55 protein-coding genes are annotated in these 53,104 nt (G+C 55.1%); 13 read left to right on the plus strand and 42 right to left on the minus strand.

What is annotated here, in order from left to right; all coding sequences use genetic code 11:
* The 3 genes from QZ197_RS00960 to QZ197_RS00970 form a co-directional block, all read right to left on the minus strand.
* On the minus strand, positions 1-1,996 hold a 1,996-nt coding region (locus tag QZ197_RS00960; RefSeq protein ID WP_296429334.1), incomplete at its 3' end, for a 2Fe-2S iron-sulfur cluster-binding protein.
* Entirely contained in the window at positions 1,993-2,322 is a 330-nt protein-coding gene (locus QZ197_RS00965) for a sarcosine oxidase subunit delta (protein WP_296429335.1), read from the minus strand. The genes QZ197_RS00960 and QZ197_RS00965, both read right to left, overlap by 4 nt.
* 40 nt (positions 2,323-2,362) lie before the next feature.
* On the minus strand, positions 2,363-3,607 hold the full coding sequence (locus QZ197_RS00970) for a sarcosine oxidase subunit beta family protein (RefSeq protein ID WP_296429336.1): 1,245 nt from the start codon (positions 3,605-3,607) through the stop codon (positions 2,363-2,365).
* Between the two features lie 204 nt (positions 3,608-3,811).
* On the opposite strand from QZ197_RS00970, the gene ccmI reads away from it, so the two are divergent.
* From ccmI to QZ197_RS00985, 3 genes are read left to right on the plus strand one after another with little or no spacing between them, the layout of a single operon-like run.
* Entirely contained in the window at positions 3,812-5,011 is a 1,200-nt protein-coding gene (ccmI, locus tag QZ197_RS00975; RefSeq protein ID WP_296429337.1) for a c-type cytochrome biogenesis protein CcmI, read from the plus strand.
* Positions 5,008-5,484, plus strand: coding sequence for a Holliday junction resolvase RuvX (gene ruvX, locus QZ197_RS00980; RefSeq protein ID WP_296429338.1), 477 nt, complete (start codon positions 5,008-5,010; stop codon positions 5,482-5,484). Before ccmI ends, ruvX begins: the two co-directional genes overlap by 4 nt.
* Positions 5,481-5,723 (plus strand): DUF1289 domain-containing protein, encoded by a 243-nt coding sequence (locus QZ197_RS00985; RefSeq protein ID WP_296429339.1) that lies wholly within the window; start codon positions 5,481-5,483, stop codon positions 5,721-5,723. Before ruvX ends, QZ197_RS00985 begins: the two co-directional genes overlap by 4 nt.
* Positions 5,724-5,867: 144 nt before the next feature.
* Here QZ197_RS00985 and QZ197_RS00990 read toward each other — a convergent pair whose 3' ends face one another.
* Entirely contained in the window at positions 5,868-6,938 is a 1,071-nt protein-coding gene (locus QZ197_RS00990; protein ID WP_296429340.1) for an ABC transporter ATP-binding protein, read from the minus strand.
* A 130-nt stretch (positions 6,939-7,068) separates the two neighbouring features.
* Entirely contained in the window at positions 7,069-7,848 is a 780-nt protein-coding gene (locus QZ197_RS00995) for an SDR family oxidoreductase (protein WP_296429341.1), read from the minus strand.
* 123 nt (positions 7,849-7,971) lie between these two features.
* Here QZ197_RS00995 and QZ197_RS01000 point away from each other — a divergent pair, with 123 nt between their 5' ends.
* The gene (locus tag QZ197_RS01000; protein ID WP_296429342.1) at positions 7,972-8,934 is read left to right on the plus strand and encodes a Hint domain-containing protein; all 963 of its coding nucleotides are present in this window, start codon (positions 7,972-7,974) and stop codon (positions 8,932-8,934) included.
* Here the strand turns inward: QZ197_RS01000 and QZ197_RS01005 are convergent.
* A complete protein-coding gene (locus QZ197_RS01005) occupies positions 8,931-9,548 on the minus strand; it encodes a hypothetical protein (protein WP_296429343.1) in 618 nt (205 codons plus the stop codon). The genes QZ197_RS01000 and QZ197_RS01005 overlap by 4 nt on opposite strands.
* A 133-nt stretch (positions 9,549-9,681) precedes the next feature.
* Between QZ197_RS01005 and QZ197_RS01010 the strand changes: the two genes are divergently transcribed.
* The 5 genes from QZ197_RS01010 to QZ197_RS01030 all read left to right on the plus strand — a co-directional run bounded on the left by QZ197_RS01010 (position 9,682) and on the right by QZ197_RS01030 (position 14,196).
* Complete coding sequence (locus tag QZ197_RS01010) at positions 9,682-11,277, plus strand: peptide chain release factor 3 (protein ID WP_296429344.1); 1,596 nt, start codon at positions 9,682-9,684, stop codon at positions 11,275-11,277.
* A 34-nt stretch (positions 11,278-11,311) separates the two neighbouring features.
* Positions 11,312-11,563 carry a hypothetical protein gene (locus QZ197_RS01015; protein WP_296429345.1) on the plus strand — a complete coding sequence of 84 codons (252 nt, stop codon included), beginning with the start codon at positions 11,312-11,314 and terminating at the stop codon, positions 11,561-11,563.
* 42 nt (positions 11,564-11,605) lie between these two features.
* A complete protein-coding gene (locus QZ197_RS01020) occupies positions 11,606-11,800 on the plus strand; it encodes a hypothetical protein (protein ID WP_296429346.1) in 195 nt (64 codons plus the stop codon).
* 41 nt (positions 11,801-11,841) lie between these two features.
* Complete coding sequence (locus QZ197_RS01025) at positions 11,842-12,576, plus strand: hypothetical protein (RefSeq protein ID WP_296429347.1); 735 nt, start codon at positions 11,842-11,844, stop codon at positions 12,574-12,576.
* 144 nt (positions 12,577-12,720) lie between these two features.
* Positions 12,721-14,196, plus strand: a complete 1,476-nt coding sequence (locus QZ197_RS01030; RefSeq protein WP_296429348.1) for a DEAD/DEAH box helicase — start codon at positions 12,721-12,723, stop codon at positions 14,194-14,196.
* 71 nt (positions 14,197-14,267) lie between these two features.
* Here QZ197_RS01030 and QZ197_RS01035 read toward each other — a convergent pair whose 3' ends face one another.
* The 35 genes from QZ197_RS01035 to QZ197_RS01205 form a co-directional block, all read right to left on the minus strand.
* Positions 14,268-15,935: a ribonuclease J gene (locus QZ197_RS01035; RefSeq protein ID WP_296429349.1), complete on the minus strand. Its 1,668-nt coding sequence runs from the start codon at positions 15,933-15,935 to the stop codon at positions 14,268-14,270.
* Between the two features lie 505 nt (positions 15,936-16,440).
* Positions 16,441-17,223, minus strand: a complete 783-nt coding sequence (locus QZ197_RS01040) for a type III pantothenate kinase (RefSeq protein ID WP_296429350.1) — start codon at positions 17,221-17,223, stop codon at positions 16,441-16,443.
* Between the two features lie 15 nt (positions 17,224-17,238).
* Positions 17,239-18,000 (minus strand): biotin--[acetyl-CoA-carboxylase] ligase, encoded by a 762-nt coding sequence (locus QZ197_RS01045; RefSeq protein ID WP_296429351.1) that lies wholly within the window; start codon positions 17,998-18,000, stop codon positions 17,239-17,241.
* Positions 17,990-19,426, minus strand: coding sequence for an NADH-quinone oxidoreductase subunit NuoN (gene nuoN / locus QZ197_RS01050; protein ID WP_296429352.1), 1,437 nt, complete (start codon positions 19,424-19,426; stop codon positions 17,990-17,992). Before nuoN ends, QZ197_RS01045 begins: the two co-directional genes overlap by 11 nt.
* Before the next feature lie 12 nt (positions 19,427-19,438).
* Entirely contained in the window at positions 19,439-20,980 is a 1,542-nt protein-coding gene (locus QZ197_RS01055; RefSeq protein ID WP_296429353.1) for an NADH-quinone oxidoreductase subunit M, read from the minus strand.
* Entirely contained in the window at positions 20,980-23,124 is a 2,145-nt protein-coding gene (gene nuoL, locus QZ197_RS01060) for an NADH-quinone oxidoreductase subunit L (RefSeq protein ID WP_296429354.1), read from the minus strand. The genes QZ197_RS01055 and nuoL overlap by 1 nt, the downstream gene beginning before the upstream one ends.
* Before the next feature lie 4 nt (positions 23,125-23,128).
* Positions 23,129-23,434: an NADH-quinone oxidoreductase subunit NuoK gene (nuoK, locus tag QZ197_RS01065; protein ID WP_100367093.1), complete on the minus strand. Its 306-nt coding sequence runs from the start codon at positions 23,432-23,434 to the stop codon at positions 23,129-23,131.
* A 40-nt stretch (positions 23,435-23,474) separates the two neighbouring features.
* The gene (locus QZ197_RS01070) at positions 23,475-23,945 is read right to left on the minus strand and encodes a hypothetical protein (protein ID WP_296429356.1); all 471 of its coding nucleotides are present in this window, start codon (positions 23,943-23,945) and stop codon (positions 23,475-23,477) included.
* Positions 23,946-23,952: 7 nt separating this feature from the next.
* On the minus strand, positions 23,953-24,558 hold the full coding sequence (locus QZ197_RS01075) for an NADH-quinone oxidoreductase subunit J (protein WP_272146575.1): 606 nt from the start codon (positions 24,556-24,558) through the stop codon (positions 23,953-23,955).
* Complete coding sequence (locus QZ197_RS01080) at positions 24,555-24,953, minus strand: carboxymuconolactone decarboxylase family protein (protein WP_296429358.1); 399 nt, start codon at positions 24,951-24,953, stop codon at positions 24,555-24,557. Before QZ197_RS01080 ends, QZ197_RS01075 begins: the two co-directional genes overlap by 4 nt.
* Positions 24,950-25,444 carry an NADH-quinone oxidoreductase subunit NuoI gene (gene nuoI, locus QZ197_RS01085; RefSeq protein WP_272146573.1) on the minus strand — a complete coding sequence of 165 codons (495 nt, stop codon included), beginning with the start codon at positions 25,442-25,444 and terminating at the stop codon, positions 24,950-24,952. Before nuoI ends, QZ197_RS01080 begins: the two co-directional genes overlap by 4 nt.
* Before the next feature lie 3 nt (positions 25,445-25,447).
* The gene (gene nuoH, locus QZ197_RS01090) at positions 25,448-26,488 is read right to left on the minus strand and encodes an NADH-quinone oxidoreductase subunit NuoH (protein WP_272146572.1); all 1,041 of its coding nucleotides are present in this window, start codon (positions 26,486-26,488) and stop codon (positions 25,448-25,450) included.
* Between the two features lie 11 nt (positions 26,489-26,499).
* Positions 26,500-28,518, minus strand: a complete 2,019-nt coding sequence (gene nuoG, locus QZ197_RS01095) for an NADH-quinone oxidoreductase subunit NuoG (protein WP_296429359.1) — start codon at positions 28,516-28,518, stop codon at positions 26,500-26,502.
* A gap of 137 nt (positions 28,519-28,655) precedes the next feature.
* On the minus strand, positions 28,656-29,060 hold the full coding sequence (locus QZ197_RS01100; protein ID WP_296429360.1) for a DUF5333 domain-containing protein: 405 nt from the start codon (positions 29,058-29,060) through the stop codon (positions 28,656-28,658).
* A gap of 443 nt (positions 29,061-29,503) precedes the next feature.
* Positions 29,504-29,908, minus strand: coding sequence for a hypothetical protein (locus tag QZ197_RS01105; protein ID WP_296429361.1), 405 nt, complete (start codon positions 29,906-29,908; stop codon positions 29,504-29,506).
* On the minus strand, positions 29,908-31,194 hold the full coding sequence (gene nuoF, locus QZ197_RS01110; RefSeq protein WP_296429362.1) for an NADH-quinone oxidoreductase subunit NuoF: 1,287 nt from the start codon (positions 31,192-31,194) through the stop codon (positions 29,908-29,910). Before nuoF ends, QZ197_RS01105 begins: the two co-directional genes overlap by 1 nt.
* Complete coding sequence (locus QZ197_RS01115) at positions 31,194-31,424, minus strand: DUF5337 domain-containing protein (protein ID WP_296429363.1); 231 nt, start codon at positions 31,422-31,424, stop codon at positions 31,194-31,196. The genes nuoF and QZ197_RS01115 overlap by 1 nt, the downstream gene beginning before the upstream one ends.
* A gap of 32 nt (positions 31,425-31,456) precedes the next feature.
* Positions 31,457-32,035, minus strand: coding sequence for an NADH:ubiquinone oxidoreductase (locus QZ197_RS01120; protein ID WP_296429364.1), 579 nt, complete (start codon positions 32,033-32,035; stop codon positions 31,457-31,459).
* A gap of 192 nt (positions 32,036-32,227) precedes the next feature.
* A complete protein-coding gene (locus QZ197_RS01125) occupies positions 32,228-33,340 on the minus strand; it encodes an NADH-quinone oxidoreductase subunit E (protein ID WP_296429365.1) in 1,113 nt (370 codons plus the stop codon).
* Between the two features lie 115 nt (positions 33,341-33,455).
* Positions 33,456-33,782 (minus strand): hypothetical protein, encoded by a 327-nt coding sequence (locus QZ197_RS01130; protein WP_296429366.1) that lies wholly within the window; start codon positions 33,780-33,782, stop codon positions 33,456-33,458.
* Between the two features lie 3 nt (positions 33,783-33,785).
* Positions 33,786-33,983 (minus strand): hypothetical protein, encoded by a 198-nt coding sequence (locus QZ197_RS01135; protein ID WP_296429367.1) that lies wholly within the window; start codon positions 33,981-33,983, stop codon positions 33,786-33,788.
* Positions 33,980-35,215, minus strand: coding sequence for an NADH-quinone oxidoreductase subunit D (locus QZ197_RS01140; RefSeq protein ID WP_296429394.1), 1,236 nt, complete (start codon positions 35,213-35,215; stop codon positions 33,980-33,982). The genes QZ197_RS01135 and QZ197_RS01140 overlap by 4 nt, the downstream gene beginning before the upstream one ends.
* 6 nt (positions 35,216-35,221) lie before the next feature.
* Positions 35,222-36,115, minus strand: coding sequence for a sulfotransferase (locus tag QZ197_RS01145; protein WP_296429368.1), 894 nt, complete (start codon positions 36,113-36,115; stop codon positions 35,222-35,224).
* Complete coding sequence (locus QZ197_RS01150; RefSeq protein WP_296429369.1) at positions 36,115-36,726, minus strand: NADH-quinone oxidoreductase subunit C; 612 nt, start codon at positions 36,724-36,726, stop codon at positions 36,115-36,117. Before QZ197_RS01150 ends, QZ197_RS01145 begins: the two co-directional genes overlap by 1 nt.
* Before the next feature lie 21 nt (positions 36,727-36,747).
* The gene (locus QZ197_RS01155) at positions 36,748-37,278 is read right to left on the minus strand and encodes an NADH-quinone oxidoreductase subunit B (RefSeq protein ID WP_296429371.1); all 531 of its coding nucleotides are present in this window, start codon (positions 37,276-37,278) and stop codon (positions 36,748-36,750) included.
* Positions 37,269-37,634 (minus strand): NADH-quinone oxidoreductase subunit A, encoded by a 366-nt coding sequence (locus QZ197_RS01160; RefSeq protein ID WP_296429373.1) that lies wholly within the window; start codon positions 37,632-37,634, stop codon positions 37,269-37,271. The genes QZ197_RS01155 and QZ197_RS01160 overlap by 10 nt, the downstream gene beginning before the upstream one ends.
* A gap of 122 nt (positions 37,635-37,756) precedes the next feature.
* Positions 37,757-38,698, minus strand: a complete 942-nt coding sequence (locus QZ197_RS01165) for a hypothetical protein (RefSeq protein ID WP_296429374.1) — start codon at positions 38,696-38,698, stop codon at positions 37,757-37,759.
* A 78-nt stretch (positions 38,699-38,776) separates the two neighbouring features.
* A complete protein-coding gene (locus tag QZ197_RS01170; protein WP_296429376.1) occupies positions 38,777-39,550 on the minus strand; it encodes a crotonase/enoyl-CoA hydratase family protein in 774 nt (257 codons plus the stop codon).
* On the minus strand, positions 39,547-40,407 hold the full coding sequence (locus tag QZ197_RS01175) for a hydroxymethylglutaryl-CoA lyase (protein WP_296429378.1): 861 nt from the start codon (positions 40,405-40,407) through the stop codon (positions 39,547-39,549). The genes QZ197_RS01170 and QZ197_RS01175 overlap by 4 nt, the downstream gene beginning before the upstream one ends.
* A gap of 115 nt (positions 40,408-40,522) precedes the next feature.
* A complete protein-coding gene (locus tag QZ197_RS01180; RefSeq protein WP_296429380.1) occupies positions 40,523-42,433 on the minus strand; it encodes an acetyl/propionyl/methylcrotonyl-CoA carboxylase subunit alpha in 1,911 nt (636 codons plus the stop codon).
* 5 nt (positions 42,434-42,438) lie between these two features.
* Positions 42,439-44,001 carry a carboxyl transferase domain-containing protein gene (locus QZ197_RS01185; protein ID WP_296429381.1) on the minus strand — a complete coding sequence of 521 codons (1,563 nt, stop codon included), beginning with the start codon at positions 43,999-44,001 and terminating at the stop codon, positions 42,439-42,441.
* Positions 43,998-44,291 carry a hypothetical protein gene (locus QZ197_RS01190; RefSeq protein ID WP_296429383.1) on the minus strand — a complete coding sequence of 98 codons (294 nt, stop codon included), beginning with the start codon at positions 44,289-44,291 and terminating at the stop codon, positions 43,998-44,000. Before QZ197_RS01190 ends, QZ197_RS01185 begins: the two co-directional genes overlap by 4 nt.
* Positions 44,288-45,451: an acyl-CoA dehydrogenase family protein gene (locus tag QZ197_RS01195; RefSeq protein ID WP_296429395.1), complete on the minus strand. Its 1,164-nt coding sequence runs from the start codon at positions 45,449-45,451 to the stop codon at positions 44,288-44,290. The genes QZ197_RS01190 and QZ197_RS01195 overlap by 4 nt, the downstream gene beginning before the upstream one ends.
* A gap of 94 nt (positions 45,452-45,545) precedes the next feature.
* Positions 45,546-46,751 (minus strand): DegT/DnrJ/EryC1/StrS family aminotransferase, encoded by a 1,206-nt coding sequence (locus tag QZ197_RS01200; RefSeq protein WP_296429385.1) that lies wholly within the window; start codon positions 46,749-46,751, stop codon positions 45,546-45,548.
* A gap of 67 nt (positions 46,752-46,818) precedes the next feature.
* Complete coding sequence (locus QZ197_RS01205; RefSeq protein ID WP_296429387.1) at positions 46,819-47,487, minus strand: HAD-IA family hydrolase; 669 nt, start codon at positions 47,485-47,487, stop codon at positions 46,819-46,821.
* A 120-nt stretch (positions 47,488-47,607) separates the two neighbouring features.
* On the opposite strand from QZ197_RS01205, the gene glmU reads away from it, so the two are divergent.
* From glmU to QZ197_RS01220, 3 genes are read left to right on the plus strand one after another with little or no spacing between them, the layout of a single operon-like run.
* Positions 47,608-48,951, plus strand: coding sequence for a bifunctional UDP-N-acetylglucosamine diphosphorylase/glucosamine-1-phosphate N-acetyltransferase GlmU (gene glmU / locus QZ197_RS01210; RefSeq protein WP_296429388.1), 1,344 nt, complete (start codon positions 47,608-47,610; stop codon positions 48,949-48,951).
* Between the two features lie 3 nt (positions 48,952-48,954).
* Entirely contained in the window at positions 48,955-50,778 is a 1,824-nt protein-coding gene (gene glmS / locus QZ197_RS01215; RefSeq protein WP_296429390.1) for a glutamine--fructose-6-phosphate transaminase (isomerizing), read from the plus strand.
* The gene (locus QZ197_RS01220; protein WP_296429391.1) at positions 50,775-51,461 is read left to right on the plus strand and encodes a DNA alkylation repair protein; all 687 of its coding nucleotides are present in this window, start codon (positions 50,775-50,777) and stop codon (positions 51,459-51,461) included. The genes glmS and QZ197_RS01220 overlap by 4 nt, the downstream gene beginning before the upstream one ends.
* On the opposite strand, the gene QZ197_RS01225 is transcribed toward QZ197_RS01220, so the two are convergent.
* Positions 51,458-51,925 (minus strand): D-galactarate dehydratase, encoded by a 468-nt coding sequence (locus tag QZ197_RS01225; protein ID WP_296429392.1) that lies wholly within the window; start codon positions 51,923-51,925, stop codon positions 51,458-51,460. The genes QZ197_RS01220 and QZ197_RS01225 overlap by 4 nt on opposite strands.
* Positions 51,926-52,010: 85 nt before the next feature.
* Here QZ197_RS01225 and moaA point away from each other — a divergent pair, with 85 nt between their 5' ends.
* Complete coding sequence (gene moaA / locus QZ197_RS01230; protein ID WP_296429393.1) at positions 52,011-53,015, plus strand: GTP 3',8-cyclase MoaA; 1,005 nt, start codon at positions 52,011-52,013, stop codon at positions 53,013-53,015.
* Positions 53,016-53,104 lie beyond the last annotated feature (89 nt).

The raw sequence follows: 53,104 nt of genomic DNA on the forward strand, positions 1-53,104 counted from the left end.
AACCAAGGTTCTCACGGGTATTCCTGACCTCGCGGTTGACTGCATCGTGGACGCTCTCGCCGCTGCGCACATAGGCGAACGGACGGCGCCATTGGCCAACAGGTTCATTGTCTGCCCCGTTTTCATTGGACCATTCCGAAATCGGCGTCATGCGCAGCGGTTGGAACAATTCATCCCTTGCCACACCCGCAATCGAAGCCATTGAGATCGGCGTATAAGGAGGGCGGAACGTCGTTGTGCCCACATTCGGAATATCGGCATTCAATGATTTAGAAAGGATCGCCAAACCATTAATGTTGCTTAACTTTCCCTGATCTGTCGCCATGCCAAGCGTGGTGTAACGTTTGGTATGCTCGACACTTTCAAAGCCTTCTTGGGCGGCTAATTCCACGTCCGAAACCTTGACGTCGTTTTGGAAATCCAACCATGCCTTTGACCGCAGCGCATGGCTTGCACCTTGCGGCATTAACCACACGGGTGAAATCGGTCCTTCGGCAGCGTCTTCGCCCATAGGCGATTGTGGGCCGCGCTTTGAATGCCCTGCAGCTTTGGCCGCCGCTCGTCCAGCAGCCCAGCCATCGCTGACAGCCTCTGCGGTAAACAGATGCCCATTAGCGATGCCTGCAGTGATTACAAAGGGCGGCCCGTCGTGACCTGTTGGCGCACGTTCTGGATCGGGGCGGAACATCACTTGGTCAGCGTCCCAGTTCAGCTTGCCACCACAATGGGACCACAAGTGCACCACAGGGGACCACCCGCCAGACATCGCCACGCAGTCGCAGGCGATCTCTTCCAGAACTGCACCTTCGCCCGCTTGTGCACAAAGGGCCACGCCAGTGACACGCTTGCCACCTTTGGCTTTCGCAATGCCTTTGCCCAGTTCAACGCGGATGCCCAGAACGCGGGCCTCGTCGATCAAGTCGCCCTCTACATCTGTGCGGGCATCGATGATAGCAGGCACATCAAGGCCCGCTTTTTTCAAGATGATCGCAGTGCGGTAGGCATCATCATTATTCGTCACGACAACCGTACGATCCCCCAGAGATACGCCAAAGTTCACCACATAGTCGCGTACAGCCGACGCAAGAAGAACGCCGGGTAAATCATTGGCAGCAAATGACAAAGGGCGTTCAATTGCACCTGTGGCTGTCACAATCTGCTTGGCTCGTACACGCCACAACCGTTGGCGTGGGCCATCCGTGTCAGGGGCGTGATCCGTCAGCCTTTCATAGGCCAATGCATAGCCGTGGTCGTAAACGCCTGCACCCATACAACGTATGCGCAGATCAACATTTGGCATATCTTTCAGGGCAGCAACTGTCGCGTCAATCCAGTCTTGCGCAGGCATACCGTCAATCGTCGGCGTGTCGACGACAGCGCGGCCACCCCAATCGGCGGTCTGCTCAACCAACAAAACCCGCGCACCGCGCGCACCAGCGGCGTGTGCAGCAGCAAGACCCGCGATACCGCCGCCAACAACCATAACATCGACGGTCGCATGAAAATGCTCGTACGTGTCTTGGTCGCGGTCTTTGGGCGCTTTGCCCAAACCTGCGGATTTGCGAATGATCGGCTCGTACACATGTTTCCAGAATGACCGCGGATACATGAACATTTTATAATAAAAGCCAGCAGGCAAGAACCGAGAAAGATGCGTGTTGATCGCACCCACATCAAATTCAAGGCTGGGCCAGTGGTTCTGCGACGTAGCCGTTAGGCCGTCAAACAATTCGGTCGTGGTCACCCGTGCGTTGGGTTCAAAAGACGCACCCTTGCCCAAATTTACCAACCCGTTGGGTTCTTCTGCGCCAGAGGCCACAACCCCGCGTGGGCGGTGGTATTTGAACGAACGCCCCATCAACATCTGATCATTGGCCAGCAATGCAGAGGCCAGCGTGTCGCCCTCGAACCCGCGCAGGTGCTTGCCATTAAAGGTAAAGGACACGGCCTTGTTTTTGTTGATCAATCGACCGTGGTTTGCCAAACGGGTGCTCATTGGAAATTCCCCCAAGACCAACCGGGGCGCTTGGCCGTAATCTTGTCTTTGATGTCTTGTGGTGGTTCCAGCGTTTGGGCTGGATAGGTGCCAAACACTTCTAGGGTGTTGGTGCAACGGGCGGCCAGAAACCACTTGCCGCAGCCATATCCATGACGCCAACGTTCAAAATGCACGCCTTTGGGGTTCTCGCGCATAAACAGGTAATCCTCGAAATCCTCGTCCGAAGATGCAGGGCCTTCGCGCTTGAGATGCGCCTCGCCACCTGCGTGAAGATCAGTTTCATCGGCATCAACGCCGCAGTATGGGCAATGCAGGATCAGCATGTTTGAGCCTTTGAAGTATGGTTTTGAATTGAGAAAAGCATCAGTGTGCCACCCCAGCCGCGACGCTTTCGTCAATAAATTTGCCTTCACGGAAGCGGAACATGCTGAATTCATCGGTCAGCGGGGATTGCCCCTTGGCGATCAACTCGGCCATGGCCCAACCGGACCCGGGGATTGCCTTGAACCCGCCAGTGCCCCAACCGCAGTTTACAAAGATACCGTCGACAGGTGTTTTGGACAGGATGGGCGAACGGTCGCCGGTGACGTCCACGATCCCACCCCATTGACGCAGCATTTTCAGGCGTGCCAACATCGGGAAGGTTTCGACCAAGGCGCGCACGGTTTCCTCGATATGGTGGAATGATCCGCGCTGCGTGTAGTTATTATAGGCGTCAGTGCCGCCACCGATGACCATTTCGCCTTTGTCAGATTGCGACAGATAGCCGTGCACTGTGTTGGCCATCACGACGATATCCATCGCCGGTTTGATTGGCTCTGACACCAGCGCCTGAAGTGCTACGCTTTCAATCGGCAAACGAAAGCCTGCCATTTGCGCCATGACACCAGAGTGCCCAGCAACAACCAAACCAAGCTTATCGCAATCAATTGAACCTTTGGTAGTATCAACGCCGACGACTTTACCGTTCTCTTGGCGGACACCTTTGACTTCGCATTGCTGAATGACATCCATACCCATGTCCGAACACGCACGGGCATAGCCCCATGCGACCGCGTCATGGCGTGCTGTGCCGCCGCGCGCTTGCCACAGACCACCCAAAACAGGGTAGCGCGGGCCGTCGATATTCATGATCGGGCACAGTTCCTTGACGCGTGCGGGATCAATCCATTCGGTTGTGACACCTTGCAGGGCATTGGCATGCGCTGTGCGCTTATAGCCGCGTACTTCGTGCTGGGTTTGGGCCAGCATAATCACGCCACGCGGGCTGAACATCACGTTGTAATTCAGGTCTTGGGACATTGTCTCGTAAAGCGATCGGGATTTCTCGTAGATCGCCGCAGATGGGTCTTGCAAATAATTCGAGCGGATAATCGTCGTGTTCCGTCCCGTGTTACCGCCGCCCAGCCAGCCCTTTTCCAAGATCGCCACATTGGTGATCCCGAAATTCTTGCCCAAGTAGTATGCCGTCGCCAAGCCATGCCCGCCTGCGCCCACAATGATCACATCGTACTTCTTTTTAGGCTCACGTTTTGCCCATGCGCGGTCCCAACCGGTGTGGTTGCGCATGGCTTCGCGGGCGATAGCAAAGGCGGAGTATCGTTTCATCGGGGGTCCAGAATCCTTAGGCGCGGCGGTGCACTCGCCTGCATCATATCTGGACTGGACGCCGCTCCAAGTGGATACTGACAGCGGCGTATATCTGGCATTTTACGACATGGAACCGGCTACATCATTTCCGATCAGGCCACTGCCCCTTTTCACCAAGGCGACGGGTGGTTATGTGAACATGACAAAAGGATGTGAGGACCGATGATTTTCTGGCTTGTTTGTGCGATTATGACGCTTGTTGTCTTGGTGTTAATTGTAACACCGCTGTTGCGGCCCAAAGCGGTTGGCGATGACAATCCCGATATTGCAATCTACCGCGCACAGCTCTCCGAAATTGACCGCGACCTTGAACGTGATTTGCTTGCCGCGGACGAGGCAGAACGCGCGCGCGCAGAGATTGCCCGTCGCCTGCTGGCCGCCAACAAAGAAGCGCGACCCCAAGCAGGCGCTGCAGCCCCCGCGCGCCTGACGCCACTGATTATCGTCAGCATTGCCGCAGTCCTTAGCTTTGGCCTTTACTATAGCCTTGGCGCACCCGGTTACGGCGATATGCCCCTGAACGCCCGCCTTGCAGCCAGCGAAGAAATGCGCGCAAATCGCCCCGATCAGGCGGAACTCGAGGCCGCAGCACCCGCCCCGCCCCCTGTCGATCTGCCCGAAAACTATGTCGCCGCGATCGATCAATTGCGTATTATCGCACCCACACGCCCTGATGACCTAGAGGCTTGGGAAAGACTGTCCTTTCACGAGGTCGAATTACGGAACTACGCAGGCGCCGCAAATGCCCAAGAGCAAGCCATCGCGATCAAAGGGAACGCCGCGCTAGTCTCTGACTATGAACGCTTACTTGACCTCAAAGTGGTTGCTGCGGGTGGCCTGGTTTCGCCACAAGCAGAGCAATTGATCCGCAATATCCTGAACCGTGACAACGGCAACATTGCTGCGCGTTACTATTTGGGTGCACTTTATAATCAAACCGACCGGCCTGATCTGGCCTTGCGGTTCTGGCGCGACATCATCGAAACCGGTGACCCGAACAATTTCCACATCGCAAGCGCGCGCGCCCAAGTCAGCGGCGCCGCTTTTCGCGCTGGTGTCGAATACGCCGTGCCAGAGGCGCGCGGGCCTTCGTTTGAACAGATGGATGCCGCGTCAGAAATGTCCGCCGAAGACCGGAACGCCATGATCGGAGGCATGGTTTCAGGACTTGCCGAACGCTTGGCCAGCGACGGTGGCCCTGCCGAAGACTGGGCGCGTTTGATCCGGGCTTACGGCGTGTTGGGTGAACTTGACGCGGCACGTGCCGTCTGGACCGAAGCACAGCAGGTCTTTGTCAGCAGCATGCGCGGCATGGAAATCTTGACAAATGCGGCACGCGATGCCGGCGTACTCGACGAATGATATGCGAAACCCCCGAAAGCTTTGTGGCTGAAATCCCGCAAATGGGGGCGTTGGCCGGACTTGATCTGGGAACCGTCACGATCGGGGTCGCGATCTCGGATGTGCTGCGCGGTGTGGCAACCCCCACCGAGACGATCAAACGCAAGAAATTCGGGGTTGATGCAGTCAAATTGCTTGATCTCACGGCGCGCCGCTTGGTCACTGGTATCGTGCTAGGCCTGCCCCGCAATATGGACGGATCAGAGGGCCCGCGCGCGCAAGCGACCCGCGCGTTCGCGCGCAATCTGGAACGTCTCACCCCCCTGCCGATCACCTATTGGGACGAGCGCCTGTCGACCGTCGCAGCCGAACGCGCATTAATTGAGGCGGATACGTCGCGAAAACGTCGCGCGGAGGTTATTGATCACGTTGCCGCGGGCTATATCTTGCAAGGGATGTTAGACCGCATGGCACATATGAGGGCGAATTCGTGAAGAGCACCGAGAACACAGATCACATCTGGACACGCCAAGAAATCGAAAGCCCATGCATCAAAATCTGCGTGATCCACGCGGAAAGCCGCCTTTGTACTGGCTGCTTGCGATCGATTGATGAAATTGGCGCCTGGTCGCTGATGTCCCCCGAGGCACGCCAATTTGTTATGGCAGAACTACCGTCGCGCGCAGGTCAAGTCACCAAGCGGCGCGGCGGACGTGCGGCACGGCTAAAGTAAGGTTATTGCCCTGCAACCTGACGCGCATAGTCGTCAGGGTCACGGCTTTTGGATCAAGCATCGCAATATCCTTTGTGTGTCAATGCGGACAGCGTGGCGCACAAATAAAGGATCGCGCAATTGTTTCGATTTACCTATGTGCCGCTATTTTGCGGGAAACACAAAACAGCGATCCCTACGGATCATAATCCAAAGCGGCATACCGAGCTTGGGCAAGAACACTGACGGGATAATAGCCTTGAGGATCGAGCCATCGAAATCCATACGAAATTCAACCAGACTGGACGCTCCCATGAAGCGTGCACGCTCAACCACACCGCGCGCGGCGGTACCATCTGCCGGCGTCGGGTTGGGGCCGCGTCCGCCGCGATCAAAGTCGATTTTCAAGTGCTGCGGACGAATGACAATATTGACGTCAGTCCCGTCCGGCACGCCAGGCGCAAGAAACTGACCAAAGGGCGTATCCGTCAAAGCGCCCTGAACTTTACCCTTGATGACATTGATATCGCTAAAGAAAGCCGATGCTTCTATATCGACGGGCGCGTTGTAGATGTTGTAGGGTGCGCCACGCTGAACGATCTTGCCGTTCCGCATGAGCGCAATTTCATCAGCCATGCGCATCGCCTCACCGGGTTCATGCGTGACCAGCAAAACGGCGGTGCCTTCGCTTTTCAGAACTTCAAGCGTTTCATCGCGGATATCGTCGCGCAGGCGATCGTCAAGACCTGAAAAAGGTTCGTCCATCAACATGATACGCGGCCTGGGGGCCAGTGCCCGCGCCAAAGCCACGCGCTGTTGTTCACCACCCGAAAGCTGGTCTGGGTAATCATTGAAATGCGCAGTCATCCCCACCTTTTCAAGCAACAGATGCACACGGTCTGTGACCTTGCCGCCCTTTAGTCCAAAGGCCACGTTTTGCGCGACCGTCAGATGCGGAAACAGCGCAAAGTCCTGAAACATCAGACCAATATGCCGCGCCTCTGGTGGTAGTTGATTGTCACCGTCGCACACCAATGCGTCGTCCACATGGATGCTACCACTGTCAAGTTGCTCTACCCCGGCAATGATCCGCAGTGTCGTGGATTTTCCGCACCCCGAAGGTCCCAGCAAACAGGTCACCTGCCCAGGCATCACAGTTAAGCTTACATCGTCAACAACCCGGCGGCCGCCGAAGTCTTTGACGATATTTTTGATCTCAAGGCGGGGGGGAAGCATGGGTACAGCAATATCCCTGACGAAAACAATTGGGTATAGCGCACCTAACAACAGATGGGCGGCAGAGCAAGGTCAGCACAAGTCAAAAGCGGGCAGCGTTGCTGCCGCCCGCTTTCAACGTCAGCAGTCTTTAGATAGTCGCGTTGATCGCGCCGCCATCCAGAACAATGTTCTGACCAACGATAAAGCCAGCATGCTGCGAACATAGGAATGCACACATCGCGCCGAACTCTTCTTTCGTGCCATAGCGGCGTGCTGGAATTGTCGCTTGGCGCTGCGCGGTTGCTGCTGCCATGTCGATGCCTTGCGCCTTAGAAACGCCTGTATCAAGGCTGACCGCGCGGTCGGTTGCGTGGATGCCTGGCAGCATGTTGTTCACGTTCACGCCAAACTGCGCCACCTGACGGGCAGTCCCTGCGGCATATCCCGTGAGACCTGCGCGGGCTGCGTTCGACAGACCCAACTGCGGAATTGGCGCTTTGACGGAACCTGACGTGATGTTGACGACACGTCCCCAGCCTTTGTCGATCATGCCGGGCATCAGGGCCTTCATCAGCGCAATCGGGGCCAGCATGTTCGCATCAAGGGCAGCGATGAAATCATCGCGGTCCCAATCGGACCACAACCCAGGAGGCGGCCCGCCTGCGTTATTGACCAGAATATCCACGTCACCAGCTGCTGCGAGCAATGCCGCACGCCCTTCTTCGGTTGCGACATCGGCAGCAACGGCCACAACATCAACACCGTATTTGGTACGAATCTCTGCTGCGGTTGCCTCTAAAGCGTCTGCACCGCGCGCGTTCAGCACCAGGTTTACGCCCGCTTCGGCCAGGCTTTCCGCACATCCGCGCCCCAAACCCTTTGACGATGCGCAAACCAATGCGCGCTTTCCTTTGATACCAAGATCCATGGTGCTTTCCTTATGTTAAGACTTCGCCTTGCGATCTAGCACTGCAACACGCGTTGGGCAAACGACTGGGCGCCTTTTTCGTTCATACTTGGCGCGCGGCCAAAGGCAGTGTAACCCCAAGCTATGGAACAACGCCCCCTCACGATCGATGTTTTTGTCGCCAGCGATGTGATCGCCAGCGACGGCGTTATGAAAGGCGAGCAGATATCGTTCGCCGATGAATTAGTGATGGATGATGTATTTCAAGTCCAAGCATGCAGCCCATTGCACGCGCTTGAAGTGCTCTCTGGACCGGACGGGTTGCGCCGCTTGGATCAGTCCCAGAATGTCGTGCATCTGGACTGCTGCCTGACCCTGATGGCCCCTGATGGCGGCACCTATGAGGCCTTGATACTGGTCGAAATCCAAGACGACATGGTTGCCGAGGTTTATGTATTGCCACTAGGTGAAATGCTTTCGATGGTTGACTACAGGTTGGTCGGGATTGCCCGTCACACCGCCACCAAACGCTTTGCAGAGGCCGCAAGCGGATCATTTGCGCGCGGCACACGAATCACGATGGCCGATGGCGCTATGCGTGAAATCGAGACCTTGAAGGCCGGTGACATGGTCTTGACCCGCGACGCAGGCCGCCAGCCCGTGAAATGCATAGGCCAAGCAACTTTACGCGCCACCGGAAGCTTTGCACCTGTAGTGATCAAAAAAGGTGCGTTGCACAATGACAATGATCTGGTCGTGCGCGCCGACCACCGCCTGTTTATCTACCAACGCGACGACGCTTTGGGCGCTGGTCGCGCAGAAGTACTTATAAAGGCCCGCCATTTGGTGGATCATGCGACCGTGCTGCGCAAACGCGGCGGCTTTATTGATTACTTCCAACTGGTTTTTGAACAACATCACATCATCTACGCCGAAGGGATCGCCGCTGAGTCCCACCTTGTCGATCCACACACCCGTGGTGCTTTGCCCGACGGCATGGCAGCCCTTCATCATGGCCACCGCGCCCATCTTGATTACGAGGTCAAAGACAACCTGATCCCGCTTGCCAAGGCCGCAGCGCTATTGCGCAAAGCGTCATCGCGTTAGGGTGATACTTGCGGCGGGTCGGGCGGCGGTATGACGGCCCCCTCGCCAATCACAATTACGGTGGCACTTTGCCAGGTTCCGTTGTGATCAACAGCGGCCTCTAAGTCAGAGGCAGCAATCGCCGCGACCGAAGTGCCTAAAAACAAGGCATCCAGCGTTCCATCAAATCCCAGCACCTGACCTGACGTCTGCAAAGTTCCACTGTAATCAAGTGTCGTATTCTGCGCGATCCGGTCACCTGCCACAGTGATTTCGCCTTGATAATTTTCAACGCGACCTTGCGGCGCAGCCCCAAAGAAATTCACCAAAGACCCGTTCACTATTCCCGTGGCAAAATCCAGATCGAGTGCCGCATCGCCGTACAGCACCAAGGGCGCAGCCTGCAATTCAACACGGATCGTGGCCGCGCCTACGAAAGACACAGTGCCTTCAATCGGGATCGCGTCAACGGATGTCAGCGGCATGGCAGATACACCGGCACTGGGATCGCCAAGCACGCGCAGTATTTGCGCTTGATAGGTATCAAGTCGCGCAAGTCGTGGATCGGGTGCAGGGACGTTGCCACCGCCTGTGGCGCCGCTGCCGCCGCCACCGCCGCATGCGGCAAGCCACAAACCCAAACAAACAAATATGATGCAATTTAAAACACGCCCAATCATTGCTTAGTCCTAGCAAGACTTTCCAAAACTTTCGTTAAGCGCAGCACCGCGATTGCCCTTTTGCGCCCAAGCGCATAAAGCGTGATCCATGACAAATCGCCCGCCCCTTCCCCCCGAGATCGCCCGCCGCCGGACCTTTGCGATTATCTCGCATCCCGACGCTGGCAAGACGACGCTGACTGAAAAATTCCTGCTTTATGGTGGTGCTATTCAGATGGCGGGTCAGGTGCGCGCCAAGGGCGAAGCACGGCGCACGCGGTCAGACTTTATGCAGATGGAAAAGGATCGCGGTATTTCGGTTTCGGCCTCTGCGATGTCGTTTGATTTCGGCAAATACCGTTTCAATCTGGTGGACACGCCCGGTCACTCTGATTTTTCCGAGGATACGTACCGCACACTGACCGCAGTCGATGCCGCTGTGATGGTCATCGACGGTGCCAAAGGTGTGGAAAGCCAGACGCAAAAACTGTTCGAAGTTTGCCGTTTGCGCGACCTACCGATCCTGACATTTTGTAACAAGATGGACCGCGAGAGCCGCGATACATTTGAAATCATTGATGAAATACAAGAGAACCTTGCGATTGACGTGACACCCGCCTCTTGGCCAATTGGTGTCGGTCGCGAATTCATCGGCTGCTATGATATTCTGCGCGACAGACTGGAATTGATGGACCGTGCGGATCGCAACAAGATCGCCGAAAGCATCCAGATCAGCGGTCTTGATGATCCAAAACTCGCCGATCATGTGCCCGCTCATTTGCTTGAGAAGTTCCTCGAAGAAATCGAGATGGCGAAAGAATTGCTGCCCAAGCTTGATCATGAAGCACTGTTAAACGGATCAATGACGCCGATCTGGTTTGGCTCTGCAATGAACTCGTTCGGAGTCAAGGAACTGATGGACGGGATCGCGACCTATGGACCGGAACCGCAAATCCAGACAGCCACACCGCGCAACATCGCACCTGAAGAAAAGAACGTCACAGGATTCGTGTTCAAGGTTCAGGCGAACATGGACCCAAAGCACCGCGACCGCGTGGCGTTTTTGCGGCTGGCCTCGGGACATTTTGAACGTGGCATGAAGCTCACCCATGTGCGGTCAAAAAAGCAAATGTCGATCACAAACCCTGTTTTGTTCTTAGCAGCTGATCGCGAATTGGCCGAAGAAGCATGGGCTGGCGATATCATCGGCATCCCCAACCACGGCCAATTGCGTATCGGCGATACATTGACCGAGGGCGAAGCAATCCGCGTTTCAGGCATCCCGTCATTTGCGCCGGAATTGCTACAAACCTGCCGCGCAGGTGACCCACTGAAGGCCAAGCATCTTGAAAAAGCATTGATGCAATTTGCCGAAGAAGGGGCCGCCAAAATCTTTAAGCCTACATTTGGCTCTGGCTTTATCGTCGGCGTTGTTGGTCCGCTGCAATTCGAAGTCCTCGCCAGCCGGATCGAGATGGAATACGGCCTGCCCGTCCGGTTTGAACCGTCACAATTCACCTCTGCACGGTGGGTGGCAGGCGAACAGCTTGCTGTCGACAAGTTCGTCAATGCCAACAAGCAGCATATCGCGACTGACAATGACGGCGACACCGTTTATCTGACACGGCTGCAGTGGGACATTGACCGCGTTGGGCGCGACTATCCTGATGTGACCTTGACCGCAACAAAAGAGATGATGGTTTAAGCATTCGTTAACCATCATGCAGGCAAGGTACGTCATGTGGCGTTTCCTTTTCTTTATCATACTCGGATTGGGGGCCTGCGCGCCGCGCCAAGGCGTGATCGCAGGCACCGATAGCTGGACCGGGTTTGCCCAAATTGTCACCTCCGAACACGAGATTTTTCGCGACAACAAAGCAACCATGACCGTGCGACCAGTTTCTATCGCACGCGACGGCGAGCGCGCCTTTGGTGTGCTCACTAACATTCGGCGCCGCGTCCCCAATGGGCCAATCATCAACGCGATGTAATCCGGCGATGTCCGATTAGACTACAAAAGACACGACCGACTGATGACCCACTGCATCGACGGCTGCCAAAGAGCAGAAATTGGCGTCATCAACATGACCGAGGCAAGCTTTCGACACGCCGCCCGCACGGGTTTGCCACTGCGGGTTTTCGGGCGGCGCGGGCGATACGAAGGCACTGTCCCCGCGACGCTGTTTCAACAGGTACTGGACGCCATTTCCAAGACCCGTCATGAATAGTCATAGCGACACGTCACATTCAAATCACCAAGAGGCCATTCGTGCGCAAGCCACCCCAAACATTCCAAGACGGTATCGGATCACTTGTCCCGCAATACCAAAAACGGCGCGCATTGCTAACCGGACCTGATCTGCCACCACACGACGTGGATTTCGAATTGCTCAAAGATCAGCCGTTACCAGCCCAAACCTTGCCGCGTCCCGAAGGTCTCAGCCGCGTTGCCAAGAAACGGCATATGTTGCTGGGCGAACTGGCGGGCCATTGCGAATTGGCATTGCTACATGGGCTTTTGGTGTCGCACCTGCGCAAGCATACCTATCCTGACGCAGCACCTGCGTTGTTTATGCGTATGTGGGCCGAGCAAGAAGAATGGCTATTGAACAACCTGCCCACACGTTGGTTAATATCAGCGGTGATCACCTTTGCTGAACACGGCCAATCAGAAGCTGACCGAAACCTTGCCGCACGTTTGAACATTCTGTTTTCGCTCATGAAAATCTTCGAATCCGAACGGTGCTTTTCCGGCCGTCCCCCGCAAAAGCCTTTCCGCATCGAAGACCGCAACAAAGCGCCCCTTCCAATGGGAATGAAAGATTTCTCGGTCCTGAATGGCGATCTTGAGGCGCACTTGCTTGCCCCGATTTGGCGCGATGCGAATACGACACCAATGATCGGCCCTCTGGTGCGACATTTGCTGGAATTGTTGAACCAGGATGACGGCACTGTGTTCCGCCGCCTTGCATTGATGCGCGAAACAGCAACAAAGGCGCGGTGATCCACCGCTTGGCTAGGGGGACTTCTTGACGCAGTGCAGCAATTAAGTTAGCTGCAATCACAGCCAAAAATGGCTGTTGACGCAGGACGCGCTGAACAAGCGTCCTTTCACCTTTGCGGACCGATCCGCAGACATAGGACGTATATGACTAAGTTTACTGATTTGAACCTTGACGCCAAGGTTCTCAAGGCCGTTGCTGAAACAGGCTACGACACACCTACCCCCATTCAGGCCGGCGCGATTGCCCCCGCCCTTGAAGGCCGCGATGTTTTAGGTATCGCCCAGACAGGTACTGGCAAAACCGCTGCCTTCACACTGCCAATGATTACACTGCTGGGCCGCGGGCGGGCACGCGCACGCATGCCACGGTCATTGATCCTTGCACCAACACGCGAATTGGCTGCACAAGTTGCTGAAAACTTTGATGCTTATGCCAAATACACCAAACTGACGAAAGCCTTGTTGATTGGCGGCACCAGCTTCAAAGATCAGGACAAACTGATCGACAAGGGTGTGGACGTGCTGATCGCGACCCCTGGCCGTTTGTTGGACCACCTTGAGCGCGGCAAATTGATTCTAACCGATGTGAAAATCATGGTCGTCGACGAAGCCGACCGGATGCTCGATATGGGTTTCATCCCCGACATCGAAGAAATTTTCAAGCGCACGCCATTCACCCGCCAAACACTGTTCTTTAGTGCGACAATGGCCCCAGAGATCGAGCGGATCACAAACACATTTCTGTCGAATCCTGCAAAAATTGAAGTGGCCCGTGCGGCAACAACGAACGTGAACATCAAGCAAGGTGTTGTGATGTTCAAAGCCTCTGCCAAACCCAAAGAACCGACTGAAAAGCGCGAATTGCTACGGAAATTGATCGACGCCGAAGGCGACGCCTGCACAAACGCGATTATCTTTTGCAACCGCAAATCCGACGTTGATATTGTCTCTAAGTCATTGAATAAATGGGGCTATCAGGCCGCGCCAATCCATGGCGATCTGGACCAAAGCCACCGCACAAAGACGCTGGATAAATTCCGCGACAACGAATTGCGCATCCTTGTGGCCTCTGATGTCGCGGCGCGTGGTTTGGATATTCCGGCTGTGACACACGTCTTTAACTTCGATGTGCCCAGCCACGCCGAAGACTATGTGCACCGCATTGGCCGGACCGGTCGCGCTGGACGCTCTGGCACCGCGATCATGATCTGCACGCCGCGCGACGAGAAAAACCTCGAGGACGTGGAACGTTTGGTCAAGACGACGATTCCCCGCTTGGACAGCCCAATGGGCAAATCAGCGGCCCCTGCCCCTGCAACCCCGTCCGAAGCTGAAAAGACCGACGACAAGCCAAAGCGCACACGCAATCGCCGCAAGCCAGAGCCGAAGGTCGAAGATGTAAAGGTCGCAGAAGCCAAACCTGCTGCTGCACCCGAAGTCAAAGCAGAAGCGAAACCCCAACCTAAACCCGAGCACACACAAAAACCACGTGAAGAGCGTGCGCGCGGTGGCCGTGGACGTGGAAACGACCGCCGTGATAACGGACCAAAAGTTGTTGGTATGGGTGACGATACGCCAACGTTTATCGCATTAAGCTTTGCAGATCGGGCGAAAGACTAAAAAGTCGGGCTTAATCCTAGCTTATGCAAACTAGAATCAAAAAAGGTCGGGGTATTATCCCCGACCTTTTTTTATGCGCCTAACCGCGACACGATCACAGTCACTTCGGGCTTTTTACCAATCTCGCCCTGCGCAGAACGTCGAGCGATCGTCTTAAGCTCTTTTTCCAGCTTCACATCATCGCGCAACGTCTTGGCGTTGGCGCGGTTTATGAACTGGCTCAGGTCCTGTTCGACAACTTCAACCAAGGCGGCATTGTTGCGCCCTGTCTCGGCCAGACCAGAGGTTTCAACCCACGGATCACCCAGCGGTTCGTCATTTTCATCGATGATCAGCGTCACGATCATATGCCCGTTCAGCGCCATGCGGATACGGTCACGCACGATGCCATCCATAGCACCCACTTGCACAGAGCCATCAAGATAGGTCCGGCCGGTCTCGATATACTCGGCAACAGTCGCGCGGTTCCCCGACAGATCAATCATCATACCATTGACCGCGACAATGCCCGCAAGCCCGCTTTCGCCACCCAGTTTCACGTGCTCGCGCAAATGACGGTGCTCGCCGTGCATCGGGATCAGAATTTGTGGTTTCACAATCTGGTGCAGGCGCTGCAAGTCGGGACGGTTAGCATGGCCCGATACGTGGTACTTGCCGCCCGCGTCGTCGATCACGTCGACGCCCAGTTCAGACAACTGGTTCATGATACGGATCACGCCGCGTTCATTGCCGGGAATTGTCTTGGAAGAGAACAGAAACGTATCCCCATCTTTCAACTTCAGGCCCAAATAGGACCCTTGTGCTAATTGCGCAGACGCCGCACGGCGTTCGCCTTGGCTGCCGGTGACCAACAGCATCACGTTCTCGCGCGGCATGTTCAGCGCGTCTTCGGGGGACACAACAGGCGGAAATCCGGTCAAAATACCAACTTCAGTGGCGGCTTCGACCATCCGGCGCATTGCACGACCCAATAGCACGACGGAACGGTCGGCCTTTTGGGCGGCCATAGCCAATGTCTTTAAACGCGCGATGTTCGACGCAAACGTGGTCGCGACAACCATGCCGCCCGCTTGTTTCATCATATCAGCGATTGCATCACCAATTGATGCCTCTGACCTGCCAGCATCCCGTGAAAACACGTTAGTACTGTCACAAATCAGGGCTTTGACACCATCTTTGGAGACTTCTTCCCACAGAGCTTCGTTCCACGGATCACCAACAATCGGTGTTTCGTCGATCTTGAAGTCACCAGAATGTAGCACCCGGCCTTCTGGCGTATCGATCAAAAGGCCTGCACTTTCAGGGATCGAGTGGCTGATTGGCAGATATGACACCTTGAGCGGACCACAAGTAATCACTTCGGGATAAACGCCAACAACTTTAACCACACTTGCGGGATGGCCATGTTCGTCCAGCTTGCGCCGCGCAATATTGGCCGTGAAAGCCCGCGCATAAACAGGCGCGCCCAGACGTTCCCAATAGTGCCCAATTGCGCCCACATGGTCTTCGTGTGCGTGAGTAATAAAGATACCTTCGATCTGCGCTTTGCGCGCCTCGAGCCATGCAATATCCGGCAGGATCAGATCAACACCCGGTGTGCTGTCCATATCAGGGAACGTCACACCCAAATCGACCACAATCAGGCGTTCCTTGCCCGGTGCGCCATAGCCATAAACATAGGCGTTCATGCCAATTTCGCCGGCGCCCCCAAGAGGCAGATATATCAGGCGGTCGGTCATGCGTTTTCCTTGGTAAAGTGGTCAATATGAATACCACTATATGTGGCATATCAGGGTCTGGTACGTGATTTCGGCCTGATTGACAGGCTACAGGCTGTTTGTCGAGACTTGAGTACGCCTCAACTGCCTTACTCGTCACTATGAGGCTTCGCGCGCCATGCATTGATCCACTTGATAGGATCAGGTCGATGTACGCGGACCTTAAAGATGAAAGCCAAACCCAAGATGAAAAGTAACGCAGCACCAAGTCCCGTCCCATTCATGAAGAACAGTTGCAACTCAGCTTGCTCGATCAATTGTGCTAGATATTCCACGGAAGACTCCTCGCTTTAATGCGGGTCGTTGCCCTATGGTCCCATAAATTTAGCTGGTCCATGCGCACCGGGTCAATCAATTTATTGGACTGTTGACGACACTATACTTTCCGTCAATTAGAAGCGGAATGTGATCCCTACTCCAATGTTAGTTGCATCCGAGATGTGTGTCTTCAGTGCTGTAGACTGTGTCACGTGCGCACTGCTGCAACTTTGTTATACTTATGGATCACGGTCAGGCCGTGAATCGTCAAATCGTCATCATATGCGTCGAACAGCTTTTCGGACTGCTGGAACAACGGCGCCAAGCCACCGGTTGAAATCACCTGCATTGGCACGCCGCGTTCTGCCTTGATCCGCGCACATATCTCGCGGACCAACCCGATGTAACCCCAAAAGACGCCAGACTGCATACAGGCAACAGTATTGGTGCCAATTACCGCTTGCGGTTTGGATATATCAACGTGCGGCAAGGCAGCTGCAGCATTGTGCAACGCCTCTAGAGAGAGGTTGACCCCCGGGGCAATTACGCCGCCGACATAGGCCCCATCTGATGCAACAACATCAAAAGTCGTGGCCGTCCCGAAATCAACAACGATCAAATCGCCGCCAAAGCGGTCAAATGCGCCTGCGGTATTTACCAATCGGTCAGGCCCAACTTGCGTTCCCGCATCAACGCGTGGCTGCGCTGGCAGCAGGCAATCGGATTTGCCGACAACCAAAGGACGGCAGTTGTAATAGCGATCGGCAAAGACCCGCAGGTTGAACACCACGCGCGGCACTGTCGAGCTTACGATGACTTCATCGATCTCGACGTCTACTTTTTGAAACCGCATTAGCGTGGATAGCCAGACATAGTACTGATCTGCCGTGCGCTGCCATTCTGTGCTGGTGCGCCAAGTGGCGATGAATTCTGTGCCATCCCAAATCGAAAAAACCGTGTTGGTATTCCCGCAATCAATTGCCAAGAGCATCAGCTGCCCTCCCTTTTAGAAAAATATGTCCGCCGCTGAAATCGCGCGCGGTCCAGTGCCTGTGATCAGCACAAGGTTGCCGTCTTTGTCGATGCTGTCAAAGATGCCTGTTACATCCTCGCGGCCTGTGCGTGCGGTGATCACCTCGCCCAGACGGGCCGCTTGCGACAGCCAATCTTCGCGGATGCGTCCAAAACCCAAGCGCAGCAGCTTTGCTTCTTGCGTGGCATACGCATCGGCAAGCGTCGCAAGGAAATCTAGCGGTTCGACTTCCCACCCACCTGCGGCCATCAAGCTGGTGGGCGCGAAACTGGCGTCTGTCACACCTTCGGGAGTGTGCTTGAGGTTCACACCGACCCCAATGGACAACCAATCCACAAAAGGACCTTGCCCACTGCTTTCAAGCAAAATTCCTGCGACTTTGCCACCGGACAGCAAGACGTCATTAGGCCATTTCAGGCTAAGCTTTTCGGAAGGCACATAGATTGCCAGCGCCTGATATAACGCGTTAGCCGCCAGGAACGACCGCTTTGCAGCCTCGAGTGGCGTCGCCTCTGGGCGCATAATCAGTGTGGCGTTCAGATTGCCCTCGGGCACGACCCAAGGCCTGCCCCGCCGTCCGCGCGCGGATGTCTGGGTCTTTGCAATGATCCATGTTGGGCGGTCGATATTCGGCGCGCGGCGCGCTGCCTCTGACATAGTGCTGTCAACACTGTCCAGCACGACGCGGGCATAGCCTTCCGGCCAATGCCCGTGTCCGTTGTCTTTAGTTGACAAGCGTCGCCGCTGCGGCCGCAGCAATGGGTTCGATGCCGAACAGGTTCACGACACCAAACAACATCACCGCTGCCGAACCCATCAAGAGGGTCCACAAAACAGGGTTCATCTTGCTATCAAGCTGTTCACCTTCTTCACCGAAGTACATGAAGTAAACGATGCGGATATAATAAAATGCGCCAATCACTGATGCGATCACACCTGCCACAGCGAGCCATGCAAGACCACCATCGTAAGCGGCACGCATTACGTAGAACTTACCGAAGAAACCCACCATTGGCGGCACACCCGCAAGGCTGAACATCAACACAAGCATCGCCAATGCGCGCAACGGCTGACGTTTGGAATACATGCGCAGGCTTTGGATATCCGTGACAGGGCGGCCATCACGTTCCATCGACAGGATAAACGCGAATGTACCGATATTCATCGTCACATAGATCGCCATGTAGATCAGCATCGCCTGCACACCAAAGGCCGTGCCAGCCGCCAAACCCATCAAAGCAAAGCCCATGTGCGCGATTGATGAATAAGCCATCAGACGTTTGATGTTAGTCTGACCAATCGCCGCAATCGCACCAAGGAACATCGAAATAACGGACAAGAACGCAACGATCTGCTGCCAGTCACTGACGATATTGCCAAATGCGTCGTGAACAACACGAGCAAACAGCGCCATCGCCGCGACCTTCGGGGCCGTTGCAAAGAACGCGGTCACTGGCGTAGGCGAACCTTCGTAGACGTCCGGGGTCCACATGTGGAACGGGGCCGCAGACACCTTGAAGGCAAAACCCGCCAGCATGAACACCACGCCAAACAACATACCAAGTGAAGCGCCATCGGCTGTCGCCTCGATGATGCCGGAAAACAGTGTCGTACCTGCAAAGCCGTATGTCAGCGACGCGCCATATAGCAGCAAGCCGGACGACAATGCGCCAAGCACGAAATACTTCAGGCCCGCTTCTGTCGATTTCGCGCTATCGCGGCGCAAGGATGCAACCACGTAAAGGGCAAGCGACTGTAGCTCTAGGCCCATATAAAGCGCCATAAGGTCGCCTGCGGAAACCATGACCATCATACCGACAACCGCCAAAGCGACCAGAATAGGGTATTCGAATTTCAGCAACCCGCGCTGCTGCATATAGCTTTCGGACATCAGCAGCACGGCAGCCGCAGACATCAAAATGACGATCTTGGCAAAGCGCGCAAAGCCATCATCGATAAACATACCGCCAAAGGCCACGTTCGTGCCCTGCCCGTTCACACCGATCCAAATGGCCAACAATACAAACAGGCCAGATGTGGCCCACGTCAGCAGCGGCGCAAGCGCGTCTTTGGTAGTATAAACCGCGATCAGTAATGCGGCCATTGCAAAGACCGCCAGCACGATCTCGGGCATCAGGATTTGGATATCAGCGCCAATCATAATGGGCTTTCCTTAATTCGAAGCGAATTGGGCGGCGGCCTCAAAGGCAGCCACGGCAGTTTCGTAATTGACGACCAGCGCGGCAACGCTTGGGCCAGTGATGTCGAGGACAAGCGCAGGGTATACACCCAAAAGCAGTGTCATAAAGACCAGAGGTGCAAAGATGACCCGCTCGCGTGTGCCCATATCGGTAATTGTGCGCAGGCTTTCTTTGATCAGATCCCCCATAACGACGCGGCGGTACAGCCACAGCGCATAGGCAGCTGAAAAGATCACGCCAGATGTCGCAACTGCCGCGACCCAAGTGTTTACTTGGAAGATACCAACCAATGTCAGAAATTCTCCAACAAACCCGGATGTGCCCGGCAAGCCGACGTTGGCCATCGTGAAGAACATAAAGATCAGCGCATAAGCCGGCATCCGGTTTACCAGACCGCCATAGGCGTCGATTTCGCGGGTATGCATCCGGTCATAAATGACGCCGACACATAGGAACAATGCGCCAGAGATAAAGCCGTGGCTGATCATCTGGAAAATCGCGCCATCAAGACCTTGCTGGTTCACTGCAAAGATACCCATCGTCACGAAACCCATGTGCGCTACGGACGAATACGCAATCAGCTTTTTCATGTCTTCCTGAACCAGTGCGACCAGCGATGTGTAGACGATCGCAATGGCCGACAGCCATAGAACCATCGGTCCCATCACTTCGGATCCCACTGGGAACATCGGCAGGCTGAAACGTAGGAAGCCATAGCCGCCCATCTTCAGCAAGATCGCCGCAAGTACCACAGAACCCGCGGTCGGGGCCTGAACGTGTGCGTCGGGCAACCACGTATGCACAGGCCACATAGGCATTTTGACCGCGAAGCTGGCAAAGAATGCGAGCCACATCAGGGTTTGCATGCCACCAATGATCTGGACGCCAAGGATGCTAAAGTTCTCGGTCTCGAAGGTGAACGTCATCAGCGTTGGAATGTCGGTTGTACCCGCCGCAGAGAACATCGCAACCATTGCCACCAGCATCAGCACAGAGCCAAGGAAGGTATAAAGGAAGAACTTGAACGACGCGTAAATCCGGTTCTTGCCGCCCCAGATGCCAATGATCAGGAACATCGGGATAAGGCCAGCTTCGAAGAACAGGTAGAACAGGACCAGATCAAGCGCCATGAAGACGCCCAGCATCAGTGTTTCAAGCAACAAGAACGCGATCATGTATTCTTTGACGCGGGTAGTGACGCTCCAGCAGGAGGCGATAACCAGCGGCATCAAGAATGTGGTTAGCATCACAAACAGGATCGAAATTCCGTCGACGCCCATTTTGTATTGCAGACCCAGAAGCCAGTCACGTTGTTCCACCATTTGGAAACCAGTGTCACTCGCGTCGAAATTGCCTAGAATAAACAGCGACGTCAGGAACGTGACCGCAGTTGTGACCAAAGCCACCCATTTGGCATTGCGCTGCGCGTCTTCGTCATCACCACGCAAGAACAGCGCTAGAATAACAGCGCCCAACAGCGGCAGGAACGTTGTCAGGGAAAGAATATTGCCCATTAGTTTGCTCCCCCGAACAGCGTCATCCAGGTCAGCATTGCGGCGATGCCCAGCACCATCGCAAAGGCGTATGTAAAGATATAGCCAGACTGTGCGCGGCCCGCGAGCCGTGTGAAGAATGGAATGATCCCCATAGCAAGCCCGTTAATGCCCCCATCGATTGTCTTGGTGTCGCCCTGCTTCCACAGCAGTCGGCCCAAAGCGAGGGTCGGCTTGATGATGGCAAAGTTGTAGATTTCGTCAAAGTACCACTTGTTCAGCAAGAACTGGTAAAGCGGTGCCTGCTGCGTGGCCAATTTATGCGGCCAGTCGGGGCGGCGAATATACATCTGATAGGCCAGACCAAGACCTGCAAGCATTGCAAAGAACGGCGCAAGTTTGACCCAAGTCGGGACTTCATGCGCTTCGTTCAACACATGGTTCTCGGGGGCCACGTGGATCGCGCCTTCGCCGGGTTGGCCTGCGAAGTTGTAATGATGCTCTTCTTCTTTTGCATCGGCATCATGCGCTACTTCTTCAGCGTGATCGTCTCCGTGTGCTGCATCTTCAGCGTGCGCCGCGTCGTCACCATGTTCGGTTGCTTCTGCGTAAGGCACACCAAAGAACTTGGCGACTTTATCGGTATGGCCAAAGAACGACCCGTACCAAACCATACCGCTAAACACTGCGCCAACGGCCAAAACATAAAGCGGCACCAGCATCGAGTTGGGGCTTTCATGCGCGTGATCATGCGTATGTGCATCGCCGCGCGGCGTGCCGTAAAAGGTCATGAACATCAAACGCCAGCTGTAGAAACTTGTCATCAAAGCAGCAACGACAAGCATCCAGAAGGCGTAGCCACCTGCAGTGCCCGCATATGCGGTTTCAATAATCGCGTCTTTGGACACAAAGCCCGCAAAGCCGATCGGGAAGCCCACATAAAGCAGCGGAATACCAACGCCTGTAATCGCCAATGTGCCGATCATCATCATCGCAAAGGTCTTGGGAATCTTGTGGCGCAAACCGCCATAGTTCCGCATGTCCTGCTCGTGATGCATCGCATGGATCACGGAACCCGCGCCAAGGAACAGCATCGCCTTAAAGAACGCATGCGTCAGCAGGTGGAACATTGCGACCGAATAGGCACCAAGGCCCGCGGCTACGAACATATAGCCAAGCTGTGAACAGGTTGAATATGCGATGACGCGCTTGATGTCGTTCTGCACCAGACCAACGGTTGCGGCAAAGAACGCCGTGCTTGCGCCCAGGAACACGATAAAGTTCGTCGCTTGCGGTGCATATTCCATCAACGGAGACATGCGGCAAACAAGGAACACACCAGCCGTAACCATCGTCGCGGCATGGATCAGCGCTGACACGGGTGTCGGGCCTTCCATCGCGTCAGGCAACCATGTGTGCAAGAACAACTGCGCAGATTTGCCCATCGCACCGATGAACAACAAGAATGCGATCAGATTAAGCGTGTTCCAATCAGCCCACAGAAAGGCAATCGTGTGATCTTGCAGGTCAGGGATCGCTGCAAAAATGTCGGTGAACTTGACGCTGTCGGTTACAAGGTAAAGCGCGAAAATACCAAGGGCGAAGCCAAAGTCACCGACGCGGTTGACCACGAAAGCTTTGATCGCAGCGGCATTGGCGGTTGGCTTGCGGTAATAAAAACCGATCAAAAGGTAGGACGCAACGCCCACGCCTTCCCAGCCAAAGAACATCTGCACAAGGTTATCTGCGGTCACCAGCATCAACATCGAAAAGGTAAAGAACGACAAGTATGCAAAGAAACGCGGGCGATAGCTTTCGCCTTCTTTGAAGTTGTCATCATGCGCCATGTAGCCGAATGAATACAGGTGAACGAGCGCGGACACGGTCGTGATCACAATCAACATCGTCGCAGTCAAACGGTCCATGCGGATCGCCCAATCGGTGCTGAGCGTACCACTTTCGATCCAGCGCAAAATATTAACGGTATAGGACCCGTTCGGATGCGCAGAAGCGTCAAACGTTAAGAATATGATCCAGGACAAAAACGCCGCAAGAAACAACAGGCTGGTTGATATCCACTGTGCTGCGGTTTCGCCAAAGAACTTCCAGCCAAAACCGCACAGGATGGCACCGACAAGCGGTGCGAATAGGATGATGGTTTCCATGTGATCAGCCCTTCATCACGTTGACGTCTTCAACGTCGATGGTTCCACGGTTGCGGAAGAAACAAACTAGGATCGCAAGGCCAATCGCGGCCTCGGCGGCGGCGACGGTCAGGACGAACAAGGTAAAGACCTGCCCCACCAAATCACCCAAGAAGCTAGAGAAAGCGACAAGGTTGATGTTCACCGCAAGAAGCATCAATTCGATGCTCATCAGCAAGATGATCACGTTTTTGCGGTTCAGGAATAATCCGAAGATCCCGATGACAAACAGGGCCGCGGCCACCGTGAGATAATGTTCAAGTCCGATCATACGTGTCTTCCTTTTGGGGCTTGGCCCCGATCTTCATTCCTCAGCCCGCAAGCTGAAATTCTGTCTTCTCGCCGCGCAGCTCTGGGTAGGCTGCCGCACAAGCGCATGTTTCTTGAGTAAGCGTCGCGATTTCGATGTCACGCGCGATGTTATCAAGGTCTGCCGCGATACGTTCAAATGTCGCAAAAACCCGCGCGCCTGATTGATGACGCTCTAATATGTCGATCACATCATCGGTGCGATCAAACATCGCACGACGACCCATATTTTCCTCGGCCATACGAAAGCGCAGCGTTTCGCCGCTGGCACATTCGACCATAGAGATGCTTTTGGCCGTACCCTCTTGGGACCACCAATCAATCCACATAACGCGTTCTTCGCCCAAATCCGTATGGCGAATTTCGCCGCCATGGCTGGGATGCGTCGTGCGTTTGCAATCAATCAGATCAAGCGCTTGGGCTTGTCCGGCGATCACGCTAGCCGCGATGGATATGATAGCGAGGTTGCGCATTCTTAAGTTACAGACCCTGCCCCGGTTTAACGTCTTTCAGTTCCATCGCCTTTGCAGGGTCACGGTACATCTGTGCCAGCACATTCTGACGTTTGATATCCACACGGTGGCGCAGTGTCAGGACAATCGCGCCAATCATCGCAACCAACAGGATCAAGCCCGAAAGCTGGAACAGCAGAATATAGTCATCATAAAGGATCAAACCCAGCGCACGGGTGTTTTCAACATCACCCGCAGGCGCCGCGATACGGCCTTCGATACCGTCCGAAAACCCCCAAACACCCAGTGCCATAGCTAGCTGCATCAGCACCACGACACCGATCAGCAAACCAAGCGGCAGGTATTTGGTCATTTCCGCCTTCAATTCGGCGAAATCCACATCAAGCATCATCACAACGAACAGGAACAAGACCGCAACCGCACCAACGTAAACAATGATCAGTAGCATCGCCACAAATTCAGCGCCCAAAGTCACGAACAAACCCGCAGAAGACAGGAACGCAAGGATCAACCACAGCACCGAATGCACAGGGTTGCGGCTGACCACAGTCATCAGTCCGCCTGTCACCGTGGACACTGCGAATAGGTAAAATATGAACGCGAAGACGGTCATGCGCTTTCGTCCTTTTCCAACACTTCATTTGCCAGTTCCATGGCTTTGGTCATGGCAGGCACACCAGCGAACATGCCCATCTGGGCAATCGCTTCGGCAATTTCTTGTTTGGTGGCTTCTGCTTCGACCAGGTGACGAACCGTCAAACGGATCTGCGCCTCGGCCTGTGCGCCCAGCACGGTCAGCCCAGCCAGTGTCAGCAAAAGCCGTGTCTTTGCATCAAGACCACCGGCATTCAGACCTTTGCCAAAGAACATTTCCATGGTCTCTTTAGGCATCGTCGGCCAAAGCGCCTCGAACCCTTTGGGCGTAAAGGTATCGGCGTCGACATTCATCGACTTGGCCCAGTCCTGGCCCATCTTCATCATCGCTTCAAAGGGGTTTTGATCGGTCATCGGTAAGGTGCATCCAATTCAAGGTTACGCGCGATCTCGGCTTCCCAGCGATCGCCGTTCTCAAGCAGTTTTTCCTTGTCGTAATACAGTTCTTCGCGTGTTTCAGTGCTGAATTCGAAATTCGGCCCTTCGACAATGGCATCCACCGGGCAAGCTTCCTGGCAGAAACCGCAGTAGATGCATTTGGTCATGTCGATGTCATAGCGCGTGGTGCGGCGGCTGCCGTCATCGCGCGGTTCTGCGTCGATTGTGATCGCCTGGGCAGGGCAAACGGCCTCACACAATTTGCAAGCAATACAGCGTTCTTCGCCATTAGCATAACGACGCAGCGCGTGTTCACCGCGAAAACGCGGGGACAAAGGCCCCTTTTCATGCGGATAGTTTAACGTGGCCTTGGGTGCGAAAAAGTACTTCATGCCAAGACGGAAACCTTGCCAGAAGTCCTGCAGCAGGAAGTATTTCGCGGCGCGGGTGTAGTCGATTTGTGTCATTGATTAAGCTCCTACTGCCCAGCGTGCCCAAAAGCCGCCGAGAACTTCGTATTTTGCCAAGAACGACACCAAAACGACCCAACCTAACGACATTGGCAGGAAGACTTTCCAACCGATGCGCATCAACTGGTCGTAGCGGTAGCGCGGTGTGATGGCTTTGACCATCGCGAACATGAAAAAGACCATCGCCATCTTTAGTATCATCCATAGGATACCGTCAGGCAGACCCGGGATCGGTGACAACCAGCCACCAAAGAACAATAGCGAGATCAGCGCACACATCAGCACAACGGCCATCAACTCGCCGATCATGAACAGCAGGAATGGCGTGGACGAGTATTCAACCTGATAGCCCGCTACCAATTCTGATTCCGCTTCGGGAAGGTCGAATGGTGGGCGGTTTGTTTCGGCCAAAGCACTAATGAAGAACAAGAACAGCATCGGGAAATGCGCGACCCAGAACCAGTTAAAGATACCGGCATTGCCGTCCTGCGCTGCGACAATCGCTCCAAAATTCATTGACCCGGCAGAGATAATCACACCGATAATGATCAAACCGATCGAAACTTCGTAAGAAATCATCTGCGCCGCAGAGCGCAGCGAACCAAGGAACGGGTATTTGGAGTTCGAAGCCCATCCGCCCATGATCACGCCGTAAACTTCGAGCGAACCAATCGCGAGGATAAACAGTATAGCCACGTTAATATCAGCCAGCACCCACCCGTCGTTGAACGGGATCACAGACCACGCAACCACCGAAAGCGTAAAAGCAATCAGCGGTGCAAGAAAGAACACGACCTTATCTGCGCCCGCAGGCACGACGATTTCTTTGACGATATACTTTAGAAAGTCGGCAAAAGATTGCAGCAAGCCGAAGGGTCCAACCATGTTGGGACCGCGGCGCATCTGGACAGCAGCCCAGATTTTCCGGTCTGCATACATCAAAAAGGCAAGTGCGACCAAAAGCGGGATCAAGACCAGTAAACACTGGCCCAAAATCACAAGGACAATGCCAAGGTTGGTGTTGGTAAAGAATTCAACCATTCTTGTCGTCCTTATTCCGCAGCCATTGGTGCGGCTTTTCGTGCTTTCACATTCGCGCTAAGTTCAGCCATTAGGCTGGATGCGCGTGCAATCGGGTTCGTCAGATAGAAATCAGTGATCGCGTTCACAAAGTCCGCCTTGCCGGGTTTCTTCACGGCAATCGGGTCCCATGTATTTTCAGCCACTTCGTCGATACGACCAAGATGAGGATGCGCCTTTACGATCGCCTGACGCAGTTGCGCCATGCTGTCAAACGGCAATGTCGCATCCAATTCAGCAGAAAGCGCACGTAAAATTGCCCAGTTTTCCTTTGCCTCACCCGGAGGGAAGCTGGCACGAAGCGCCAATTGCGGACGACCTTCGGTGTTTACAAACAACCCGTTCTCTTCGGTATAGGCCGCACCCGGCAAAATGATATCGGCACGATGTGCACCACGGTCACCGTGGCTGCCTTGGTAGATCACAAATGCACCGGGCTTCACGTCAACCTCGTCTGCGCCAAGGTTGTAGACCACTTCGGCACCGTCCAGCGCAGCATCCAGACCACCTTCGGTAACGGCACCGACGTCCATGGCACCCACACGGCTCGCGGCAGTATGTAGTACAAGGAATTTGGAATTCGTCTTAGTGGCAAGCGACATCGCTTGCGACAACACGGCCTCTCCGTCTGCTTCGCGCACAGCACCCATGCCGATCACGACGAGGCTATCCATGTCCTTTACAGCGCCCATATCTTTGGCTGCCGTATCAACAAGCGCCTGACGGTCTGTTCCAACGGCGACCAGATCAAAGGTCAGATCGACCTGTTCACCAATCATGCCAACAGTTGCGCCACGTGACCATGCACTGCGCAAACGGGAATTCAGAACTGGCGCTTCTGTGCGGGGGTTTGTCCCGATCAGTTGGATCATCTGCGCGGTATCAATGTCTTCGATTGCCGCAGTGCCGACATAGGCCGACCGATTACCAATTGGCAGTTTTGCACCATCGGTACGGCATTCGACGGAACCGCCCTGCCCTTCGATGAACTGCTTGAGCGCATAAGCCGCTTCGACTGAAACCAAATCGCCGACCAAGCCCGCGACTTTCTTGCCCTTCATCGCAACGGCCGCTGCAGTCAGCGCCTCTGGCCAGCTTGCTTTGCGCAGTTTGCCGTTTTCGCGGATGTAGGGCGTATCAAGGCGCTGTTTGCGCAGCCCGTCCCAAACAAAACGGGTCTTGTCGGAAATCCATTCTTCGTTCACGCCATCATGGTTGCGCGGCAAAAACCGCATCACTTCGCGGCCTTTTGTGTCGACGCGGATATTCGAGCCGAGGGCGTCCATCACATCGATAGATTCGGTCTTGGTCAATTCCCAAGGACGGGCGGTAAATGCGTAGGGCTTGGAAACCAGCGCGCCAACCGGACACAAATCGATGATATTGCCCTGCATATTCGAATCGAGCGTTTCGCCCAAATAGGACGTAATCTCTGCATCTTCGCCGCGACCCGTCTGGCCCATCTGGTGAATGCCCGCGACCTCTGTCGTGAAACGTACGCAGCGGGTGCAGGAAATACAGCGGGTCATGTGGGTTTCGACCAACGGACCAAGGTCCAGATCTTCGGTCGCACGCTTTGGTTCGCGGAAACGGCTGAAATCAACACCATAAGCCATTGCTTGGTCTTGCAGATCGCATTCACCGCCTTGGTCGCAAATCGGGCAATCCAGCGGGTGGTTGATCAAGAGAAACTCCATCACACCTTCGCGGGCCTTTTTCACCATTGGGGAATTGGTTTTTACAACGGGCGCTTGGCCTTCGGGACCGGGGCGCAAATCCTTGACCTGCATGGCACAAGACGCCGCAGGTTTGGGCGGTCCGCCCACAACTTCGACAAGGCACATACGGCAGTTGCCAGCAATAGAAAGGCGTTCATGATAGCAAAAGCGCGGGATTTCGACCCCGGCTTCTTCACAGGCCTGTATCAGGGTCATTGCCCCGTCAACTTCGACCTCGTTTCCATCAATGACGACTTTGCGCAGATTAGACATGGCGTGCCTTTATGTTCCCGATCGCGTCTATAGCCGCAAAGGATAAGACGCGTTGGGTCGGGTTCTAACGCGGCCTGCCCCGCGACGCCAGTCAGATATAAAAAAAATGCAGCAATTTTCGCACCATTGAGAGAAGATTATCGCAACAACCAGCCTACACGGGTGTTTGCTGCGATCTGGGCACGGCCAACAGCGCAATAGCTGGCTTCTTCGCCCTCAACCACACCCAAGGTGACCAACTTTGCCCGTGCAATTGCTTCAAGGCGCTTCTTTTCATTGCGGTCGTTCACGTAGTCATCGATTTCTTCGTCAGTGAACCCCAGATCGGACGCGTGGCTTTTAAGGGATTGCAAAAAACCCAAACCCCGAAAAAGCCGTCCGCGTATGCTATCGCAATTCTCTGACAACTCATAAGCCATTCCGACATCAATGATGCCATCGCGCACATGCGCCACATCCTTAAGCGCTGTTTGTGCGGACGCGGCGCCGGCACTGATAATGCAAGCTAATGCTATCGCTGAAATCAGACCTGGGGTCTTCATGTGTCGTCTCCTTTGTGCGGCGAGATTGCCGCACCACTTGGCAGACTACATCGGCTGTGTTCACAAGATATTCAATATCAGCGCAATGACATCACTGTGTCAGCGATGGATCGCCCCACGGATACGCCAAGGTTCCGAAATTGAATCCAGCTAAGTGCATAACGCTCCAACGCGGTGCGCGCGGGTCAAGACCCACCTGACATTACCTCTGACGCTGGCGGGTAGGTGCGATGCCGCGCATTCCTTTTCGCAAGAAAGCGAACGACAAGATCAATCCGATTGCACCAAGTGCCGCAGCAAAACCATAAACCCAAACAGGCGCCAGGTCTGCGCGGACTGCAATAGACGTAAACCAAACTGGCACGCCGCAAACCCCAAACGTAAAAAGGGCCGCGCAAATGCTCGCGGCCCCGTCCAAGAAATTTCGTACACCCATGTTCGGTTTAAACTGGGATCAACAACGCGCTAAGTGCTGATCCTTCAAGCGTTTCCGCATCACCGGCAGCACACAGATCGTTGGCGCCGACCTCAACACCATGCCGCGCTTGAAAGCTACGCTTGGCCACATCGGATTCGATATCAATCGCATCGCGCTGCGCAATCGCCGAAAGCGAACCGCGACCGACCTCGTTGCGGGCCTCGTTCAGCTGGAAATCAAGGGCGGCATCGTAATCATAACGCGCACAGCTTTGCGCAATCTGGGTGGCCAGGGTCAAGTTCGCGTAATACGCCGGAGTAGATTGCGTGAACAGCTTTTGAACAACCGGATCATCAAAAGACCTTGCAGCCCCAGTTGTCGAACAAGCCGCCAAAGTCAAAGCCGCACCTATCATCAATCCGCGTGTCATCATTCTGCTGCCATCCCTGCAATGCGTTTGTCTTTGATGCGGTCTTCGATCTCGTCCCTGAAGTTCTTGATCAAACCTTGGATCGGCCAAGCGGCCGCATCGCCCAATGCGCAGATTGTATGGCCTTCGACCTGTTTTGTCACGTCTAGCAGCATGTCGATTTCGTCGACGCTTGCATTGCCTTCGACCAGACGCGCCATGACGCGCATCATCCAACCGGTGCCTTCACGGCACGGCGTGCATTGGCCGCAGCTTTCGTGCTTGTAGAATTTTGACAACCGCCAGATCGCTTTGATCATATCGGTAGAGTTATCCATCACGATCACCGCAGCGGTACCCAGCGATGATCCCTTTTCTTTGAGCGCGTCAAAATCCATTACCGCGTCACGCATGTTTTCGCCGCGCACACACGGCACGGACGAGCCACCCGGAATGACCGCTTTAAGGTTATCCCATCCGCCGCGAATACCGCCGCAGTGCTTTTCGATCAGCTCTTCAAAGGAAATCGACATCTCTTCTTCAACGACGCACGGGTTGTTTACATGACCGGAAATCGCAAAAAGCTTGGTTCCCGCGTTGTTCGGACGGCCCATACCCGCAAACCAGCTACCGCCACGACGCAGAATGGTCGGCACAACAGCAATCGATTCGACGTTGTTCACTGTTGTCGGGCAGCCATAAAGACCAGCACCCGCAGGGAATGGCGGCTTCATGCGCGGCATACCCTTTTTGCCCTCTAGGCTTTCGAGCAATGCAGTTTCTTCACCACAGATATAAGCACCTGCCCCGTGGGTCAGGTAAATATCAAAGTCCCACCCGGATTTGGCAGCGTTCTTGCCAACCAAACCAGCCGCATAACATTCGTCAATCGCGGCCTGCAGAGCTTCTTTTTCGCGAATATATTCGCCGCGGATGTAGATATAGCAGGCGTTTGCATTCATCGCGAAAGACGCAATCAGGCATCCCTCAATCAATGTATGCGGATCATGGCGCATAATTTCGCGGTCTTTGCATGTGCCTGGCTCGGATTCGTCAGCGTTCACAACCAGATAGGCAGGACGACCGTCGCTTTCCTTGGGCATAAAGGACCACTTCAATCCCGTCGGAAAACCCGCACCACCACGCCCACGCAGGCCAGAGGCCTTCATTTCGTTGATAATCCAGTCGCGACCTTTTTTGATAATCGCCCCTGTGCCATCCCACTGGCCACGTGCCTGCGCGCCTTTCAGCGTGCGGTCATGCATCCCGTAAAGGTTCGTGAAAATCCGGTTCTCATCTTTGAGCATCAGCTATCGCCCCTGTCGTCTTGGCGCGCGCGCCACAATTGAAATGTCTGCCATAGGGCAAACCCGAAACCGGCGAGGGCTGCAAGATCAAAAAGCGCCCTGACGCGGATTGGCCAGTCGTATTCTGTTCCGAACAAATTCGCCATAACCCAGAAAGCACCAGTTCCAGCCACAATCAACGCGACGCGTTGCCCTGCCCGGCCTTGATCTGTTTTCCCGTGTTCTGCCATAAATCTAGCGTCGTCTGGTAAACGTCGCCCTTTTACTTTTTCTTGGAAAATTCGGTCTCGCCACCGCTGGCCAGTATCTTGGCCTGATTGACCCAATCATCACGGGTTGCACGCCCTTTAAAACCCGCAAGATTATCGTCCATCCATGCCTGTTCTTTTGGGCCCCAGGTTGCGATCTGGTCGAAATGGTAAAGTCCCATTTCGTGCAGTGTTTTTTCGAGCTTGGGACCAACGCCTTTGATCAGTTTCAGGTCATCTGGGCCACCCTCGCGGGCTGCACTTAGAAATTGCGGCGTACCTTCTGATTCTGACGGTGCTTTGGCAGCCGGTGCCGCTGCTGCAGGGGCTTTTGCCTTTGGCACAGATGCCAAGACGGGTTTTGCGGCTGCAGCGGGTTTGGCTGTTGGAGCGGAAACGTTCGTTGGGCCAGCCTGCGGTGCGCGCCAACCGATCAATAAAGCAATGGCTGCCACAGCACCAACCACGCCACCGATGACAGCGGATGCAAACAGTGAAAAATCATATAGAACAAAGGCCACGCCAGCGCCGATAATTGCGAACAAAGCGGCCACGGCGATGATGCCCTGACTAATTGGTGCAGTATCTTTCATAGTCGTTTCTCTCCCTCAGGTGACCGCGGAACGCGGGCTTTCAGATGTGGTGCAGCATCCGCGTCTTTCAAACCCAGCATTGCACCGTGAGACACATCTACCCGAAATTCTGCCTTGCGGTAAAGAAATACCGCGGGTTCGCCATGTTACACATCAAAGGTAACCACCCGACTGCTCGAATTCAGCGCAATTTTACTTGGTCTTTGCTAATTTCGCAGCTTGCGCCATCCAGTCGTCGCGTACAATACGGCCCTTGAATTTCAAACGGCTGTCGACCCACTCGATCTCGTCGACAGTCCATTTAGCGATCTGATCAAAGTGCCAGAATCCAAGATCATTCAAGACACCTTCCAACTTTGGCCCCACACCACTGATAAGCTTGAGATCATCAGCTTCAACACCACTGCGTGGAGCAGCAAGCGTTTCCGGCTGCGATTGTGCCGGCGTATCCGGGTTTGATTTGCCGGTTGGCTTTGCCTTGGACTTCGCGACCGCTTGTTGCTTGGTCACACCTGTTGCGTCGGCTGGTTTATCCGCTGCAGGCTTTGCAGCCTTGGCTTTGGGCGCGCTTGCCTTTTTTGCAGGTGCCGCTTTTGCGTTTTTGATCCACGGCGTTAGCAAGGGTACTTCGGTGCCGTCGATCCGCTTGACCGTATCGCCGATGTCCGTCGCCAATTGTATGCTAGCGTTATGTTTCGTTTTGCCGCTGTCATAGTCTTTCAGCGTGGTCAGGCCCTTCAAAGGCTCTGCTGCAAAGCGGCCATTTTGCGGTCCAGGCGTCGGAACGCGTCCAGCGGCCAATTCATCAATAATCTCTCCAAGGCGTGCAGCGGTCAGGTCTTCGTAATAGTCCTTGCCGATTTGCGCCATCGGGGCGTTCGCACAGGACCCAAGGCATTCGACCTCTTCCCATGAAAACTTGCCGTCTGCAGACAAGGCGTGGGCTTTGTCGGCGATCTTGTCTTTGCAGACACCGATCAAATCCTCAGCACCACAGATCATGCACGACAGCGTGCCGCAAACCTGAATATGTGCGACCGAACCGACAGGCTGCAGTTGGAACATGAAATAGAACGATGCCACCTCAAGCGCGCGGATGTACGCAAGGTCCAGCATCTGGGCGACGTGCTCGATCGCTGGGCGGGTCAGCCAACCTTCTTGCTCTTGGGCACGCCACAAAATTGGAATAATCGCCGAGGCTTGACGGCCTTCGGGGAACTTTTTCATCTGCGCTTGTGCCCATTTCTGGTTGTCTGGCGAGAATGCAAAAGTTTCGGGCTGGTCGTGGTAAAGGCGGCGTAGCATTAGTTCATTCCATTCAAGATTATGGCACCATTTATCAAGACAAATAGCGCCCCAGGGACGATCCCCGCAGGACTAGCTAACAGAAGCAGCAATCCCGGCAAACCAATTGTTGCACTCATGCGCAGGCTCCTGTCATCACACGAAAGGATGCCCCATCTGCAGCGATTTGCCCGCGGCCGTCGGCTTTAAGTTCGGTCATGATGCGCGCGAGGTCATCGCGCGACAGTGTTGCCCCTGCAAGGATAGCGGCTGAGTTTGTCTGGTTCACTTCGCAGCCATTGGCCGCCGCGGTTTCAATGAAACGTTCTGTTGCAGACCGCGGGATCACCGGAGCAGGCATAGACGCCTGTGGGGCGACCATAGGACCCGCACGAAAATCAGGAATTGTCAGCGAACAGGCTGACAAAGCGACGAAGCAACAAAGCGTTAGTTTGCGAAACATATCCTAGTTTTCCAATCCCGCCTGCCCTGTGGCAAACACGTTATTTATCCCATAGACAAGAATCGTGACCGCAAAGGCCAACCCAACCACACCGCCAATGATCACACCGGTCAGACGTCTGCGAAACATCCGCGAAACCAAAGCCGAGACGAAAAAGCCGCAGGCAATCAAAAACCCTAACAGGATATCGCCAAGGGTCATCGGTCGATCTCGCCGAATACGACATCCATTGTGCCGATGATCGCGCTCACATCCGCCAACTGGTGGCCTTTGCAAATATAGTCCATCGCTTGCAGGTGCAGATAGCCCGGCGCACGCAACTTGACGCGGTACGGCTGGTTTGTGCCGTCTGCGACCAGAAACACGCCAAACTCGCCTTTGGGGGCTTCAACGGCGGCGTAAACTTCGCCAGCCGGTACGTGGAAACCTTCGGTGTAAAGTTTGAAGTGGTGGATCAATGCCTCCATAGAGGTTTTCATCTCACCGCGTGTCGGTGGCGTCATCTTACCACGCGCCATCACATCACCCTTTTCATGGCGCAGCTTTTCGCAGGCCTGACGGATGATGTGGACTGACTGGCGCATTTCTTCCATGCGGCACAAATAGCGATCATAGCAGTCGCCGTTCTTGCCGACAGGGATCTGAAATTCAAATTCGTCGTAACATTCATAAGGCTGCGCGCGGCGCAAATCCCATGCAAGGCCAGAGCCGCGCACCATGACGCCCGAAAAGCCCCATTCCTGAATGTCTTCTTCAGTCACGATGCCAATGTCGGCATTGCGCTGCTTAAAGATACGGTTTTCGGTCAGCAATCCGTCAATGTCGGCCAAAACCTTAGGGAACTCTACGGCCCATGTGTCGATGTCTTCGACCAATTGATCCGGCAGGTCCTGATGCACACCACCGGGGCGGAAATAGGCTGCGTGCAAACGCGCGCCACAGGCACGTTCATAAAACACCATCAGCTTTTCACGCTCTTCAAAACCCCATAGCGGCGGGGTCAGCGCACCAACGTCCATCGCTTGGGTCGTAACGTTCAGCAAGTGGCTGAGAACGCGGCCAATCTCGGAATACAGCACGCGGATCAGCGATGCACGACGCGGTACTTCGGTACCTGTCAGCTTTTCAATCGCCAGACACCAAGCGTGTTCTTGGTTCATCGGGGCCACATAATCCAGACGGTCCAGATACGGCAGGTTCTGCAGATAGGTGCGCGATTCCATCAGCTTTTCGGTGCCACGGTGCAGCAGGCCGATGTGGGGATCGCAACGCTCTACAATCTCGCCATCCAGTTCCAGAACCAAACGCAGCACGCCGTGTGCGGCGGGGTGTTGGGGGCCGAAGTTGATGTTAAAGTTTCTGATCTGCTGCTCGTCAGTTGCAGCGTCAGTTGACCCGTCATCATATGTGTTTGTACGGATATCGCCGTCCATCATGGCTTAAGCCCTCGCTTGATTGTCTTGCCACCGCTGTGGCAGGGGCCCGATGTTGCGGGCCACCCATTCATAGTGTTCATTCAATAGCCCCAACGCGCGGGGGCGTAGTTTGTCCAGCATTACAACCTCTGGTCCTTCATGGACAGGCTGTTGAACGTCGGACTTTGCAGCCCTAATTCCTAGAAATTCGCAAACCCGCGCCAGACCTTGTGGTGTAAACAAATCCTCGGTGAATTGGATTAGCAAACGGCCTTCTGGGATCAAACGACGTAACTTGCGGATAATTTTGGGATAATCGCCGCGCTCAAGAATGTGAGTCTCTTGGCCACGATTGAGCATCCGGAATAAGATATTATTCGATTTCTTCTCATAAACCTCGTGGGCCTGCCTTTGGCGGCGGGCCTGCATACGGATATGCGACCACAGCCGATCCAGCGGGTCACGGATAAGAAAAATAAACTTAGACGCTGGCTGCGCATCGCGCATCCGTGCGATCGCATCATCGCTCAATGTGGCATAATTGGGGGTCAGATCACCAACAAGGCGTGCATCAGATCGTCCGGTCAACAACCAGTCGAAATAAGCGGCGTCGTCGGTGCGATCACCTTCAAGCGTGTCCACCAGCGCTTTCATCTGGTTGATCCGGCGATCAAGATTTTCCACCTGCCAACCGCGCCCTGCATCAGCTGCATCAACCTTGGCATCGCGCATTTCACGCAACCGGACACGGTAAAATACCAACTGCTTTTCCAAGTCGTCTGCGTTGAAGGTATCCCAATAATGGGCCTCTTTGACGGCAGGCATCGCGCAATCAGGGTGATCATGCAGATAGCGATAGAGCCAAGACGTCCCCGCCTTGGTTGCACCCATGCCATAAAGAAGGGTTGGCGTGGCCATCAGCCTGCTTTCTCGGTCTTCTTTTCGTCACCGGGCAGGATGTACTGAGCCCCTTCCCAAGGCGACATAAAGTCGAACTGGCGGTATTCTTGTACAAGGCTGACGGGCTCATAAATGACGCGCTTTTGCACTTCGTCATAGCGCACTTCGGTATATCCAGTGGTCGGAAAATCCTTACGCAAAGGATGACCACGGAAGCCGTAATCCGTCAGGATGCGGCGCAAATCCGGGTGGCCCGAGAACAGGATGCCAAACATGTCAAAGACTTCACGTTCGAACCAGTTCGCAGACGGGTGCACTGGCAGAATTGACGGCAGCATGTCTTCTTCGCGGATTTGAACCCGCAGACGAATGCGGTGGTTCTGATACATGCTCAGAAAGTGATAAATCACGTCAAACCGCTTGGCCCGTGTGGGGTAATCAACGGCTGTGATATCAACCAACGATGAAAACTTGCAGGTCGCGTCAGTCTTGAGGAAATCAACAAAGCTAACAAGTGATGACGGAGCGACGGTCACCGTCAATTCATCATGGGCGACTTCCCAAGACAGCACGCAATCGGTGCGCTTAAGTTCAAGATGCGTGCCGAGCTCTTGCAATGCTTCAGTCATGTCTTAATCCTTTCACCGCGCTTAGCGCACGATCGTACCTGTACGGCGCATCTTACGTTGCAGTTGCAGGATGCCATAAAGCAACGCTTCTGCGGTCGGCGGGCAACCGGGCACGTAAATATCAACTGGCACAATACGGTCACATCCACGCACAACAGAATAGCTGTAGTGATAATAGCCGCCACCATTCGCGCAGGACCCCATAGAGATCACATAGCGCGGCTCTGGCATCTGGTCGTAGACCTTGCGCAAAGCGGGTGCCATTTTGTTAGTCAGAGTGCCCGCAACAATCATCAAATCAGACTGGCGTGGCGACGCGCGTGGCGCAGTGCCGAACCGTTCAAGGTCATAGCGCGGCATAGAGGTATGCATCATTTCAACAGCACAACAGGCCAGACCAAAGGTCATCCAGTGCAGCGATCCGGTCCGCGCCCAATTCACAATGTCAGCGGTCGAGGTCACAAGGAAACCCTTGTCCTGCAACTCGGAATTAATCAGCTGTGTGCCGTGTTCCTTATCGGCACCCACGGAGGTTCCAGTCATCACTCCCATTCGAGTGCCCCTTTCTTCCATTCGTAAGCAAAGCCGATTGTCAGCACGCCCAAAAAGACCATCATCGACCAAAACGCTGTCATGCTGATGTCTTGGAACGCGACAGCCCATGGAAACAGGAACGCGACCTCAAGATCGAAGATGATGAACAAAATGGCGACCAGATAAAAGCGCACATCAAATTTCATGCGTGCATCATCGAATGCGTTAAAACCGCATTCGTAGGCGGATACTTTTTCAGGGTCTGGATTACGGACCGCAACGATCGCAGCGGCAAGGATCAAGATCAGGCCCAGCGCAATCGCAAGTCCCAGAAAAATCATGATCGGCAGGTATTCGGTTAGCATTTCCTGCAAGGGGTGTTCCTCTCGGTTCGGCCCACCCTAAGGGCGCACCGCATGTTGGCTGCCCGTTGCATACCGCTGACACCGCGAGGGGTCAACCAAGCGCAATGCCGCAGAGCATCAATTTCGTCGAATTATTCGGTGTGGTTTGAGACTGGCGCACGTGGCGAAAGAACCGCACCAGCAACCGACAACAAAGAGACATTATGCGCCACACCGTTTGTACGGGCGGTATGCCCAACAACGGCGTCTGCTGTTTCGGTCAAATTGTCGGCCTGTTGGTCTGTCAACCAAAACAAAACATGCATCCCGACAGTAAAGTCACCCGGCAAATCACACACGAGCACTTCGCAACCATTGTCTGTCGCGGAAAAGTGCTGTGACGTCACGGTCACCGACCCGTTGCGCAGCACCATCATCACATCATGTCGCTCGGGCGTTGAATTGAGAACTTTGGCGTCCAATTTAACGACTTCCATCGCGTCAAGTGTGGTGTCGTCAGCCATAGCAACAACTGCAACGGCTACATCAAAGAACCCGTTTTCATCCACTGGACCGGTCAGAACACGGCCCCGCCGCGCGTCAGGACGCAGGGCAAACTGCTGATAGGCCACATTAGGTGAACACGGCACGACCATCTTTGTCTTAAGCGTCTTGCGCACATCGGGGCCCGCATAGACCAGCGCACCAAGCAAAATTTGGATCAACGCCATAACAACGCCCATGGCGGCCACAGCAAAGCTCATCAAAATAATAAAAGCGGCCGTTGCGTGTTCTGCTGGCGCCCAAAGAGAAACGATCTTGATGACAGGCATCACAACGATCAACAATGTCGCTGACAGCGACAGCGCAAAAGTCTCGAGTGTTACGTTCGGGAAAAGAACCACATGACCGACAACCAAACCCGCAATACCAAAACATGCCACTGTCGCATGAAAAGCTGAAAGGACAGTCGGATCCATCCAAGCGACGGTCAGTACCATCATCATCGGGATCGCAACAGCAATCGCGATCAAGCGGCGCAAACGCATAACGCGGTAAAAGACTTGTTCAGTCGTGGGCCAAGCGAAAGGCATGCTTATCTCCTCTTCGCCCTCCAAAGAACCCTCAGAATCAGTCATAATTGAGACGGAAATCTGACGTTTGCCCCCTGTTTAAACCGCCCAGCGCGGCTTTCTCTTGGCAAAAAAGGCAGAAATGCCTTCTTCTGCCTCATTCCCACTCCATTGCGTGATCAACGCATCTATCGAGCGTTGAATTGTTGATTCGTCGATAACCGGACCCAAACTGCGCGCGTAAGCCTTGGCTGCCGCCACAGCACCCGGGGCGCATTGCAGAAAAGCGTCCACTTCAACCGCGACCGCAGCATCAAGATCGGCTGCGGGCAACGCCTGCGCGACCACTCCCAAACTTATAGCTTCTTGCGCGTTAAAAATTCGTGAAGACATCAGAACACGTCTTGCGTGCGCTTCACCCATGCGCGCCAGCACGTATGGGCCGATCGTTGCAGGCACGAGGCCAAGCTTTGTTTCCGTTAGGCCAAACTTCGCGTGATCTGCGGCAATCACAATGTCACAAACGCAGGCCAACCCGACGCCTCCGCCAAACGCATTCCCCTGTACACGCCCGATCAAAGGCTGCGGCAGGGTATTAAGCGCGCCCAACACATTCGCCAACGCTTGCGCCGCCCCCCGCTTCATAGCGTCATCACCGGCCATCTGTTCCTGCATCCAACCCAGATCGCCACCGGCGCAAAAACTGGTGCCCGCAGCCCCAAGCACAACGACGCGAATGTCTGTATTTGCAGCGATCGTTTCCGTGGCCTCTTGCAAAGCATCAATCACCGCGCGCGATAACGCATTGTGCTTTTCGGGGCGCTGCAACGTCAATGTCGCAACGCCGCGCACATCTGTCTTAAGATCAATCATCGCATTTCCTTTGCCATTTTGGCCGCCTGCGCAATGATTGCTGGATCAACACCCGTTTCGAAACCCAACCGCGCCATAAGGTCCAATACCGCCTCTGTCGCTACATTTCCGGGCGCACCGGGTGCATATGGACAACCGCCAAGGCCGCCCACAGCACTGTCAAATGTACGCACCCCCAAATCAAGCGCCGCTTCAATATTTGGCAATGCGCGCCCGTTGGTATCATGGAAATGCCCAGCGAGGCTGTCGGCTGGCGCAACCTTTAACACCGCCTCAAGCATCTGCATCACCCGCTCTGGCGTGCCATTCCCCAATGTATCCCCCAATGAGACCCGCATCGGCGCTATCTCGCGCAGTAACCCAACCACATCGGCGACCTGTGAATGCGAGGTCGATCCGTCAAACGGGCAGTCCGTCACACAAGACACATATCCACGCAATCCCACACCCGTATTCAAGGCGACCTCAACAACCGGAGCCAGATTGGCGACAGACTGTGCAATCGAACAATTCAAATTGCTTTGCGAAAACCCCTCAGAGGCCGAAATGAATACCGCAATCTCGTAGTTCACCATATCCTTACGCGCCGCCTTGAAACCTTCCCAGCCGCGCATATTAGGCACAAGCACTGCATAGGTAACACCTGCCACCTGCGGCAAACGCGCCATTACCTGATCCGAGTTGGCCATTTGCGGCACCCAGCGCGGGCTGACAAAACTGCCTACTTCGATATCGGTCAAACCCGATCGACCAAGCATTTCAATCAATGCAACCTTCTGCGCCACCGGAATGACACGGGCTTCGTTCTGCAAACCATCGCGAGGACCAACCTCATGAATACGAACAGCACGGGTCATACTCCCACCCTTCTTCTGTTCTTAATTACCTCGGGGAGGTCCCGAAGGGACTGGGGCAGCGCCCCTGACAACGTAAGACACCGACGGCACCATGACCGTGCTTGCATAAGACGGATCATTCTTCCGGCTCCAACCCAACCATCAATGCGCCTGCCGTCACCTGCGCCCCTGTCACCACATCAACGGATTTGATCAACCCATCACGCGGCGCGCGCAGAACATGTTCCATTTTCATCGCCTCAAGTACAACCAACCGATCCCCCGCAACCACAGTTTGGCCAACCTGAACAGCGACCTCACAAATCAAACCCGGCATCGGGGCAACAACGGTATCGCCGCCAATGGCGCTTTGCCCCCGATCTGCGGGATCAATCACCGCAAAGGTCTGCAATTGCGCGCCAAACAACGTCACTTGCTCACTATGGCAAATCGCGGGCAGCCCCCAATGTGCACCGCGACGCATCAGCGTTATTTGGTCGACACCAATGGCGACATCACACAGGTTTGGACCACGTACGCATAGCTTGGCCTCATACGTTTCATCGCCCTGCCCCAGAATGATTTCACGCGTCAGCGGCTCCCAAAGCGTAAACCCGATATGAAGGCCTTCACCCAGCTGTGCCGCGGTAACGACAGCCACTGCAATCTCGAACACACTTGGAACCGGCTGCTCGCAAAGCACACTACTTTCCCGGGCAATAAGGCCGGTATCAACATCACCCGCCACAAAACCGGAATTGCGTGCAAGCCTGCGCAAGAAACCAAGGTTCGTAACCGTGCCTGCCACCTGTGTCCCATCCAATGCCGCATGCATCGCGCGCAACGCAGCGGGACGGTCCACGCCATGTGTCGTGATCTTGGCGATCATTGGATCATACCAAGGCGAGATTTCATCACCCGCTTGCACACCACTATCAATGCGCGCGTTTTGCGGGAAATGCAGATGATCAATGGTCCCTGTCGCAGGCAAAAAACCTGCTGGGACGTCTTCTGCGTATAGCCGTGCTTCGAACGCATGCCCTTTGATCTGCAAATCAGACTGCTTTGCAGGCAACGGCTCGCCTGCGGCAACACGCAGTTGCCACGAAACCAGATCAACACCCGTGATCGCTTCGGTGACAGGGTGTTCCACTTGCAAACGTGTGTTCATTTCCATGAACCAGAACCCATCTGTGCGCAGGCCATTTGACCCGTCCACGATAAACTCGACCGTGCCAGCGCCCGCGTAACCAATCGCTTTGGCAGCTTTCACCGCAGCATCTCCCATCGCGCGGCGTACCGCATCTGTCATGCCCGGCGCAGGGGCTTCCTCGATGACCTTTTGATGACGGCGTTGCAGCGAACAATCGCGTTCAAATAAATGCACCGCGTCGGAGCCATCGCCAAACACCTGCACTTCGATATGGCGGGGCGCTATGATGTATTTCTCGATTAATACCGCTGCATTGCCGAAAGCGGTGCGCGCTTCTGCTTGGGCAGAAGCCAGGTTTTCTGCAAACTTGGCAGCAACCTCAACCAAACGCATGCCTTTACCACCGCCGCCAGCAACCGCCTTGATAAGCACTGGATAGCCGATGTCTTCTGCACGCGCGGCCAAGAACGCGGCATCCTGATTGGCCCCATGATACCCCGGCACGACGGGAACACCGGACGTTTCCATGAGCGCTTTGGCCGCATCCTTAAGTCCCATCGCACGGATCGCATCCGCAGAGGGTCCGATGAATACCAACCCTGCTTTTTGCACAGCTTCGACAAAATCGGGGTTTTCGGATAGAAACCCATAACCGGGATGGATCGCCTGCCCCCCAGTCTGTAGCGCCGCCGCGATGATCAGATCACCGCGCAGATAGCTTTCCGCCACAGGTGCCGGACCAATGCGCACCGCTTCATCCGCTTGGATCACATGCAGCGCCTGCGCGTCAGCGTCAGAGTAGATGGCGACCGTTCGCACACCCATTTCGCGGGCGGTTTTGATCACGCGGCAGGCGATTTCGCCGCGGTTGGCTATCAAGATTTTATCAAACATCTGCGTCACATCCGGAACACGCCAAAGCGTGTCTCCTCGATCGGGGCATTCATCGCGGCTGCCAGCGACAATGCCAGCACTTCGCGGCTTTTGCGCGGATCAATAATGCCGTCATCCCAAAGGCGTGCACTCGCGTAAAGCGGATGCGATTGCTCTTCGAACATATCCACGGTTGGCTTTTTGAAAGCGGCTTCATCTTCGGCCGACCACGTCCCACCGCCACGTTCAATCGCGTCGCGTTTGACAGTGGCCAGCACGCCAGCGGCTTGCGCACCGCCCATCACAGATATCCGCGACGTCGGCCATGACCACATAAAGTGCGGACTGTAAGCCCTCCCAGCCATGCCATAATTACCTGCACCGAATGATCCACCGACAACCATCGTGATCTTGGGAACCTTCGTTGTAGCAACAGCCGTGACCATCTTGGCCCCGTGCCGCGCGATGCCTTCGTTTTCGTATTTCTGCCCGACCATGAAGCCCGTGATGTTTTGCAAGAAAACCAACGGGATTTTGCGCTGACTGCAAAGTTCCACGAAATGCGCGCCCTTTTGCGCGCTCTCGGAAAACAGCACGCCATTGTTGGCCACGATACCGCAAGGCCAACCGTCGATATGGGCAAATCCGCAAACCAGCGTTTCGCCGAACCGCGCCTTGAATTCGTCAAATCGTGATCCGTCCACGATACGCCTGATCACCTCGCGAATATCATATGGCGTGCGCAAGTCGGCGGGAACCACATCAAACAAAGTATCAGGATCAAGCGCTGGAGCTTCGGAAGGCAATCTATTGGGATTGCTTTCTTTTTGCAAAGCACACGACGCAACAGCCTGCCGCGCAAGTGCCAAGGCGTGTGCGTCATCTTCGGCCAAATAATCAGCCACGCCTGACAAACGCGTATGCACATCACCGCCGCCCAATTCCTCTGCCGAAACCACTTCACCAGTCGCAGCCTTCACCAACGGCGGACCTGCAAGGAAGATCGTGCCTTGGTCGCGCACGATAATCGACACATCGGCCATAGCGGGCACATAGGCCCCGCCTGCGGTGCATGACCCCATCACAACAGCGATCTGCGGGATGCCTTTGGCGGACATCTGGGCCTGATTGTAAAAGATGCGGCCAAAGTGGTCGCGGTCCGGGAATACTTCGTCTTGATTGGGTAGGTTCGCGCCGCCACTGTCGACCAGATAGACGCAAGGAAGATGACAGGCTTCGGCGATTTCTTGGGCGCGTAGATGCTTTTTGACGGTCATCGGATAGTAGGTGCCGCCCTTCACGGTCGCATCATTGCAAACGACCATGACCAGATGTCCGTTCACCAGCCCCACGCCAGCGATCACGCCTGCGCAGGGCGCCGCACCATCATAAAGACCGTGTGCCGCTGTCGCGCCGACCTCGAGAAACGGACTGCCTGGGTCAAGCAAACCTGCAACACGGTCGCGGGGCAGCATCTTGCCACGGCTAACATGACGCGATCGGGATTTTTCACCACCGCCAAAGGCTGCCTCTCTTGCAGCTTGGGCCACTTCGGCCAATGCGGCTTCGTGCAAAATGCGATCACTCATGCGGAAGGTCCTTGTGGTTGCGGCAATGCTTCACCGCGCGCGCCTACGAAATACGTGGTGGCCACACCGCTGGGATGAACGCAGTTGATCACCATGCGAACGGCGGCATCAGGATGCGTGGTCGCTGCGCAATCTGTTAGCCTTGCACCTTCAGGTGCCGATTGCAGATAGGCCGCAGCATAGCGGTTGATAATCTCGGTCTCGGACGGCAGTTGCCCGCGCTGAAAGCCCAGATAGCCAACAAAGGCGATCAATCCGGCAAGCGGCAAAAAGAACACCGCCCGCGTCACCTCATTGCTCCCATCATTTCGCGCCCGATCAACATGCGCCGGATTTCGGACGTACCGGCGCCGATCTCCATTAGTTTTGCGTCGCGGAACAGGCGTGCAACTGGTGCATCATTCATAAACCCTGCCCCGCCCATTGCTTGCACGGCTTGGTGAGCCTGTTTCATAGCCTCTTCGCTGGCATAAAGACAGCAGGCCGCCGCATCTTGGCGCGTGACCGTGCCACGGTCACAGGCGCGCGCAACTTCGTAAACATAAGCCCGCGCGGAATTCATTGCCGTATACATATCCGCGATTTTGCCCTGCATCAGTTGGAAACTCCCGATAGGCTCGCCGAACTGTTTGCGGGTGCTGATATATGGCATGATCTCGTCCAGACAGGCCGCCATGATGCCAAGACCGATGCCCGCAAGCACAACACGCTCGTAATCGAGGCCGGACATCAGAACGCGCACGCCTTTGCCCTCTTCGCCCAGCACGTTTTCAAACGGTACAGCAACATCGTCAAAAATCAGCTCTGCTGTGTTGGACCCGCGCATGCCCAGTTTGTCGAAATGCGCAGATGTCGAAAAACCGACCATTTCTTTTTCGATCAGGAAAGCAGTGATGCCTTTGGCCCCCGCATCCAGGTCAGTCTTAGCGTAGACGACCAGCGTGTCGGCCTCTGGCCCGTTCGTGATCCAGTATTTGTTCCCGTTCAGGCGGTAGTGATCATTGCGCTTTTCAGCGCGCAGCGACATTGATACGACATCCGATCCCGCGCCCGCCTCTGACATTGCCAGCGCGCCAACATGATCGCCAGAAACCAGACGCGGCAGGTATTTCGCCCTTTGCGCATCGGTTCCGTTGAGTTTGATCTGATTAACGCAAAGGTTGGAATGCGCGCCATATGACAGGCTGACAGATGCACTCGCCCGCGCAATTTCTTCAATCGCCACAGTATGTGCCAGATAGGACATGCCTACGCCGCCGTATGCTTCGTCAACAGTGACGCCCAGCAAGCCCAGCGCGCCCATTTCTGTCCAAAGCTCGGCAGGGAAATTATTGTCGCGATCGATCGCTGCAGCCAGTGGCTTGACCCGCGATTGCGCCCAGTCATGCACCATATCGCGCAAGGCATTCACATCCTCGCCCAGATCAAATGTCATTGAGGCATGAAACATGAGGTGCTCCAGATTAATTGAACGCTTGTTCATTAATAGAGCGCAGTCGTGCGATCTGTCGACTCCTTTTTTTGCAAAGAGCCCTGTGCGTTCCCTATTCTGCCACAGCTTGCCCTTGGTAGACCGTCGAAACCTCTGCCCGAATGATCCGTGCCAACTGTGCACAATCATCAAGGCTAAACGTTAAAGGCAATCGCATGTCTACGATTCCAGCCAAGACCCGATCAGACGATGGCATCGGCGAAGAAGGTGCATAGCGCCAGCTGTCATAGCGCGAGGTAAACCCTTTGGGTTCTGCCCCTCCGAACCATTTCAGTTCAACACCGCGTGCGGCGCAGCGGGTTAAGACGTCGCCCACCGAAGCCGCCTCCCAATCCAGCAAAAGAAACTGGAACGATGACGCGACGAACTGTTCTTTTTCGGGACGCGGTATCAGGCGCAGACCAGCGGTATCTGCCAAGCCCTTTTCCAACACGCGGTATCGTGCATTCCACTTTTCGCACTGTGCAGCCAAATTGCGCAGTTGTGGGCGCAAAATCGCTGCGCGCAAGTTGTCCATGCGGCCGGAGATATTGGGCGTCTCGTATTTGATCTTGGCAAAAGTCTCGACCGGCGGAGCCGCGCGGTGCTTTTCAAACAGCATATAGCTGCCAGAGAGCATGATCGCGCGGGCCATATCTTCGGCCCCGTCGCAAATCAGGAAGCCGCCTTCGCCGGAATTGATGTGCTTATAGGTCTGCGTCGAATAGCACCCAAAGCGTCCCCAGCGGCCACTCGGAACGCCATTCCACGCGGCACCCATGGTGTGCGCACAGTCCTCGATCACGGTAACACCTGCGGCATCGCACATCGCTATCAAGCGTTCCATATCGCAGATATGGCCGCGCATGTGGCTGAGAAGCAGGACTTTGGATTGGTCCAGTTTCGTGGATAAATCATCAAGGTCGATCAAAAGATCTTCGGTGACGCCGACAAATACCGGTACACCACCCACCGCCGCAATCGCACCGGGTACAGGCGCAAGTGTGAACGCGTTGGTCAGGACTTTGTCGCCATGTTTCACACCTGACGCACGCAAGGCTGTTGTCATCGCATACCCGCCAGAGGCCACAGCAAGGCAGTATTTCGACCCCACTGTTGCGGCGAATTCTTCCTCTAACAATGCAGCCTCGGCGATCTCGTCACCACTGGTGTTGTAACGGTGCAAGCGGCCTGACTGCATCACAGCATTGGCCGCAGCGATCCCTTCGGCGGGGATCGATTCTTGCTGGGTAAAGCTTCCGGTGAATTTCTCTGTCATGAGTCTACTCTTTATGCGGAATGCGTCCGCGTCAAATGGCCACTTTGGCGCATTGCATAATGCCAATTCAGCCAATCAGGCGCGCGACGACCTCGTCGAGTTGCGCGTAGCTGTCGATCGTGGCTTCTGGATCAAGCGCCAAGACATCTTCGCGGCCCGGCCCGAAGGTCACCAAGATCGACGGCACACCCGCATTGCGCGACGTATCGCGGTCGGTGGCAGTATCTCCAACCAGTAGTGAGCGCTTGGGATCACCACCCGCACGGCGCACGGCCTCAAAATGATGTTCAGGGTCGGGTTTGCGCACAGGCAAAGTATCCGCCCCGATAAGGGATGCAAAAGCGTCGCGCACGCCAAGGCTGGTCATCAATGTCTCGGCCAAGCCTTCTGGTTTATTGGTCGCAATACCGACGGCGTAATCAGCCATGCGCAGGCGTTCAACCGCATCCATCGCACCAGGATACAAGAAGGTATGCGTATCAATCGCTTCGGCATAAGCGGTCAGTAAGACGGGGTACTGCGCATCAACCTCGGTTTCGTCAAAACCTTCGCTGCGCGAAAAGCCAAGGCGCAACATGGCGCGGCCCCCACGCAACGCCGTTGCAGCGTCTTGGATAGGATCAAGCAAATCACCCAGTCCGAGGTCGCGAAAACAACTGTTTGCTGCAGCGATTAAATCACCGCTGGTATCAGCCAATGTGCCATCAAGATCGAAGATTACAGTGCGTTTTGTCATCAAGCTGCCTTTTGGTTAATCATTCCTCTGTAACGCCCTGTAAACTGATGTGAACCCCCTGCCCTTGTGATAATCAAAAAGGGCAGTAGAAGGCAGGTAACAACAAGGTTTGAGGCAGCAATGACAACCGCACTGATTATCCTAGGCGCAGGCATGGGCACGCGTATGAATTCGGAGCTGCCCAAAGTGCTGCACCAGATCGCAGGCGCGCCGATGTTGGTGCATGCGATGAAATCCGGCGGCGCACTTGATCCCGCGCATACTGTGATCGTTGCAGGACACGGCGCTGATTTGGTCGAAGCCGCAGCCAAAGCCTATGACCCCGATGTGACTGTCGCTATCCAGTCAGAACAGTTGGGCACTGCCCACGCGGTGTCCCAAGCACGCAGCGCATTGGCCGATTTTGACGGTGATGCGCTGGTTCTTTACGGGGACACGCCTTTTATTCGCGCCGAGACGTTGGCTGCAATGACGGCAGCACGCCTAACCCATGATATCGTGGTGTTAGGTTTTGAAGCCGCAGACGCTGGCCGCTATGGGCGGTTGATCCTTAAGGATGACCAACTTGACCGGATTGTTGAGTTTAAAGACGCAACCGACGCAGAGCGCGGCGTGAACCTATGTAACAGCGGGGTTGTTGCGGCAAATGCAGCCACGCTTTTTGATTTGATCGATGCTGTTGGCAACGAAAATGCTGCAAGCGAATACTATCTGACCGATATTATCAGCATTGCCCGCGCACGCGGATTGAGCGCGACAGTCGTGCGCTGCGACGAGGCCGAAACTCTTGGCATCAATTCGCGTTCGGAACTGGCACAAGCCGAGGCGCTGTTCCAAGCAAATGCACGCCAAATGGCGCAGGAAGACGGCGTGACGATGATCGCGCCCGAAACCGTGTTCTTCGCTCATGATACTGTCATTGGCCGCGATACCGTGATCGAACCAAACGTCGTTTTCGGCCCCGATGTGACGATAGAAAGCAGCACGACAATCCGCGCGTTTTCACACCTTGAAGGTTGCCATGTCTCGCGCGGGTCAGTCGTTGGCCCCTACGCGCGGCTACGTCCGGGTGCGGAACTTGCTGAAAACGTTAAAGTCGGCAATTTCGTTGAGATCAAGAACGCACAGATCGCAGCAGGCGCAAAAGTGAACCACCTGTCATATATCGGTGACGCGACTATTGGCGCACGCAGCAACATCGGTGCAGGCACGATTACCTGTAACTATGACGGTGTGTTCAAACATCATACGACGATTGGCGAAGACGTCTTTATCGGCTCCAACACCATGCTCGTGGCCCCTGTCACGGTTGGTGATGCGGCGATGACGGGCAGTGGATCGGTTGTGACACGCGATGTGCCCGCCGGTGATCTGGCCGTGGGCCGCGCAAAACAAGAAAACAAAGCTGGGTTTGCGGTGCGTCTGTTCGACAAACTGCGCGCGCTCAAAGCAAAAGGGTCCTAAACCATGTGTGGTATCGTTGGCGTATTAGGCAATCACGAAGCAGCCCCCCTGTTGGTCGAAGCGCTCAAACGTTTGGAATATCGCGGCTATGACAGCGCAGGGATCGCGACCATCAATGATGGCGCGTTGGACCGCCGCCGTGCTGTCGGTAAACTGGTGAACCTGTCGGATGTTTTAGTGCACGAGCCTTTGGCGGGAAAAGCCGGTATCGGCCACACCCGCTGGGCCACGCACGGTGCACCCAATGCTGGAAATGCGCACCCGCACCGCGCAGGCAGCGTTGCCGTAGTACACAACGGCATCATCGAGAATTTTCGCGAGTTACGCGCGTTTTTGGGTGAACAAGGTGTTGGCTACGAGACGGACACTGACACTGAAACCGTCGCACTGCTGGCTAACTACTATGTGTCCCAAGGTCTAAGCCCGCGTGATGCAGCACAGAAAACCATTTCCCGCCTCGAAGGTGCTTATGCGCTGTGTTTCCTGTTTGACGGTGAAGACGATCTGCTGATCGCAGCCCGCAAAGGTTCTCCGCTTGCGATTGGTCATGGTGATGGCGAAATGTTTGTTGGCTCTGACGCAATCGCATTGGCACCAATGACAGACCGGATCACGTACCTTGAAGAAGGTGATTGGGCCGTCATCACCCGCACCAGCCTTGAAATCCGTGATGCGCAAGGCAACATCGCTAACCGCGCGGTCAACACGATCCAAATTGATACGGCCCGCGTCGACAAAGCGGGCTTCAAACACTTCATGGCCAAAGAAATCGCGGAACAACCCGTCGTGCTGCAAGGTGCCTTGGCCCATTACATCAACGCAGACGGCACAGCAGTCACTTTGCCTGATCCCGGCATTGATTTCACCCAAGTCGAGCGGATGACCATGGTTGCATGCGGCACCGCGTTCTATGCCTGCATGGTCGCCAAATATTGGTTCGAACAGATTGCGGGCATTCCGGTCGAGGTCGATGTGGCATCAGAATTCCGCTACCGCGAACCGCCCGTAACTTCTGGCACCGTCGCTTTGTTCGTCAGCCAATCTGGCGAAACAGCCGATACGCTGGCCGCGTTGCGCTACATGCAGGGAAAAGCGGACAAGATCGTATCGGTCGTGAATGTCCCCGAAAGCTCGATCGCGCGCGAAAGCGATTTGGCGCTGCCGATCTTGGCGGGCACGGAAATCGGCGTGGCATCGACCAAAGCTTTCACCTGCCAGCTCACGACGTTGGCCATTCTGGCACTGCAAGCGGCCCATGCGCGCGGCAAAATCTCAGCACAGGATATGGCCATAAAACTGGAAGCCTTGCGCAACATGCCGGGGATTTTCAATCAAGCGCTGGGTATTGAAGGCAAAACAAAGAAGGTATCGCGCAAACTGGCAGAAGCACGCGACATCTTGTTCTTGGGACGCGGCGTAATGTACCCATTGGCCCTAGAGGGCGCACTTAAACTAAAAGAAATCAGTTATATACACGCCGAAGCTTATGCGTCTGGCGAATTAAAGCATGGCCCCATCGCCTTGGTCGACAAGCATGTGCCTGTGATTGTCATGGCTCCGCGCGATAGCTTGTTCGAGAAAACCGTATCAAACATGCAAGAAGTCATGGCGCGCGGCGGTAAAGTGCTGTTAATCACCGACCAACGTGGTGCTACAGAGGCTGGCATGGGCGTCTGGGACACAATCATCATGCCAGAGATTGACCCGTTCCTTGCTCCGATCCTCTATGCGGTGCCCGCACAATTACTTGCCTACCATACTGCAGTCGCAAAGGGGACAGATGTGGATCAGCCGCGCAATCTAGCCAAATCGGTAACAGTCGAATGACCACTGTTAAAATCGCGACCGCACAACTGCGCGCCTTGGCCGATCCGGTCAAAGCCTCTGAAATGCACAAATATCACAAGGTAGATCGCCAGTATCTGGGGATCGCCAATCCGGTGATCGACGAGCACGTCAAAGCCTGGCGCGAAGATGTCGATCTTGAAGGACGCCTGACATTGGCTCGCGGTCTTTGGAAAGGCAACATCCACGAAGGCCGCATTGCCGCCGCCAAGCTGCTGACCCAAGCCCGCATCCGGCCAGACGATCAGGCCGCATGGGAATTGATCAAGTCATGGGTCCCGACGTTTGATGCATGGGCTATTGCAGATCACGCAAGCATCGCCGGTCAAAAGCGACTGGTCGCTGATCCATCCCGCTTGGATGAAATCGAAGAATGGACCAAGTCCCATCATATGTGGAGCAAGCGCGCCGCATTGGTCATGACCTTGCCTTGGACGAAGCAAAACCACCCCAAGCCCAATGAGATCGCAGCACGCGAACGCGCTTTGGGCTGGGCTGCAGAATATGCATCCGATCACGATCGGTTCATCCAAAAGTCCATCGCGTGGTGGCTACGTGATTTATCCAAACACGATCCTGCGCGCGTGCAGACGTTTTTAGACGCCAACGCCGAAACGATGAAACCATCGGCCGTCAAAGAAGCCAGACGGCTCTTGCCCGACTAAGGGGCCGCGAAAACGGTGAGTTCTGGCAGTCCGGTCAACGGGGCCTCTAGCAGGCGCATCGCCGCAAGGCTGATCTGGCTGCCGGACCCTGCCGCCCCACCAGAGGGGCGCAGTTCGATATTGATAGCATTGCCCTGATATTCCACACGACCAGCGGCCAAGGTCGTCACCAACGGCGTTTTGAGCCAGATCCCGGGTTCTGTCGGTGATCCCAAAGACGCAATTGTAGTGCCCAGCCTTGTTTGAACCACGGCAATGGCCGAGACCGCAGCATCGCGGTCGGCCTGCGATGTCGTGTCAAAATCTGCGACTGTTGTCGCATTTTCTGGCGGCGGTGGGGCCACACCAACAGCGGGTATAGGCGCCACGATCGAAGCCTCTGGCACGACGCCGAAAAACTCTTGGAACGCGGGCGTGGTACAACCAGCCAACGCAGCAAAGGGCAGGATAAAAACTATTCTCATACGCGGACCCTATGTCGGGGCTGACCGCTGTGCAACGGGTCCGATGTGGCTTGCGCAAAGATGCGCCCGCCCTTAGATTGATATCATGACAAATCCTCTCATCGACCCTTTCGCCCGCGCCATTTCTTATTTGCGGGTATCCGTCACCGACCGCTGCGATTTTCGCTGTGTCTATTGCATGTCTGAAAACATGACGTTCCTGCCCAAAAAAGAGCTTTTGACGCTCGAGGAACTGGACCGCATGTGTTCGGCCTTTGTGCGGCTTGGCGTGAAAAAGCTGCGGATTACGGGCGGTGAACCTTTGGTGCGCCGCGATATCATGACGTTCTTTCGCAGCATGTCGCGGCATCTGGAAACCGGTGATTTGCACGAACTGACGTTAACCACCAACGGCAGCCAGCTTGAAAAATACGCCGATGATCTGTTTGCCGCAGGTGTGCGCCGGATCAACGTGTCGCTTGATACGCTCGACGAGGATAAATTTGCCAAGATCACACGCTGGGGGCGCCTGCCCCAAGTGATGCGCGGCATTGATGCGGCCCAAAAGGCGGGCTTGCGTGTCAAGATCAACACTGTCGCCCTGCAGGACTTTAACGAAGACGAGCTTGAGGCGCTGACAGACTGGTGCGCATCGCGCGATCTGGACCTGACCTTTATCGAGGTCATGCCGATGGGTGATTTGGGCAATGAGGACCGATTAGGGCAATATTGGTCGCTCAAAGACCTGCGTGCGCGCATTGCTGAACGCTCCCCCTTGATTGACCTGCCCGAAAGCACAGGCGGCCCCGCCCGTTATGTGCGTGTTGAAAGCACTGGGCAGAAGATCGGGTTCATCACCCCGCTAAGCCATAATTTCTGCGAAAGCTGCAACCGCGTGCGGATCACCTGCACGGGCGAAATTTACACATGTCTGGGCCAAGAAGGCCATTCCGACCTGCGCGGCCCACTGCGCGCGTCAGAGTCTGACGCCGATCTGGAGGATGCGATCCGTGCCGCAATTGCGTTGAAGCCGAAAGGGCATGATTTCGACTATTCACGCCAGCAAATTGATGGGCAAGTTAGTCGGCATATGTCGCATACGGGCGGTTAGAGAAAGTGTAGCCAAGGACTGTTAAGCGGGACCAGGACGAAACCGCTCTCGCGGTATTGGCGCTTGTGGCCGGTGTTTTGCACAGATTG

The organism is Yoonia sp., assembly GCF_017854415.1.
GTDB lineage: Bacteria > Pseudomonadota > Alphaproteobacteria > Rhodobacterales > Rhodobacteraceae > Yoonia.

What these genes read in the sequence shown, in the direction of transcription:
- QZ197_RS00965 (WP_296429335.1), bottom strand. Translation starts at nt 2,322, where the DNA reads ATGCTGATCCTGCATTGCCCATACTGCGGCGTTGATGCCGATGAAACT.
- QZ197_RS00970 (WP_296429336.1), bottom strand. Translation starts at nt 3,607, where the DNA reads ATGAAACGATACTCCGCCTTTGCTATCGCCCGCGAAGCCATGCGCAAC.
- ccmI (WP_296429337.1), top strand. Translation starts at nt 3,812, where the DNA reads ATGATTTTCTGGCTTGTTTGTGCGATTATGACGCTTGTTGTCTTGGTG.
- ruvX (WP_296429338.1), top strand. Translation starts at nt 5,008, where the DNA reads ATGATATGCGAAACCCCCGAAAGCTTTGTGGCTGAAATCCCGCAAATG.
- QZ197_RS00990 (WP_296429340.1), bottom strand. Translation starts at nt 6,938, where the DNA reads ATGCTTCCCCCCCGCCTTGAGATCAAAAATATCGTCAAAGACTTCGGC.
- QZ197_RS00995 (WP_296429341.1), bottom strand. Translation starts at nt 7,848, where the DNA reads ATGGATCTTGGTATCAAAGGAAAGCGCGCATTGGTTTGCGCATCGTCA.
- QZ197_RS01000 (WP_296429342.1), top strand. Translation starts at nt 7,972, where the DNA reads ATGGAACAACGCCCCCTCACGATCGATGTTTTTGTCGCCAGCGATGTG.
- QZ197_RS01010 (WP_296429344.1), top strand. Translation starts at nt 9,682, where the DNA reads ATGACAAATCGCCCGCCCCTTCCCCCCGAGATCGCCCGCCGCCGGACC.
- QZ197_RS01015 (WP_296429345.1), top strand. Translation starts at nt 11,312, where the DNA reads ATGTGGCGTTTCCTTTTCTTTATCATACTCGGATTGGGGGCCTGCGCG.
- QZ197_RS01020 (WP_296429346.1), top strand. Translation starts at nt 11,606, where the DNA reads ATGACCCACTGCATCGACGGCTGCCAAAGAGCAGAAATTGGCGTCATC.
- QZ197_RS01030 (WP_296429348.1), top strand. Translation starts at nt 12,721, where the DNA reads ATGACTAAGTTTACTGATTTGAACCTTGACGCCAAGGTTCTCAAGGCC.
- QZ197_RS01035 (WP_296429349.1), bottom strand. Translation starts at nt 15,935, where the DNA reads ATGACCGACCGCCTGATATATCTGCCTCTTGGGGGCGCCGGCGAAATT.
- QZ197_RS01040 (WP_296429350.1), bottom strand. Translation starts at nt 17,223, where the DNA reads ATGCTCTTGGCAATTGATTGCGGGAATACCAACACGGTTTTTTCGATT.
- nuoN (WP_296429352.1), bottom strand. Translation starts at nt 19,426, where the DNA reads ATGATTGGCGCTGATATCCAAATCCTGATGCCCGAGATCGTGCTGGCG.
- QZ197_RS01055 (WP_296429353.1), bottom strand. Translation starts at nt 20,980, where the DNA reads ATGGGCAATATTCTTTCCCTGACAACGTTCCTGCCGCTGTTGGGCGCT.
- nuoL (WP_296429354.1), bottom strand. Translation starts at nt 23,124, where the DNA reads ATGGAAACCATCATCCTATTCGCACCGCTTGTCGGTGCCATCCTGTGC.
- nuoK (WP_100367093.1), bottom strand. Translation starts at nt 23,434, where the DNA reads ATGATCGGACTTGAACATTATCTCACGGTGGCCGCGGCCCTGTTTGTC.
- QZ197_RS01070 (WP_296429356.1), bottom strand. Translation starts at nt 23,945, where the DNA reads ATGCGCAACCTCGCTATCATATCCATCGCGGCTAGCGTGATCGCCGGA.
- QZ197_RS01075 (WP_272146575.1), bottom strand. Translation starts at nt 24,558, where the DNA reads ATGACCGTCTTCGCGTTCATATTTTACCTATTCGCAGTGTCCACGGTG.
- QZ197_RS01080 (WP_296429358.1), bottom strand. Translation starts at nt 24,953, where the DNA reads ATGACCGATCAAAACCCCTTTGAAGCGATGATGAAGATGGGCCAGGAC.
- nuoI (WP_272146573.1), bottom strand. Translation starts at nt 25,444, where the DNA reads ATGACACAAATCGACTACACCCGCGCCGCGAAATACTTCCTGCTGCAG.
- nuoH (WP_272146572.1), bottom strand. Translation starts at nt 26,488, where the DNA reads ATGGTTGAATTCTTTACCAACACCAACCTTGGCATTGTCCTTGTGATT.
- nuoG (WP_296429359.1), bottom strand. Translation starts at nt 28,518, where the DNA reads ATGTCTAATCTGCGCAAAGTCGTCATTGATGGAAACGAGGTCGAAGTT.
- QZ197_RS01100 (WP_296429360.1), bottom strand. Translation starts at nt 29,060, where the DNA reads ATGAAGACCCCAGGTCTGATTTCAGCGATAGCATTAGCTTGCATTATC.
- QZ197_RS01105 (WP_296429361.1), bottom strand. Translation starts at nt 29,908, where the DNA reads ATGACACGCGGATTGATGATAGGTGCGGCTTTGACTTTGGCGGCTTGT.
- nuoF (WP_296429362.1), bottom strand. Translation starts at nt 31,194, where the DNA reads ATGCTCAAAGATGAGAACCGGATTTTCACGAACCTTTACGGGATGCAT.
- QZ197_RS01115 (WP_296429363.1), bottom strand. Translation starts at nt 31,424, where the DNA reads ATGGCAGAACACGGGAAAACAGATCAAGGCCGGGCAGGGCAACGCGTC.
- QZ197_RS01120 (WP_296429364.1), bottom strand. Translation starts at nt 32,035, where the DNA reads ATGAAAGATACTGCACCAATTAGTCAGGGCATCATCGCCGTGGCCGCT.
- QZ197_RS01125 (WP_296429365.1), bottom strand. Translation starts at nt 33,340, where the DNA reads ATGCTACGCCGCCTTTACCACGACCAGCCCGAAACTTTTGCATTCTCG.
- QZ197_RS01130 (WP_296429366.1), bottom strand. Translation starts at nt 33,782, where the DNA reads ATGTTTCGCAAACTAACGCTTTGTTGCTTCGTCGCTTTGTCAGCCTGT.
- QZ197_RS01135 (WP_296429367.1), bottom strand. Translation starts at nt 33,983, where the DNA reads ATGACCCTTGGCGATATCCTGTTAGGGTTTTTGATTGCCTGCGGCTTT.
- QZ197_RS01140 (WP_296429394.1), bottom strand. Translation starts at nt 35,215, where the DNA reads ATGGACGGCGATATCCGTACAAACACATATGATGACGGGTCAACTGAC.
- QZ197_RS01145 (WP_296429368.1), bottom strand. Translation starts at nt 36,115, where the DNA reads ATGGCCACGCCAACCCTTCTTTATGGCATGGGTGCAACCAAGGCGGGG.
- QZ197_RS01150 (WP_296429369.1), bottom strand. Translation starts at nt 36,726, where the DNA reads ATGACTGAAGCATTGCAAGAGCTCGGCACGCATCTTGAACTTAAGCGC.
- QZ197_RS01155 (WP_296429371.1), bottom strand. Translation starts at nt 37,278, where the DNA reads ATGGGAGTGATGACTGGAACCTCCGTGGGTGCCGATAAGGAACACGGC.
- QZ197_RS01165 (WP_296429374.1), bottom strand. Translation starts at nt 38,698, where the DNA reads ATGCCTTTCGCTTGGCCCACGACTGAACAAGTCTTTTACCGCGTTATG.
- QZ197_RS01170 (WP_296429376.1), bottom strand. Translation starts at nt 39,550, where the DNA reads ATGATTGATCTTAAGACAGATGTGCGCGGCGTTGCGACATTGACGTTG.
- QZ197_RS01175 (WP_296429378.1), bottom strand. Translation starts at nt 40,407, where the DNA reads ATGACCCGTGCTGTTCGTATTCATGAGGTTGGTCCTCGCGATGGTTTG.
- QZ197_RS01180 (WP_296429380.1), bottom strand. Translation starts at nt 42,433, where the DNA reads ATGTTTGATAAAATCTTGATAGCCAACCGCGGCGAAATCGCCTGCCGC.
- QZ197_RS01185 (WP_296429381.1), bottom strand. Translation starts at nt 44,001, where the DNA reads ATGAGTGATCGCATTTTGCACGAAGCCGCATTGGCCGAAGTGGCCCAA.
- QZ197_RS01195 (WP_296429395.1), bottom strand. Translation starts at nt 45,451, where the DNA reads ATGTTTCATGCCTCAATGACATTTGATCTGGGCGAGGATGTGAATGCC.
- QZ197_RS01200 (WP_296429385.1), bottom strand. Translation starts at nt 46,751, where the DNA reads ATGACAGAGAAATTCACCGGAAGCTTTACCCAGCAAGAATCGATCCCC.
- QZ197_RS01205 (WP_296429387.1), bottom strand. Translation starts at nt 47,487, where the DNA reads ATGACAAAACGCACTGTAATCTTCGATCTTGATGGCACATTGGCTGAT.
- glmU (WP_296429388.1), top strand. Translation starts at nt 47,608, where the DNA reads ATGACAACCGCACTGATTATCCTAGGCGCAGGCATGGGCACGCGTATG.
- glmS (WP_296429390.1), top strand. Translation starts at nt 48,955, where the DNA reads ATGTGTGGTATCGTTGGCGTATTAGGCAATCACGAAGCAGCCCCCCTG.
- QZ197_RS01220 (WP_296429391.1), top strand. Translation starts at nt 50,775, where the DNA reads ATGACCACTGTTAAAATCGCGACCGCACAACTGCGCGCCTTGGCCGAT.
- QZ197_RS01225 (WP_296429392.1), bottom strand. Translation starts at nt 51,925, where the DNA reads ATGAGAATAGTTTTTATCCTGCCCTTTGCTGCGTTGGCTGGTTGTACC.
- moaA (WP_296429393.1), top strand. Translation starts at nt 52,011, where the DNA reads ATGACAAATCCTCTCATCGACCCTTTCGCCCGCGCCATTTCTTATTTG.